43 protein-coding genes, 9 tRNA genes, 1 other RNA gene and 1 pseudogene (1 of these 54 only partly in view) are annotated in these 57,671 nt (G+C 71.5%); 22 read left to right on the plus strand and 32 right to left on the minus strand.

Annotation, left to right across the window (positions count from 1 at the left end):
- The 4 genes and pseudogenes from IF02_RS0123665 to IF02_RS0123680 form a co-directional block, all read left to right on the plus strand.
- A protein-coding gene (locus IF02_RS0123665; RefSeq protein WP_234318309.1) for a hypothetical protein crosses the window boundary here: on the plus strand, positions 1–584 show its 3' portion. It extends 61 nt beyond the left edge of the window; the window shows 584 of its 645 coding nt (coding positions 62–645); the start codon falls outside the window, past its left edge; it ends in the stop codon at positions 582–584.
- Positions 585–973: 389 nt separating this feature from the next.
- A complete protein-coding gene (locus tag IF02_RS35675) occupies positions 974–1,732 on the plus strand; it encodes a hypothetical protein (RefSeq protein WP_051696492.1) in 759 nt (252 codons plus the stop codon).
- Positions 1,733–1,823: 91 nt separating this feature from the next.
- Positions 1,824–2,048, plus strand: a pseudogene (locus tag IF02_RS35680) (hypothetical protein); the annotation flags it as partial.
- Complete coding sequence (locus tag IF02_RS0123680; RefSeq protein ID WP_030160107.1) at positions 2,045–2,464, plus strand: hypothetical protein; 420 nt, start codon at positions 2,045–2,047, stop codon at positions 2,462–2,464. The pseudogene IF02_RS35680 and the gene IF02_RS0123680, both read left to right, overlap by 4 nt.
- A gap of 361 nt (positions 2,465–2,825) precedes the next feature.
- Here the strand turns inward: IF02_RS0123680 and IF02_RS0123685 are convergent.
- From IF02_RS0123685 to IF02_RS0123710, 6 genes are all read right to left on the minus strand, one after another.
- A tRNA-Lys gene (locus tag IF02_RS0123685) sits at positions 2,826–2,898 on the minus strand.
- A gap of 137 nt (positions 2,899–3,035) precedes the next feature.
- Positions 3,036–4,973, minus strand: a complete 1,938-nt coding sequence (locus IF02_RS0123690) for a DEAD/DEAH box helicase (RefSeq protein WP_078622276.1) — start codon at positions 4,971–4,973, stop codon at positions 3,036–3,038.
- A 291-nt stretch (positions 4,974–5,264) separates the two neighbouring features.
- A complete protein-coding gene (locus IF02_RS34905; protein WP_030160112.1) occupies positions 5,265–5,777 on the minus strand; it encodes a hypothetical protein in 513 nt (170 codons plus the stop codon).
- 177 nt (positions 5,778–5,954) lie between these two features.
- Positions 5,955–6,329: a fluoride efflux transporter FluC gene (locus IF02_RS0123700; protein WP_030160114.1), complete on the minus strand. Its 375-nt coding sequence runs from the start codon at positions 6,327–6,329 to the stop codon at positions 5,955–5,957.
- Positions 6,326–6,811, minus strand: a complete 486-nt coding sequence (locus IF02_RS0123705; RefSeq protein WP_051696493.1) for a FluC/FEX family fluoride channel — start codon at positions 6,809–6,811, stop codon at positions 6,326–6,328. Before IF02_RS0123705 ends, IF02_RS0123700 begins: the two co-directional genes overlap by 4 nt.
- 86 nt (positions 6,812–6,897) lie before the next feature.
- Entirely contained in the window at positions 6,898–7,248 is a 351-nt protein-coding gene (locus IF02_RS0123710; protein ID WP_030160118.1) for a metallopeptidase family protein, read from the minus strand.
- Between the two features lie 128 nt (positions 7,249–7,376).
- On the opposite strand from IF02_RS0123710, the gene IF02_RS0123715 reads away from it, so the two are divergent.
- From IF02_RS0123715 to IF02_RS0123725, 3 genes are all read left to right on the plus strand, one after another.
- Positions 7,377–7,449: transfer RNA gene (locus tag IF02_RS0123715), tRNA-Glu, on the plus strand.
- A 39-nt stretch (positions 7,450–7,488) separates the two neighbouring features.
- A tRNA-Asp gene (locus tag IF02_RS0123720) sits at positions 7,489–7,562 on the plus strand.
- Between the two features lie 22 nt (positions 7,563–7,584).
- A tRNA-Phe gene (locus IF02_RS0123725) sits at positions 7,585–7,661 on the plus strand.
- A gap of 36 nt (positions 7,662–7,697) precedes the next feature.
- Here IF02_RS0123725 and IF02_RS0123730 read toward each other — a convergent pair.
- Genes IF02_RS0123730 through IF02_RS0123740 form a run of 3 tightly spaced genes read right to left on the minus strand, consistent with a single transcriptional unit; the run spans position 7,698 to position 9,694 of the window.
- Positions 7,698–8,579 (minus strand): cytochrome c biogenesis CcdA family protein, encoded by an 882-nt coding sequence (locus IF02_RS0123730; RefSeq protein ID WP_051696494.1) that lies wholly within the window; start codon positions 8,577–8,579, stop codon positions 7,698–7,700.
- Positions 8,576–9,382, minus strand: coding sequence for a DsbA family protein (locus IF02_RS0123735; RefSeq protein ID WP_051696495.1), 807 nt, complete (start codon positions 9,380–9,382; stop codon positions 8,576–8,578). Before IF02_RS0123735 ends, IF02_RS0123730 begins: the two co-directional genes overlap by 4 nt.
- 54 nt (positions 9,383–9,436) lie before the next feature.
- Entirely contained in the window at positions 9,437–9,694 is a 258-nt protein-coding gene (locus tag IF02_RS0123740; RefSeq protein ID WP_234318310.1) for a hypothetical protein, read from the minus strand.
- 277 nt (positions 9,695–9,971) lie between these two features.
- On the opposite strand from IF02_RS0123740, the gene hrpA reads away from it, so the two are divergent.
- Positions 9,972–13,907 carry an ATP-dependent RNA helicase HrpA gene (gene hrpA, locus IF02_RS0123745; RefSeq protein WP_030160127.1) on the plus strand — a complete coding sequence of 1,312 codons (3,936 nt, stop codon included), beginning with the start codon at positions 9,972–9,974 and terminating at the stop codon, positions 13,905–13,907.
- Between the two features lie 69 nt (positions 13,908–13,976).
- Positions 13,977–14,050 (plus strand) — tRNA-Asp (locus IF02_RS0123750).
- A 505-nt stretch (positions 14,051–14,555) separates the two neighbouring features.
- On the opposite strand, the gene bldC is transcribed toward IF02_RS0123750, so the two are convergent.
- Together bldC and IF02_RS0123760 are read right to left on the minus strand one after the other, a co-directional pair.
- On the minus strand, positions 14,556–14,762 hold the full coding sequence (bldC, locus tag IF02_RS0123755) for a developmental transcriptional regulator BldC (RefSeq protein WP_003949541.1): 207 nt from the start codon (positions 14,760–14,762) through the stop codon (positions 14,556–14,558).
- A 500-nt stretch (positions 14,763–15,262) separates the two neighbouring features.
- Positions 15,263–16,117, minus strand: coding sequence for a hypothetical protein (locus tag IF02_RS0123760; RefSeq protein WP_199809271.1), 855 nt, complete (start codon positions 16,115–16,117; stop codon positions 15,263–15,265).
- Positions 16,118–16,313: 196 nt separating this feature from the next.
- Between IF02_RS0123760 and IF02_RS0123765 the strand changes: the two genes are divergently transcribed.
- Together IF02_RS0123765 and IF02_RS0123770 are read left to right on the plus strand one after the other, a co-directional pair.
- A complete protein-coding gene (locus IF02_RS0123765; protein ID WP_037837003.1) occupies positions 16,314–17,438 on the plus strand; it encodes a Leu/Phe/Val dehydrogenase in 1,125 nt (374 codons plus the stop codon).
- A gap of 282 nt (positions 17,439–17,720) precedes the next feature.
- Positions 17,721–17,987: a DUF3073 domain-containing protein gene (locus IF02_RS0123770; RefSeq protein ID WP_030160133.1), complete on the plus strand. Its 267-nt coding sequence runs from the start codon at positions 17,721–17,723 to the stop codon at positions 17,985–17,987.
- Positions 17,988–18,086: 99 nt separating this feature from the next.
- On the opposite strand, the gene purM is transcribed toward IF02_RS0123770, so the two are convergent.
- Together purM and purF are read right to left on the minus strand one after the other, a co-directional pair.
- A complete protein-coding gene (purM, locus tag IF02_RS0123775; RefSeq protein WP_030160135.1) occupies positions 18,087–19,157 on the minus strand; it encodes a phosphoribosylformylglycinamidine cyclo-ligase in 1,071 nt (356 codons plus the stop codon).
- Between the two features lie 109 nt (positions 19,158–19,266).
- Entirely contained in the window at positions 19,267–20,784 is a 1,518-nt protein-coding gene (purF, locus tag IF02_RS0123780) for an amidophosphoribosyltransferase (RefSeq protein ID WP_030160137.1), read from the minus strand.
- A gap of 146 nt (positions 20,785–20,930) precedes the next feature.
- Between purF and IF02_RS36245 the strand changes: the two genes are divergently transcribed.
- Positions 20,931–21,026 carry a putative leader peptide gene (locus tag IF02_RS36245; RefSeq protein ID WP_385588274.1) on the plus strand — a complete coding sequence of 32 codons (96 nt, stop codon included), beginning with the start codon at positions 20,931–20,933 and terminating at the stop codon, positions 21,024–21,026.
- A gap of 115 nt (positions 21,027–21,141) precedes the next feature.
- On the plus strand, positions 21,142–22,566 hold the full coding sequence (locus tag IF02_RS0123785) for a sulfatase-like hydrolase/transferase (protein ID WP_030160139.1): 1,425 nt from the start codon (positions 21,142–21,144) through the stop codon (positions 22,564–22,566).
- A 47-nt stretch (positions 22,567–22,613) separates the two neighbouring features.
- Here the strand turns inward: IF02_RS0123785 and IF02_RS0123790 are convergent, their stop codons facing one another.
- The 5 genes from IF02_RS0123790 to purS form a co-directional block, all read right to left on the minus strand.
- On the minus strand, positions 22,614–23,429 hold the full coding sequence (locus IF02_RS0123790; protein ID WP_030160141.1) for an META domain-containing protein: 816 nt from the start codon (positions 23,427–23,429) through the stop codon (positions 22,614–22,616).
- An 80-nt stretch (positions 23,430–23,509) separates the two neighbouring features.
- Positions 23,510–24,301, minus strand: coding sequence for a maleylpyruvate isomerase family mycothiol-dependent enzyme (locus IF02_RS0123795; protein WP_030160143.1), 792 nt, complete (start codon positions 24,299–24,301; stop codon positions 23,510–23,512).
- Positions 24,302–24,405: 104 nt separating this feature from the next.
- Positions 24,406–26,655: a phosphoribosylformylglycinamidine synthase subunit PurL gene (gene purL / locus IF02_RS32660; protein WP_037836990.1), complete on the minus strand. Its 2,250-nt coding sequence runs from the start codon at positions 26,653–26,655 to the stop codon at positions 24,406–24,408.
- Positions 26,652–27,332, minus strand: a complete 681-nt coding sequence (purQ, locus tag IF02_RS0123805; protein ID WP_030160145.1) for a phosphoribosylformylglycinamidine synthase subunit PurQ — start codon at positions 27,330–27,332, stop codon at positions 26,652–26,654. Before purQ ends, purL begins: the two co-directional genes overlap by 4 nt.
- Before the next feature lie 2 nt (positions 27,333–27,334).
- The gene (gene purS / locus IF02_RS0123810; protein ID WP_008740952.1) at positions 27,335–27,586 is read right to left on the minus strand and encodes a phosphoribosylformylglycinamidine synthase subunit PurS; all 252 of its coding nucleotides are present in this window, start codon (positions 27,584–27,586) and stop codon (positions 27,335–27,337) included.
- 358 nt (positions 27,587–27,944) lie between these two features.
- Between purS and IF02_RS0123815 the strand changes: the two genes are divergently transcribed.
- The 6 genes from IF02_RS0123815 (at position 27,945) to IF02_RS0123840 (ending at position 30,671) form a co-directional block, all read left to right on the plus strand.
- On the plus strand, positions 27,945–28,262 hold the full coding sequence (locus IF02_RS0123815; protein WP_030160147.1) for a histone-like nucleoid-structuring protein Lsr2: 318 nt from the start codon (positions 27,945–27,947) through the stop codon (positions 28,260–28,262).
- A 132-nt stretch (positions 28,263–28,394) separates the two neighbouring features.
- A tRNA-Gly gene (locus IF02_RS0123820) sits at positions 28,395–28,466 on the plus strand.
- A gap of 80 nt (positions 28,467–28,546) precedes the next feature.
- Positions 28,547–28,619, plus strand: a tRNA-Gly gene (locus IF02_RS0123825).
- Positions 28,620–28,736: 117 nt separating this feature from the next.
- A complete protein-coding gene (locus IF02_RS0123830) occupies positions 28,737–29,963 on the plus strand; it encodes a sensor histidine kinase (protein WP_030160150.1) in 1,227 nt (408 codons plus the stop codon).
- On the plus strand, positions 29,960–30,571 hold the full coding sequence (locus tag IF02_RS0123835; RefSeq protein WP_030160152.1) for a response regulator transcription factor: 612 nt from the start codon (positions 29,960–29,962) through the stop codon (positions 30,569–30,571). Before IF02_RS0123830 ends, IF02_RS0123835 begins: the two co-directional genes overlap by 4 nt.
- Positions 30,572–30,595: 24 nt before the next feature.
- Positions 30,596–30,671 (plus strand) — tRNA-Gly (locus IF02_RS0123840).
- Between the two features lie 97 nt (positions 30,672–30,768).
- Here IF02_RS0123840 and IF02_RS0123845 read toward each other — a convergent pair.
- The 6 genes from IF02_RS0123845 to ffs form a co-directional block, all read right to left on the minus strand.
- Positions 30,769–31,671 carry a phosphoribosylaminoimidazolesuccinocarboxamide synthase gene (locus tag IF02_RS0123845; protein WP_030160154.1) on the minus strand — a complete coding sequence of 301 codons (903 nt, stop codon included), beginning with the start codon at positions 31,669–31,671 and terminating at the stop codon, positions 30,769–30,771.
- 119 nt (positions 31,672–31,790) lie between these two features.
- A complete protein-coding gene (locus IF02_RS0123850) occupies positions 31,791–33,272 on the minus strand; it encodes a N,N-dimethylformamidase beta subunit family domain-containing protein (RefSeq protein WP_030160156.1) in 1,482 nt (493 codons plus the stop codon).
- 258 nt (positions 33,273–33,530) lie between these two features.
- On the minus strand, positions 33,531–35,156 hold the full coding sequence (locus tag IF02_RS0123855; RefSeq protein ID WP_030160158.1) for a hypothetical protein: 1,626 nt from the start codon (positions 35,154–35,156) through the stop codon (positions 33,531–33,533).
- Between the two features lie 299 nt (positions 35,157–35,455).
- Positions 35,456–36,709: a phosphoribosylamine--glycine ligase gene (gene purD, locus IF02_RS0123860; protein WP_030160160.1), complete on the minus strand. Its 1,254-nt coding sequence runs from the start codon at positions 36,707–36,709 to the stop codon at positions 35,456–35,458.
- A gap of 60 nt (positions 36,710–36,769) precedes the next feature.
- Positions 36,770–39,046 (minus strand): DNA polymerase III subunit gamma and tau, encoded by a 2,277-nt coding sequence (locus IF02_RS0123865; protein WP_030160162.1) that lies wholly within the window; start codon positions 39,044–39,046, stop codon positions 36,770–36,772.
- Between the two features lie 66 nt (positions 39,047–39,112).
- An RNA gene (gene ffs / locus IF02_RS33970) (signal recognition particle sRNA small type) lies at positions 39,113–39,211 on the minus strand.
- A gap of 131 nt (positions 39,212–39,342) precedes the next feature.
- On the opposite strand from ffs, the gene IF02_RS0123870 reads away from it, so the two are divergent.
- Positions 39,343–39,427: transfer RNA gene (locus tag IF02_RS0123870), tRNA-Ser, on the plus strand.
- A 252-nt stretch (positions 39,428–39,679) separates the two neighbouring features.
- Here IF02_RS0123870 and ddaH read toward each other — a convergent pair.
- Both ddaH and IF02_RS0123880 read right to left on the minus strand, forming a co-directional pair.
- Complete coding sequence (gene ddaH, locus IF02_RS0123875; protein ID WP_030160164.1) at positions 39,680–40,516, minus strand: dimethylargininase; 837 nt, start codon at positions 40,514–40,516, stop codon at positions 39,680–39,682.
- A gap of 186 nt (positions 40,517–40,702) precedes the next feature.
- Positions 40,703–42,019 carry an ATP-grasp domain-containing protein gene (locus IF02_RS0123880; protein ID WP_030160166.1) on the minus strand — a complete coding sequence of 439 codons (1,317 nt, stop codon included), beginning with the start codon at positions 42,017–42,019 and terminating at the stop codon, positions 40,703–40,705.
- A 624-nt stretch (positions 42,020–42,643) separates the two neighbouring features.
- Here IF02_RS0123880 and IF02_RS0123885 point away from each other — a divergent pair.
- Together IF02_RS0123885 and IF02_RS0123890 are read left to right on the plus strand one after the other, a co-directional pair.
- Positions 42,644–43,093 (plus strand): nitroreductase family deazaflavin-dependent oxidoreductase, encoded by a 450-nt coding sequence (locus tag IF02_RS0123885; RefSeq protein ID WP_234318311.1) that lies wholly within the window; start codon positions 42,644–42,646, stop codon positions 43,091–43,093.
- 47 nt (positions 43,094–43,140) lie between these two features.
- A complete protein-coding gene (locus tag IF02_RS0123890) occupies positions 43,141–44,253 on the plus strand; it encodes a hypothetical protein (RefSeq protein ID WP_030160170.1) in 1,113 nt (370 codons plus the stop codon).
- A gap of 80 nt (positions 44,254–44,333) precedes the next feature.
- Here IF02_RS0123890 and IF02_RS0123895 read toward each other — a convergent pair whose 3' ends face one another.
- From IF02_RS0123895 to IF02_RS0123920, 6 genes are all read right to left on the minus strand, one after another.
- Entirely contained in the window at positions 44,334–45,827 is a 1,494-nt protein-coding gene (locus IF02_RS0123895; RefSeq protein WP_030160173.1) for an IMP dehydrogenase, read from the minus strand.
- Between the two features lie 367 nt (positions 45,828–46,194).
- The gene (locus tag IF02_RS0123900) at positions 46,195–47,382 is read right to left on the minus strand and encodes a PLP-dependent transferase (protein ID WP_051696497.1); all 1,188 of its coding nucleotides are present in this window, start codon (positions 47,380–47,382) and stop codon (positions 46,195–46,197) included.
- Between the two features lie 75 nt (positions 47,383–47,457).
- Complete coding sequence (lysA, locus tag IF02_RS0123905; RefSeq protein ID WP_030160176.1) at positions 47,458–48,783, minus strand: diaminopimelate decarboxylase; 1,326 nt, start codon at positions 48,781–48,783, stop codon at positions 47,458–47,460.
- Positions 48,780–55,955, minus strand: coding sequence for a non-ribosomal peptide synthetase (locus tag IF02_RS0123910; protein ID WP_030160178.1), 7,176 nt, complete (start codon positions 55,953–55,955; stop codon positions 48,780–48,782). The genes lysA and IF02_RS0123910 overlap by 4 nt, the downstream gene beginning before the upstream one ends.
- Positions 55,952–56,665, minus strand: a complete 714-nt coding sequence (locus tag IF02_RS34910; RefSeq protein ID WP_030160180.1) for a DUF6875 domain-containing protein — start codon at positions 56,663–56,665, stop codon at positions 55,952–55,954. The genes IF02_RS0123910 and IF02_RS34910 overlap by 4 nt, the downstream gene beginning before the upstream one ends.
- A complete protein-coding gene (locus IF02_RS0123920; RefSeq protein ID WP_030160182.1) occupies positions 56,662–57,666 on the minus strand; it encodes a TauD/TfdA dioxygenase family protein in 1,005 nt (334 codons plus the stop codon). Before IF02_RS0123920 ends, IF02_RS34910 begins: the two co-directional genes overlap by 4 nt.
- Positions 57,667–57,671 lie beyond the last annotated feature (5 nt).

Consider the following 57,671-nt stretch of genomic DNA (forward strand, 5'->3'; position numbering starts at 1 on the left):
TGGCGGAGCCCGGCCTGGACGCGGCGCTCGCGACCGCGGCACGCATGTCCGCCGTTCTGGGAAAGCACGGCCTGCTGGAGCCGACTGCCCTCGAATGGAGCTGGTTCGAGGTCGGCAAGGGCGGCCTCGGCATCACGTCCCGACTCAGTCTCGTAGGCCGCTCCCTCAATGACACCGCGCTGGCGGATAACGTACGGGCCTGCAGGCCGGCCGGCCATCCGGCTGCCGAGATCGGGGGGATCCTCGTTCTCGGGTCCGGTGTCTGGCTGGACACCGACGCAGAGCGCCGAGACGAGTACCGCCTGATCGAGCTCCTGGTGTCGCCCGACGAAATCGGTCCTTCGGCCGAGCTGTCCGTCTACCACGACGTGTGGGGACCGTGCGACTTCCGAGGGCTGCCCCACCCGGCCGTCGAGGCCCGGAACGCACCGCGCCTCACGGCGGCCCTGCGGGACCTCGACGCGCTGCTCGGCATCGAGGCCGAGCCCGGTGAGGCCACGTACTTCGGCCGCGCCGAAGGCTACGGCCTCAAGGCTCCGGACCTCATCGACGGACGCGGCCCGGACCTCACCGACTTGATGTAGAGAGCCGCACTCGCTCTTTGCCCTCCACACCTTCCACGGTCACGGTTTTGGAAACCGCGCGCGACGACCGCTGACTACGGCCCGTCATGCGGCGATCGTTCCAGAGCTTCACCGGGACATCCACGGCACGAAGCGCCCCGCCCGAGCGGTCGGGTGGGGCGCTTCGTGAGCTGTAGGCCAACACTGACCTGCCGGAGACACGAAACGGCTCGGACATCTCCGACCCGCTCCACGCCGCCGACCACGCCCCGACGGGCCACCCGGACCTGGCCCCGGGCGGCCGGGCCGTTCCCCCGGCGACGCGGGCGGGAGCTGGCGCCCGGTCCAGCCGGCAGCGACGAGGGGACGGCAGCAATCCTGCAGGAGTTGCGGTCGAAGGGAATCGCGAAGTGACCGACCGGGCACCGTCCGCCATGCTGGAGCGCCTGCGCGCGGTGGAATGGACGGGTGACTGGGACGACGCCGTCGCCCACGTCAGGTCTCGTCGTGTGTTGATGCGTGAGTATCTCCGGCGGGCGGGCATGTGGGCGCAGGCGTACTCGGCCGAGAGCGCGTGGCCCTTCTTTGACGCCGCCGACTACGTGGATCCGGACTTCACGCTTTCCCCGGAAATCGCAAAGGAGCTCCGGGAATTCCTGGGGCAGATGACCCGAGACGACTCCATCAAGCGCACCTGCGCGGGCGCGGTCCGCATGGCCGGGCTCAGTGCGCAGAATCCGTCGGCCGGCGGGGACCTGCCCGAACTCTACGAGCCCCTCGTCCTGTTCTACGAGCGGGGCGGCGAATTCCTCCGTGACAACGCCGGTTTCCTCGACCTGACCGGTGTCCTGCTACGTCCCGGAACTCTCCGGGGCCATCTGGGCACCCCGCACCTGAGCTCCCTCGGGGGCGCGATGCTCGACGCGTTGGACGCGGCGGGGCGCATCACGTATTACATGGCTGCCGACCGGCGGGGCCCGCTACTGCGGCAGCGCGTCGTACGCGGTGACCAGAGCAACGAGGCGTTCAGCCGGGACAGCCTGCGCTGGGCGCCGACGGGCGCTCTTCCCACGGCCGCGGAGAAGACCGCGGATTTCGGCCTGGTCTGGCTGGATGAGATGGAGGCTGCGGACTTCATCGCGACGGCCCTGGCCACACCTGGCCTGTAGTGCGCCCGCAGAAGCACGGAGCGCAGTGGAATGTTGCGCACGACGCCGGCGCGCCCCGTGGGTACCCCGCTACGTGATCGAGGCGACGTGTGATTTCCGGGGCGAGCCCCACCCGGCCGTCCATGCCGGCAACGCGCCGCGGCTCGCGTCAGCCCTGCAGGAGCTCGATCACGTGCTCGGAGTCGAGGCGGAGCCCGGCGAGCCGACGTACTACGGTCGAGCAGGGGGCCACGGGCTGAAGGCTCCCGACGTCATCGACGGGCGGGGACCGGACCTCACCGATGCGGTATTCGCAAGATGGAGAACAGGGCAGTGATCCGCACCAAGTACTACGTCGAGGACGCCTTCGGGGTGCCGTCCTTCTCCGGGCCTGACGAGCTGATGTTCCTGGGAGAGTGGGTGACGGCCGACATCCAGCTCTCGCCGCTGTCCGTCCTGGAGGCGATCGACCTGGTGGCCGAGGCCAAGGCCAACCCTGGCTTCGCGCCGGAGGACTTGGACGGGAACGCGCACACCGTCACCATCAGCCCGCAGGGCGTCAGGGTGGAGAACTATTTCGTCGAGCACGTTCAGGGTGAGTACACCCTCGACGACGCGTTCCGCGTGCTGGTCGACTTCTGGGACTACTGCTGCCTGGCGAATCCCCAAAAGGCCGACTCGCGCCGCCATGAGTACGCCGACGAGCACGGTCGCGACCCGCTGGCCGGAATCCGCGGCTTCCTCGGGGCGTGAGCGCCTCCGCTGTGCCGCAGCAGCTCCTGGGTGGGCGAGTTCACCACGTGACGTGCCAACGGATGTCCTACCTCGCCGATTACCTGGGAAGCCGTGGTCGACACGGTCCGGCTGGGGCGGCCGTGTGCGCCACCGTGTGCGCGGACGAGGGAGCCGTGGCGTGCCGGGGCGGCCGGACCCGGCAGGCGGGCTGTGGGCGTCCGTGAGCGCGGCCCTCGGACGGGCTGGAGCCTGGCCGGGGTGTGACGGGGGCAGCGTGCGGTCATGGACGGGAGGTCAAACGACTGAGCGCCCCACCTGGCCGAAGCCGGGTGGGGCGCTCAGTGGCAGGTCAGAGGGGTCAACCCCCGCCTGCGAGCTGTAGGCCATGTCGGACTCGAACCGACAACCAACGGATTAAAAGTCCGCTGCTCTGCCAATTGAGCTAATGGCCCGCGCGTGCTCACCCCAGAGCATAGCGGGAGACCAACGGTCAGCCGATCGAGTATCGGCTGACCGGGCCCGGCGTCGGTCGCAAAACGCGGACAGGGCCCCCACGACGGTGTCGTGGGGGCCCTGTCAGTCAGTCAGATCAGCCGTTGCGCTTCCAGCGGGGCTTGTCGTCGCGGCGGCCGCCGAAGGAGCCGGTCGAGCCGGAGCCGGAGGGGCGGTTGTCGTCGCGGCGGCCGTACGGGCGGTCGCCGCCGCCGGAGCGGAAGCCACCGGAGGGACGGTCGTCGCGGCGGAAGCCGCCACGGTCGCCACCGCGGTCGTCACGGTTGAAGCCGCCCGACGGACGGTCGTCGACGGACGGTCGTCGCGACGGAAGCCGCCACCACGGACCGCGGTCGCCACCACGGTCGTCGCGACGGTTGTCGCGGCGCTCGTAGTTGCCGCGGTCGTCGCGGGCCTGGAAGGACGGGCGCTCCTCGACGGCCGGCGTGGCCGCGACGGCTGCCGCGACCTCGGCCTCGGCGGCCTCGACCACCTCGGCGACAGCGGCCTCCGGGTCCTCGCCGCGCTCACGGGCGGAGCGGGCGACCAGGCGGTCGGCCTCCTCGCGCAGCTCGGCGGCACGGCGCGTCAGACGCTCCAGCTGCTTGGTGAGGTCGGCGACCTCGCGCTCGGCCTGCTTGGCGGCGTTGTTCGCGGAGTCGGCCTGGACCTCGGTGAGCGAACGCGCACCGGTGATCTCGGCGACCTCGGGGTCGAAGGCGCCGGCGCCCTGGACGATGTGGCGCGAGGCGTCGACGCCCGCGTCCTCCATCAGGCGGAAGATCTGGCGGCGCTGGTGCGGCAGGGCCAGGGAGACCACGACGCCCGACTTGCCGGCACGGGCGGTACGGCCCGAGCGGTGCAGGTAGTCCTTGTGGTCGCCGGCCGGGTCCACGTTCAGGACCAGGTCGATGCCGTCGACGTGGATGCCGCGGGCGGCGACGTCGGTCGCGACGAGCGCGTTGACGTAGCCGTCCTTGAAGTCCGCGAGGACGCGGGTACGGGCGCCCTGCGTCATGCCGCCGTGCAGCGCGTCGGCCTTCACGCCGGCCTCGACGAGCTGCTCGGCGATGCGGTCGGCGCCCAGCTGGGTGCGGACGAAGATGATGGTGCGGCCCTTGCGGGCGGCGATGGCGGCCGTGACCGGCGCCTTGTCCTTCGGCTTCACGACCAAGACGTGGTGCGTCATGGTCGTGACGTTGCCCTGCGCGCTGTCGACCTCGTGCGTGACGGGGTTGGACAGGTAGCGCTTGACCAGGGTGCCGATCTCGTTCTCCATGGTGGCGGAGAAGAGCATGCGCTGGCCGCCGCCGGGGATCTGGTCGAGCAGCTCGGTGACCTCGGGCAGGAAGCCCAGGTCGGCCATCTGGTCGGCCTCGTCGAGGACGGCCACCTCGACGTTCTCCAGGGAGCAGGCGCCGCGGTTGATGATGTCGCGCAGACGGCCCGGGGTGGCGACGAGGACGTCGACGCCGCGCTCCAGGGCGTAGATCTGGTTGCCCATCGAGGTACCGCCGCAGACGACCTTCATCTTCAGGCCGAGCACGTCGCCGTACGGCTGGAGGGCGTCCGCGACCTGCATCGCGAGCTCACGCGTCGGCGTGAGGATGATCGCGCGGGGCTTCTTCTTCTCGGTGTGGCCACCGGCCAGGCGGGCCAGGGTGGGCAGACCGAAGGAGAGGGTCTTGCCGGAGCCGGTGCGGCCGCGGCCGAGGATGTCCTTGCCGGCCAGGGCGTCCGGGATGGTCGCGGCCTGGATCGGGAAGGGGGCGGTGACACCGTTCTGCGCGAGCTTGCGCACGACGCCCTCGGGCAGACCGAGGTCGCCGAAGGTGATGGTGGGCTCGGCGTCGGCGTCGTCCGCCTCGGCGTCGATGGACTGGTCGGTCGTCACGTCGGCCTCAAGGGCCTCGATGATCTCGTCCGCCTCAGCGGCCTCGATCGCCTCGGTGACCACAAGGGCCTCGACGGCGTCGACGATCTCGTTCGAGTCGTTCTCGGGCATGACGGCACGGTCAGAACTGGAAATGGACATGCGAAATGCGAAACCTTCCGGAGTCTCGGCACGCGCCCAAACTCCGTGAATCGCAAATCGACCGCCTCAATGCGGTCAGCCACGGCTAGGGAGAGTACGCGCCACACGGCGCTCTTCGGATTCGGCGCCGGGCAATGGGATCAAACGATCTATAACCATACGCACCCTCCCCCGGGTCTGGCAAGTCGCTCCGGCCAGACCCGCTCTGACCTGCGACGATCCACCCGATCCGGAAGGCCGGCACCCGACCGGCACCCGGCCGGCACCACCCCCCGGGGCCGTCAGCCGCCCCTACGTGGCCGACGGGCTGGGCTCCGGAGCCGGGGGCGTCGGGGCCGGCGGAGTGGGCGAAGTCACGGGCGGCGCCGGGGTCTGCGACTGGACCGGCGGCGGCGGTGTGACCTGCGCCCCACCGGAACCACCACTTCCAGATCCGCCCGAGGTCGGCTGCTGCCCCTGCCCGCCGGGCCCGCCGCCCGGACCGGCCGACGGCGAGGGGGCCCCGGGCCGGCCGGCGGGCGCGCCCGGGCTGGGGGAGGCCCCGGTGGCACCGGACGCCTTGCCGTCCTCGGCCGGCTTCCCGTCCTCACCCGTCGCACCCGGCTTCGAGCCGTGGCCGTTGCCGTGGACCCCCGACCCCTTGCCGGAAGCGGAACCTCCGGCCGCCTCCGCGGCCGCCTTGCGGTCCGCCGACGAGGAGGGCCCGGGCTTCGCGCCGGCCTCGCCGACGCTCATGCAGCCCGCCGTGGCCGCGACCGCGAGCACGGCGGCGGCCAGCCGGAGGGAAGCGGACAACTGGCGCACGGGGCACCTCCTGGGGGTCCCCCGGCGGCAGCCGGGGTGGGCGGTCAGGGTCCGCGGTGAGCGGGTCAATGTGCCCAACTCCCTTTGCCCCGTAAGGGACACGCCCTTGGGGACACCGCCTGTCCGCAATCCGCCGGCCACGCCCGCGCACCACGCGCCGCCGGCAGGCCGGACCGCTCAGGCGAACAACTGCCGCGCCACCTGCGACCCCAGTGTCACCGCGCCCAGCCCCGCCAGCACCGAGGCCGCCACGTTCGCCGCCGCCAGGAACCGCCGGCCGCGCTCGTAGAGCCGCAGCGTCTCGTACGAGAACGTCGAGTACGTGCTCAGCGCCCCGCAAAGCCCCGGCCCGAGCAGCAGGTTCAGCCGCTCGGAGGCCGCGCCGGCCAGCACCGCCCCGGCCAGCGCCCCGAGCACCAGGCACGCCCCCGCGTTCACCACGAAGGTCCCCCACGGGAACAGCGAATCGTGCCGCGCCTGCACCGCACGGTCCGTCAGATAGCGCAGCGGCGCCCCCACGACCGCCCCCGCCACCACCAGCAGCCAGTTCACGCCGGCCTCCGCGGGCCGCCCCGTACGGGAAGACCGGTCGCGAGTCGGGTCACCGCGGCCCCCGCCCACACGGCGCCCAGCGCCGCCACCACCGTGAGCCCGGCGTACGCCAGCGCGCGCCCGGCCTCCCCGGCGTCCAGCAGCCGCGAGAAGTCCAGCGCGTACGTGGAGAACGTGGTGAACCCGCCGAGCACCCCGACCCCGGCGAACGGCCGGACCAGCGGATGCGGGGCCGTCCGGCCGCCCTCACTGATCAGCACCATCAGCACCCCGATCAGTGCGCAGCCGGTCACATTGGTCCAGAGGGTCGTCCACGGGAAGGCCCCGGGCCCGGCGGCCGGCCACAGCAGCGAGGCCCCGTACCGCGCCGAGGCCCCGAGCGCGCCGCCCGCCGCGATCGCCGAGAGCACCGGGCCGGGCCGTTCGGCGCGCTGCCCGGGCACATGGAGGTCGACATCCGGATCGATCGCCTCCGACCCCAAGCCCCAATTCGAGTCCGAGCCCAAGCCCGGGTCCGAGCCCGAGCCCGGGCCCGCGCCCGCACCTCCGCGCCGCTGCTCCGCCCCGGTCACCCGTAGCCCAGCGCGTGCAGCCGCTCGTCGTCGATCCCGAAGTGATGGGCGATCTCGTGGACCACGGTGACCTCCGTCTCCGCGATCACGCTCTCCCGGTCCTCGCACATCCGCAACGTGGGGTTCCGGTAGATCGTGATCCGGTCCGGCAGCACCCCGGCGTACCACTCGCCCCGGTCCGTCAGCGGGGTTCCCTCGTACAGACCCAGCAGCTCGGGATCGTCCGCCGGCGGTTCGTCCTCGACGAACACCGCCACGTTGTCCATCAGCCGCGTCAGCTCCGGCGGGATGCGGTCCAGGGCCTCTGCGACGAGCTCTTCGAACTCCTCGCGCGTCATCTCCAGCACCGGGCCATTGTCCCTCCGGTGGGGGCGCCTTCCACATGCGGGGGAGAAACCGTTTTGGCGATAGCCCCCCGGATCCCATATGCTTCTCACGTCCCCGACGCGCTGGAAAGCGCCCAGGCGGGCCTTTAGCCCTCATCGTCTAGTGGCCCAGGACGCCGCCCTTTCAAGGCGGTAGCACGGGTTCGAATCCCGTTGGGGGTACGCATTACCGTGTGCAAGACTTGGTCTCGCACACTGCAAGGTCCTGTGGAGCAGTTGGTTAGCTCGCCACCCTGTCAAGGTGGAGGTCGCGGGTTCAAGTCCCGTCAGGATCGCTGAGGCCGGAAACGGTCTCGTGGCTGGGTAGCTCAGTTGGTACGAGCGATCGCCTGAAAAGCGATAGGTCGCCGGTTCGACCCCGGCCCCAGCCACCACTAGAAGGCCCCGTCCATCGGACGGGGCCTTCTGCGTTACTCGGCCCCTCCCTCCGGACCTCCCTCCGGACCTCCCTCCGGACCGCCCTCCGGACCGGTACGACGGCGCCACTGCGTCACGCCGACCGCCGCCGCGCCCGCCGCCACCAGCCCGAGCAGCGCCCAGTCCGGAACCGCGTCCGCGAACGACCTGACCCGCTGCTCCACCGCGTACGAGTCGTCCACGTCGAGCAGCCCCGGCAGCGCGCTCGCCCCGTCGTACGCGAGGAACAGCGCGCCGAGGGCGATGAAGAACAGCCCCGACAGCAGCGAGGTGGTGTGCAGCTCGAAGCGGCCCACCCGGACGGCCCGCCCGCGCAGCCAGCGCCGCCGGCCCAGGTCGAACCGCTCCCACAGCAGCGCCAGCAGGAACAGCGGTACGGCCATCCCCAGCGCGTATACCGCCAGCAGCAGGCCGCCGTAGACCGGGCTGCCGCTGACCGCCGCCACCGTCAGGACGCTGCCGAGGATCGGACCGGCGCAGAACCCGGCCAGCCCGTAGACCGCGCCCAGCGCGTACACCGACAGGGCGGTGGTCGGCCGGATCCGCCCCGACAGCTCCGAGATCCGCTTCGAGGCGAAGCCCAGGCCCAGGATCTGCGCGACCCCGAGCGCGATGATCAGCCAGCCGCCGGCCAGGACGAGCCCGTCGCGGTTGCTGTGGAAGAACCGCCCGGCGTACGAGCCGGCCGCGCCCAGCGGTACGAGTGTGCTCGCGAGGCCCGCGTAGAAGATCCCGGTCCGCGCCAGCAGCCGCGAGGCGGAGTCGATCGAGTACGCGAAGAACGCGGGGAGCAGCAGCGCGCTGCACGGGCTGAGCAGCGCGAGCAGCCCGCCCAGCAGCGCGGCCAGGTACCCGATGTCGCCGACGCCGGTCACCGCGCGCCCTGGCCGTCGGCCTGCGGCTCGGCCTGCGCCTTGGCCTGCGCCTTGGCCTTGGCGATCGCCGCGGCGAAGGCGTCGAGCGGCTGGGCGCCCGCGATCGGCTGCCCGTTGACCAGGAAGGACGGGGTGGAGGTGACGCCGATGCGGTAGCCCTCCTCCTGGTCCTTCTGCAGGGCGGCCGTGGCGGCCTCGCCGGCCATGTCCCGCTGGAACCGCTCCAGGTCCGGGACCCCGGCCTCGCGGGCCAGCTCCAGCAGCCGCGCCTGGCCGAAGCCCTTCTCCTTGGCTCCGTCGGCGTAAGCGGCCGCGTGGAACTGCGCGAACCGGTCCTGCTGCCCGGCGGCCCAGGCGGCCTTGGCGGCGGCCTCGGAGTCGGCGCCGAAGATCGGGAAGTTGCGCCACTCGATGCGCAGGGTGCCGTCCTCGACGTACTTCTTCACCAGTGCGGGTTCGGTGTCGCGGGCGAATTTGCCGCAGTAGCCGCACTTGAAGTCGGAGTACTCGATCAGCACGACGGGTGCGTCCGCCCGGCCGGCGGCCAGCTTGTCGCCGGACTCGCGCCGGGCCAGCTTCGCCAGCTCGGCGTGGACGTCCGAGCCCTTGGGCGCGGCCGCGGCGGAGGAGGAGGTCCGGGCGGACCTGTCCTCGGGCGCGGTGGCCTGCCAGGACACGATCCCGAGGGTGACGGCGGCGACCGCGACCCCTGCGGAGATCAGCAGCCGCTTGCGCGCGGAAGCGGAAGAAGAAGAGGACGAAGAAGAGGACGAGGAAGAAGAACGCGGACGGGAAGAGGACATACGGGTGCTCCAGAGCTGCGGGTGGTGAATCGGACCGGCGGGAGGGCCGGTCCTCTACACCCGCATCACGGACAGCTCCACCGGACCCGGAGCCGGCTGGTCCGGCCCCCGTACGAGCACCCGCACCGGCGGCGCCCGGTCAGCCCAGGCCTGTTCCACCGCGGGCCGCCCCACCGGGGCGTGCGCGTGCTCCCCGGCGCCCCGCGGCGGCACGCCCGGGGCCTGCCCGTGGTCCCGGGTCCCGGGATCACACGAGGGCCCCCGCCCGGCGGCGGCCGCGGCGTGCACGGGAGCAGCAGTGGCGCCGGACACCGAAGCGGACACCCCACCCGAAACCGCACCCGAAACCGGAACAGAAACCGGAACAGATGCGAAACCCGGAACCGGAAGCGCCGCCGCGGGCACCGCACACCCCACCAGCACCGCGAGCACGGCGGCGAGCAGCCACCACACACCACGGGCGCGGGACATGGCGGGCCTCTCACTCGGTCAGCGGATCGGTTCAGGTGATCTCGTCCCGAAATGGTACGGGGAGGGTGCACAAATGCGTTCGCCACCCGGCGCCTGCGGGTGAGATCCTCGATCAGGTATGTCTACTTCCTTCGCCGCCCTGCAGACGCTTCTCGGTGAGATCTCCCTCCGTGACGCGCACCGCCTCGGCCGCCGCCTCGAAGGCGCCCGCCGCATCCGAAAGCCCGAGGCCAAGCAGGCCGTGCTCGACGAGATCGCCGCGGAGGCCGAGAAGGCCGCCGCGCGACTGGCCGGCCGTGCCTCGCGGATGCCGGAGGTCACGTATCCCGAGAACCTGCCCGTCAGCCAGAAGAAGGACGAGATCGCCGAGGCGATACGCGACCACCAGGTCGTGATCGTCGCCGGTGAGACCGGTTCCGGCAAGACCACGCAGATCCCCAAGATCTGCATGGAGCTGGGCCGCGGTGTCCGGGGCATGATCGGGCACACCCAGCCCCGCCGGATCGCCGCCCGCACGGTCGCCGAGCGGATCGCCGAGGAACTGAAGTCCGAGATCGGTCAGACCGTCGGCTGGAAGGTCCGGTTCACCGACCAGGTGGACCAGGACGCGACCTTCGTGAAGCTGATGACCGACGGCATCCTGCTCGCCGAGATCCAGACGGACCGCGAGCTGCGCGCGTACGACACGATCATCATCGACGAGGCCCACGAACGCAGCCTCAACATCGACTTCCTGCTGGGCTACCTGGCCACGCTGCTGCCCAAGCGCCCCGACCTCAAGGTGATCATCACCTCGGCGACGATCGACCCGGAGCGGTTCTCCCGGCACTTCGGCGATGCCCCGATCGTCGAGGTCAGCGGCCGTACGTACCCGGTCGAGGTGCGCTATCGGCCGCTCCTCGAAGAGGATGGCGAGGACAGCGACCGGGACCAGATCACCGCGATCTGCGAGGCCGTCGACGAGCTCCAGTCGGAGGGCCCCGGCGACGTCCTGGTCTTCCTCTCCGGCGAGCGCGAGATCCGCGACACGGCGGACGCCCTGAACAAGCGGAATCTCCGCTTCACTGAAGTCCTCCCCCTCTACGCGCGCCTCTCGCACGCCGAGCAGCACCGGGTGTTCCAGCAGCACACCGGCCGCAGGATCGTTCTCGCGACCAACGTCGCCGAGACCTCCCTCACCGTTCCCGGCATCAAGTACGTGATCGACCCGGGCACCGCCCGGATCTCCCGCTACAGCCACCGCACCAAGGTCCAGCGCCTGCCCATCGAGCGGATCTCCCAGGCCAGCGCCAACCAGCGCAAGGGCCGCTGCGGCCGTACCAGCGACGGCATCTGCATCCGCCTGTACTCCGAGGACGACTTCCTCTCCCGTCCCGAGTTCACGGACGCCGAGATCCTGCGCACGAACCTGGCGTCCGTCATCCTCCAGATGACCGCGGCCGGCCTCGGCGAGATCGAGAAGTTCCCCTTCATCGACCCGCCGGACCACCGCAACATCCGCGACGGCGTCCAGCTGCTCCAGGAGCTCGGGGCGCTCGACCCGAACGAGAAGGACCACAAGAAGCGGCTCACCCAGATGGGCCGCCAGCTCTCCCAGCTCCCCGTGGACCCTCGCCTGGCCCGCATGGTCGTCGAGGCGGACAAGAACAACTGCGTCCGCGAGGTCATGGTCATCGCGGCGGCCCTGTCCATCCAGGACCCGCGCGAGCGGCCCTCGGACAAGCAGACGCAGGCCGACCAGAACCACGCCCGCTTCAAGGACGAGACCAGCGACTTCCTCTCGTTCCTCAACATGTGGCGCTACGTCCGCGAGCAGCAGAAGGAGCGCGGCTCGTCCTCGTTCCGCCGGATGTGCAAGCAGGAGTACCTGAACTTCCTGCGGATCCGCGAGTGGCAGGACATCTACTCGCAGCTGCGTACGGTCGCCAAGGGCATGGGCATCCACGTCAACGAGGGCGACGCCCCCGAGACGAGCGTGCACATCTCGCTGCTGGCCGGCCTGCTCTCGCACATCGGCCTCAAGGACACCGACAAGAACGAGTACCTGGGGGCCCGGTCCGCCAAGTTCGCGATCTTCCCGGGCTCGGCGCTCTTCAAGAAGCAGCCGAAGTTCCTGATGTCGGCGGAGCTGGTGGAGACCTCGCGGCTGTGGGCCCGGGTCAACGCCAAGGTGGAGCCGGAGTGGGTCGAGCCGCTCGCCCAGCACCTGATCAAGCGCACGTACAGCGAGCCGCACTGGGAGAAGGACCAGGCGGCCGTCATGGCGTACGAGAAGGTCACGCTGTACGGCGTGCCGATCGTCGCCCAGCGGAAGATCAACTACGGCCGGATCGACGCCGAGGTCTCGCGCGAGCTGTTCATCCGCAACGCACTGGTCGAGGGCGACTGGCGCACGCACCACAAGTTCTACGCCGACAACCGCAAGCTCCTCACCGAGGTCGAGGAGCTGGAGAACCGGGCGCGGCGCCGCGACATCGTGGTCGACGACGAGACCCTCTTCGACTTCTACGACCAGCGGATCCCCGAGCACGTGGTCTCCGGGGCGCACTTCGACTCGTGGTGGAAGCACAAGAAGCGGGACGAGCCCGAACTCCTCGACTTCGAGCGCGAGATGCTGCTCACCGAGAAGGCGGCCGGAGTCACCAAGGCCGACTACCCGGACTCCTGGCGCCAGGGGCAGCTCAAGTTCCGGGTGACCTACCAGTTCGAGCCCGGCGCGGACGCGGACGGCGTGACCGTCCACATCCCGCTCCAGGTGCTGAACCAGGTCACCGACGAGGGCTTCGACTGGCAGATCCCGGGCCTGCGGGAAGAGGTCGTCACCGAGCTGATCCGGTCGCTGCCGAAGCCGATCCGCCGGCACTACGTGCCCGCACCGAACTTCGCGACCCGCTTCCTGGACACGGCCGTACCCCTCCAGGAGCCGCTGCCGGTGACGCTGGCGCGCGAGCTCCAGCGGATGGTCGGGGTCCCGGTCACCGCCGAGGACTTCGACCTCGGCCGGATCCCGGACCACCTGAAGATCACGTTCCGGATCGTCGACGAGCGCCGCAAGAACCTCGCCGAGGACAAGGACCTGGAGGCCCTGCGGCTGAAGCTGAAGCCGAAGGCCCGCCAGGCCCTCTCCAAGGCCGCCGCGGCCACCGCCGAGCGCGCGGGCGGGGAGTCGCTGGAGCGCACCGGGCTGACCGACTGGACGATCGGCACGCTGACCAAGGTCTTCGAGACCCGGCGGGCCGGCCAGCCGGTGAAGGCGTACCCGGCGCTGGTGGACGAGGGCACCAGCGTGTCCGTACGGCTCTTCGACACGGAGGCCGAGCAGCAGCAGGCGATGTGGCTGGGCACGCGGCGGCTCATCCTGCTGAACATCCCGGTGAACCCGGCGAAGTTCGCCTCGGACCACCTGACCAACCAGCAGAAGCTGGCCCTGTCCCGCAATCCGCACGGCTCCATCCAGGCGCTGTTCGACGACTGCGCGACCGCCGCGACCGACAAGCTGATCGCCGACCACGGCGGCCCGGCATGGGACGAGGCGGCCTTCCGCACGCTCTACGAGGCCGTCCGCGCCGACCTGGTGGACACGACCGTGCGGACGGTGGCCCAGGTGCAGCAGGTGCTGGCCGCCTGGCAGGCCTGTGAGCGCCGTCTGAAGGCCACGAACAGCCTGGCCCTGGTGGCGAACGTGCAGGACGTCAGGACGCAGCTGGCGGCCCTCGTACCGGCGGGCTTCGTGACCCTGACGGGCCTGCGCCGGCTGCCGGACCTGATGCGCTACCTGGTGGCGGTGGACCGGCGGCTCCAGCAGATGCCGACGGGCGCCCAGCGCGACACCACGCGCATGCAGAAGGTCCACGAGATGCAGGACGAGTACGCGTGGCTGCTGGAGCAGCTGCCGAAGGGCCGGCCGGTGCCGTCCGCGGTCACCGACATCCGCTGGATGATCGAGGAACTCCGGGTCAGCTACTTCGCGCACGCGCTCGGGACGGCGTATCCGATCTCCGACAAGCGGATCGTGAAGGCGGTGGACGCGGCCGCCCCGGGCCCGGCCCGCTGATCGGGTTCGACTGCACCCCCTGAGCTGGGGTACAGTCTGATTCGCAGCCGCCGAGCGGCCGCAAATCAAGGACCTGTGGAGCAGTTGGTTAGCTCGCCACCCTGTCAAGGTGGAGGTCGCGGGTTCAAGTCCCGTCAGGTTCGCAAGAAGAGCAGGGCCCGCATCCCCAAGGGATGCGGGCCCTGCTTCGTTTGGTCCCGCGTTCGCCCCCCGGGAGCCTCCGGAGCCCCTGGAGCCTCCGGAGCCCCGGGAACCCCTGCCCCTCCCCTGGATGCCTGCGGGGGAAAATCGCCCGTCCGCATGAGGCGCTCTGCGACGCACGTCCCCTTACGGGTGCATTGCGGGTCGCACAAGAGTCACTGCCTGTGACGGGAGTCACCACATGAGTTTTTGAGACGCACACATTTATCGCACCCATACGCGTGCTCGATTTAATATGTGCAATGGCACCCATCCTGCCGGCCTCCCGAGCGCGCCCGATTCGACCCCTCCCCGGGCATAAAAAAGGATCGCGCTGGACCCGGCGGAGTCCAGCGCGATCCGACGACAAGAACCTGTTGGGGCAGGTCCAAGCGTTTGAAGCCCTGTGGGTTTCATCGGATTGGGGGACCCGATTCAAGCCCGGTAAAGCGGGGTGCTTGCGCGACCTCAGGCCTCGCTGCGCTGCTGCGGAATTCCCGCGAGCAGTGCGCGAACCTCGGCCTCGCGGTAACGGCGGTGTCCACCCAGGGTGCGGATGGACGTGAGCTTGCCAGCCTTGGCCCAGCGGGTGACCGTCTTCGGGTCCACGCGGAACATCGTGGCAACCTCAGCCGGGGTCAGCAGCGGCTCGGCATCAGGGGTGCGAGCGGTCATGAGCGGCCTCCTCGGGAGAACCGAACCATCTCGGTTCTTTCCTCTAAATTCTGCACCTTGGCCCGCGTTGCCCGAAATGGACATACGCGGGCCGAGTCGGTTATAGGACGAACGGCTTGTCCTCGGCACTACAACTACACCATCCGTCCAGCCTCGACGGCCAAACCGATGGAATTGCCCTCCGAGGTGTTCATCAGCGGCGGAAGCCGATGGACCGCCCCATAACGGACAGTCACCCCACTGTGACGATCAGTCACAGAGCGATCAGGAGTCATCAGGACCCCCCGTAGAGTGCAATGCCGAGCATTCCGCCCAAAGTTGGGTGGAAGGAACCCTCCCCGGACTCCTTGTCCTATTTTGGCACGAGGGTAGGGGAAGGGCGCAAGGGTGTAGATAGTGCGGTCCGTCACGCTTGAGCCAATGGCCCGTATCGGGACGTAGGTCCTGGAACTAAGGCCCGAATGTGTCGCGATCAAGAACCTGGGGGACCGCTCCGGGGGTCAGTTCGCGAACAGTCTCTCCCGGACCTCCCGCCAGCGCTCCGCCAGCTCCGCGTACGCCTCCGCCGCCGCTGCCTCGTCCCCGGCCCGCAGCGCCGCGATCCCCGCCGCCACGTCCCGGGCCGAGCGGTCGGTGCGCAGCCGGTCCGCCGGCAGCGCGTGGACCAGCCCCGCGTAGTCCAGCTCGACCATCGAGCGCGGATGGAACTCCTCCAGCCAGCTGCCGACGTCCACCAGCCCCTCCGCGAGCCCCGCGTACCCCTCGGCCGCCCGCAGGATCCGCAGCGCCCGCGCGAGCCGCCGCCGGGCCTGCACCATCGGCGTCCGGTAGCGCATCCGCTCGCCCGGCAGGTACTCCCGCTCGTCGTCGGCCACCAGCACGAACCAGCGCAGCGGCACCTGCCACACCGCGGTACGGATCCACGGGCGCGCGTCCGGATTCCGCTCGCGCCAGCGCTCGTACTCCTCGGCCGCCCGTCGCCGCGCCCCCGGCGGGAGCGCCGCGTCCAGCACCGGCTGCGGGAACTGGCCGGCCAGCTCCTGGAGCGCCAGCCAGCCGCGCAGTCTGGTCCGCCACGGGCAGACCAGCAGCACCCCGTCCACCTCCGCCGTGAAGGCGTCCGCGCTCTCGTGCGCCGGCACCCCGACCACCGGGACCCGGACCAAGTCGGAGAGGGAGCGACGCAGTTCGTCCTGGGCCGTCGCCACCACGCCGCGCCGCGCGTACGAGGCCCAGTGGGTGCGCTCCGGCTCCGCGAAGGCCGCCAGGGGCTCGTAGACGCGCAGGTAGGAGGCGTACGGGACGGTCGGCGCCGAGCGCGCCGCGGGCAGCTTGGGGTCGGGGGATTCGCTCACGCTCTCGTACTCCCCCGCCCCGCCGGGAGCTACGCGCCGGGCGCGCCGCGGGAGGCTGTCGCAGCACGGGAGTGTTCCGATCTCCGGACAGGTCGCCTGCGCACGGCCCACAGGTCTTACTCTGCTCCCAGCGCGCCCTCCCCCACCCGCAGGGCGGGCGTCATTCCGCCGCATCTCTTCCATGGGAGTCACCACCGTGACCGAAATGACCGACGGCGTCCTGCACACCCTGTTCCGCACGGAACAGGGCGGCCACGAGCAAGTCGTGCTGTGCCAGGACCGAGCCTCCGGCCTGAAGGCCGTCATCGCGATCCACTCCACCGCCCTGGGCCCCGCCCTCGGCGGTACGCGCTTCCACGCGTACGCCTCGGACGAGGAGGCCGTCCTCGACGCGCTGAACCTCTCGCGCGGCATGTCGTACAAGAACGCCCTCGCCGGTCTCGACCTCGGCGGCGGCAAGGCCGTCATCATCGGCGACCCCGACGTACTGAAGTCCGAAGAACTGCTGCTGGCCTACGGCCGGTTCGTGGAGTCCCTCGGCGGCCGCTACGTCACGGCCTGCGACGTCGGCACGTACGTGGCGGACATGGACGTCGTGGCCCGCGAGACCCGCTGGGCGACCGGCCGCTCCCCCGAGAACGGCGGCGCCGGCGACTCCTCGGTCCTCACCGCCTTCGGCGTCTTCCAGGGCATGCGGGCCAGCGCCCAGCACCTGTGGGGCGACCCGACCCTGCGCGGCCGCAAGGTCGGCGTGGCGGGCGTCGGCAAGGTCGGCCACCACCTGGTCGAGCACCTGCTGGCGGACGGCGCCGAGGTCGTCATCACGGACGTGCGGGAAGAGTCCGTGCAGCGGATCCTCGACAAGCACCCGGGCAAGGTCACCGCGGTCGCCGACACGGAGGCGCTGATCCGCCTGGAGGGCCTGGACATCTACGCCCCCTGCGCGCTCGGCGGGGCCCTGAACGACGACACGCTGAGCGTCCTGACGGCGAAGGTCGTCTGCGGCGCCGCGAACAACCAGCTCGCCCACCCGGGCGTGGAGAAGGACCTCGCGGACCGCGGGATCCTCTACGCGCCCGACTACGTGGTGAACGCGGGCGGGGTCATCCAGGTCGCCGACGAGCTCCACGGCTTCGACTTCGACCGCTGCAAGGCGAAGGCCACGAAGATCTTCGACACCACGCTGGAGATCTTCGCTCGTGCGAAGGCGGACGGGATCCCGCCGGCCGCTGCGGCCGACCGGATCGCCGAGCAGCGGATGGCGGACGCCCGCGCGGCGAAGGCCGCGAAGGGCTCGTACCCGGCTGTCGACCCGTCATAACGGCCCCTGACGTGCACCCGCCGGGGTTGCGGCGAGACGGAACTCACTGCACTTCGGCGGGTCGCCCGCCAGGAAAGGGTTAAAATCGCAGCTGACCAGCGAGGACGGGGCGCCTCATTGGTCCTGCACCGGGGCACGTCATGCGGGCGGCGTACCGTATGGCCGCGGAAGCAGGTACCGTTAAACCCCTACGGACGGTCTCTCCACGGAGAGCCCGCTCCGAACCATGAACGCGTGTCAGACTCTGGGGCCGTCGAGCCCCGTCACCGAGGGGGTCGAGCCATGGGGCGCGGCCGGGCCAAGGCCAAGCAGACAAAGGTCGCCCGCCAGCTGAAGTACAACAGCGGCGGGACTGACCTCTCGCGTCTGGCCAATGAGCTGGGCGCATCGCCGACGGAACCGCTGCTGCCTGTCAGCGAGCCGGTCGAAGTCGATGACGATCTGGACGACGACGACCCGTACGCCAAGTACGCGGATCTGTACAACAGCGATGATGACGACGACGAGGACGAAGAGTCCGGTCCGTCGCCGCAGCGTCGCGGCGCTTGACGCTCTCGCGCGTCTCTTTCGCGTCTGCACGAATAGCCGTAAAGGCAAAAACACCGAACCCGGTCCAGGGCAATCGCCCCGGACCGGGTTCAGTGCTGCTCAGCTCGCGTAGGAACCGGTGAGGGTCGCACCCTCGGTACGGTCGCCCCGGTCCAGGATCTCGCCGGCGACCCAGGCGTCCACGCCCCGGTCGGCCAGCGCGGTCAGCGCCACGTCCACCGACTCCTGCGGGACCACGGCCATCATGCCGACGCCCATGTTCAGGGTCTTCTCCAGCTCCAGCTGCTCCACCTGACCGGCCTTTCCGACCAGGTCGAAGATCGCGCCGGGGGCCCAGGTCGTACGGTCGACCGTGGCGTGCAGGTGGTCCGGGATGACCCGGGCCAGGTTGGCCGCGAGACCGCCGCCGGTGATGTGCGAGTACGCGTGGACCTCGGCCGTACGGGTGAGGGCCATGCAGTCCAGCGAGTAGATCTTGGTCGGCTCCAGCAGCTCCTCGCCGAGGGTCCGGCCGAGCTCCTCCACGTGCTGGTCGAGCGACATGCCGGCGCGGTCGAAGAGGACGTGCCGGACCAGCGAGTACCCGTTCGAGTGAAGGCCGGACGATGCCATCGCGATGACGGCGTCACCCGTACGGATGCGATCCGCGCCGAGCAGGCGGTCGTACTCGACGACACCGGTTCCGGCGCCCGCCACGTCGAAGTCGTCCGGGCCCAGCAGACCCGGGTGCTCGGCGGTTTCGCCGCCCACCAGGGCGCAGCCGGCGAGGACGCAGCCCTCGGCGATGCCCTTCACGATCGCCGCGACACGCTCCGGGTGGACCTTGCCCACGCAGATGTAGTCGGTCATGAAGAGCGGCTCGGCGCCGCAGACGACGATGTCGTCCATGACCATCGCGACGAGGTCGTGGCCGATGGTGTCGTACACGCCCAGCTGGCGGGCGATGTCCACCTTCGTGCCGACCCCGTCGGTCGCGGAGGCCAGCAGCGGGCGCTCGTAGCGCTTGAGGGCGGAGGCGTCGAAGAGGCCGGCGAATCCGCCGAGGCCGCCGAGGACCTCGGGGCGCTGCGTCTTCTTCACCCACTCCTTCATGAGCTCGACGGCGCGGTCCCCGGCTTCGATGTCGACGCCCGCGGCTGCGTAGCTGGCACCGGTGGTCTTCTCTGTCATGACAGGAGAGAGCTTTCGTGTCGTTACTGCGGGTGGTGCCGGGCCCTGGGAGAAGCACTCGTAAAGACAGGGCCCGGCGCAGGTGGAGCCGGGGTCGCGGGTCGCGGCGCTACGGGCGCCGGAGCGCGTCGGCGGCGTCGGTGCCGCCGGCCAGCTCGCTCTCCAGAAGCTGCTTGCCCAGGAGCTGCGGGTCGGGCAGCTCCATGGGGTACTCGCCGTCGAAGCAGGCACGGCAGAGGTTGGGCTTCTGGATGGTCGTCGCCTCGATCATCGAGTCGAGCGAGATGTACGAGAGCGAGTCCGCGCCGAGCGACGTGGCGATCTCGTCGACCGTCATGCCGTTGGCGATCAGCTCGGCCCTGGTGGCGAAGTCGATGCCGAAGAAGCACGGCCACTTCACCGGCGGCGAGGAGATCCGGATGTGGACCTCGGCCGCGCCGGCCTCGCGGAGCATCTTGACCAGGGCGCGCTGGGTGTTGCCGCGGACGATCGAGTCGTCGACGACCACCAGGCGCTTGCCCCGGATGACTTCCTTGAGGGGGTTGAGCTTCAGGCGGATGCCCAGCTGGCGGATCGTCTGCGAGGGCTGGATGAAGGTCCGGCCGACGTAGGCGTTCTTGACCAGGCCGGAGCCGTACGGGATCCCGCTGGCCTCGGCGTAGCCGACGGCGGCGGGCGTGCCGGATTCCGGCGTCGCTATCACCAGGTCGGCGTCGACGGGGGCTTCCTTGGCCAGGCGCCGGCCCATCTCGACACGCGAGAGGTAGACGTTCCGGCCGGCGATGTCGGTGTCCGGGCGCGCCAGGTAGACGTACTCGAAGACACAGCCCTTGGGCTTCGCTTCCGCGAATCGGGAGGTGCGCAGGCCGTTCTCGTCGATCGCGATGAGCTCGCCCGGCTCGACCTCGCGGACGAAGCTGGCTCCGCAGATGTCGAGGGCAGCGGTCTCGCTCGCGACCACCCAGCCGCGCTCAAGGCGGCCGAGGACCAGCGGGCGGATGCCCTGCGGGTCACGGGCGGTGTAGAGGGTTCCCTCGTCCATGAACACGAGCGAGAACGCACCCTTGACCTTCGGGAGGACCTTGGTGGCCGACTCCTCGATGGTCAGGGGCTTGCCGTCGTCGTCCGTCTGGCCGGCCAGCAGGGCGGTGACCAGGTCGGTGTCGTTGGTGGCCGCCACCTGGGTGGCGCGGCCGTCCTGACGGGGGAGGTCGGCGACCATCTCGGCGAGCTCGGCGGTGTTCACCAGGTTGCCGTTGTGACCCAGGGCAATGGAGCCGTGGGCGGTCGCGCGGAAAGTGGGCTGCGCGTTCTCCCAGACGGAGGCTCCGGTGGTCGAGTAGCGGGCGTGACCGACCGCGATATGACCCTGGAGCGAGCCGAGAGAGGTTTCGTCGAAGACTTGGGAAACGAGGCCCATGTCCTTGAAGACGAGGATCTGGGAACCGTTGCTCACAGCGATTCCCGCGGACTCTTGTCCACGGTGCTGCAGCGCATACAGTCCGAAGTAGGTGAGCTTGGCGACCTCTTCACCCGGAGCCCAGACACCGAAGACGCCGCAAGCGTCCTGGGGGCCCTTTTCGCCGGGGAGCAGGTCGTGGTTGAGTCGTCCATCACCACGAGGCACGCTTCCGAGTGTAGGCGAGATCGACCACTGGTCCGAATTGGGGATGGCCGGGAAATCTCACAGCACAGAGGGTGACTGTGTGACTCTGTCTCGCTATTCGGAGCTTTGTTGACATCTACGAAGGTATTCGTACAGGCTCTCGCCCCATGCAGCCTCTCGGTGACCACTCCGTCACCCTCGTCGAGCGCCGCCACGTAGACCTGGTCCGTGTCGCGAGCGCCATCTGTCGCTGTTCTGCGTAGCCACAACTCTCCGTCTTCTTTTTCCCTTTCGCTCCGCCCAGCCCCGCCCTGCCGTGCCGCGCGCCGTCCCGCGCCCGCCCGGGGCGGGGCCGCCGAGCCGTGTCTTGGAGTTCCTGTGTCTTCGTACGACAACCACCTGTCCCGCCGGGCGTTCGGAAGCGCCGTCGGAGTGAGTGCGGCGGCCGCCGCGGTGGGGCTCGGGGCCGGCCCGGCCGCCGCCTCCGACGCCTCCGGGACCGGCCCCGAGGAGCGCCCGTTCCAGGCCGCCCGCGGCCGGCGTTCGCGGCGCCCGAACGTCCTGTTCATCCTCGGCGACGACCTGGGCTGGGCCGACCTCTCCTCGTACGGCTCCCCGCACATCAAGACCCCGAACCTGGACCGGCTGGCCCGCCAGGGGGTCCGCTTCACCGACGCCTACTCCGGCTCCGCCACCTGCTCGCCGACCCGGTTCAGCCTGTACACGGGCCGCTACCCGGGCCGGACCGAGGGCGGGCTCGCCGAGCCCATCGCCGACAAGAGCGCCGGCCTGGAGCCCACCCACCCCACGCTGGCCTCACTGCTGCGCGCCTCCGGCTACGCGACCGCGCTGATCGGCAAGTGGCACTGCGGCTACCTGCCCGACTACAGCCCGACCAAGTCGGGCTGGGACGAGTTCTTCGGGAACTTCGGCGGGGCCCTGGAGTACTACTCCAAGCTGGGCCTGGGCGGCGAGTACGACCTCTACGAGGGCGACGCCACCTACAAGGACCTGCGCTACTACACGCGGATCATCACCGAGCGCGCCGCCGAGTACGTCTCCCGCGACCACGGCGGCAAGCCCTGGCTGCTGAACCTCAACTTCACCACCCCGCACTGGCCGTGGATCGCCGACGGGGACACCGAGGCGAGCGCCGAGGTCGAACGCCGGATCAAGGCGGGCGACGCCCGGGCACTGTGGCACCAGGACGGCGGCTCCGTGGACAAGTACCGGCAGATGGTGGAGGACCTCGACCGCTCGGTCGGCGAAGTGCTGAAGGCCCTCAAGCGCTCCGGTCAGGAGGAGGACACCCTGGTCTTCTTCTCCAGCGACAACGGCGGCGAGCGCTTCTCGTACAACTGGCCGCTCTCCGGCAACAAGGCCTCCCTCCAGGAGGGCGGGATCCGGGTGCCGAACATCGTGCGCTGGCCCGCCCGGATCGACGGCGGCCAGGTCAGCCGGGTCCCGGTCTTCACCCCGGACTGGACGGCGACCCTGCTGGAGCTGGCCGGGACCCGGCCGGACCCGGCCCATCCGCTGGACGGGGTGAGCCTGGCCGGATACCTGCTGCGCGGCGAGAAGACCGCGGAGCGGAACCTGTTCTGGCGGGTGCGCGGGGAGCGGGCCCTGCGCCGCGGGGACTGGAAGTACTACCGCGGCAAGACGGGCAAGGACCAGCTGTTCAACCTGGCCGGGGACGTCCGCGAACAGGCCGACAAGGCGGCCCTGGAGCCGGCCAGGCTGGCGGAGCTGCGCGCGGCCTGGGAGAAGGTGGACGCGGGGCTGCTGCCGTACCCGAACTGACCTGCGGATGCCGGGCGTCGGGCGTCGGGCGTCGGGCGTCGGGCGGGTCATTCCGCGGCCGAGGCGGCCGTCGCGGTCAGGCCCGTGCCGTCCGGCGCGGTGAGGGTGAGCGTCCCGCCCTTGATCCTCCAGGTGAGCGGGGAGGCGGCGAAGAGCTCGGTCAGCTTCCGCTCGACCTCGCCCGCCGGGCCCTCGCAGGCCATCCGGGTCGTGGTCAGCGGCCCGAAGGTGAGCTGGGCGCCGTCACCGGTGGCCTTGGCGCTGAACCGGTTGCAGCCGAGGCTGCCGCTCGCGGCCAGGTCGGCGCCGATGGTGAAGACGGCCTTGCCGGCCGCCCCGGCCGGCAAGGAGGCGGCGCTCTGGCCGCTGACCAGGGAGGTCACGGTCCACGTGGTGGTGGTGAGCGGGGCGTCCGGGGCCGGGGGTTCCGAGCTCATCGCGATCGTGCTCCCGTCGGCGGTCTTCAGGGTGAGCCGGTCCGGCTGCCGGTCGACCGTCAGCCGGCCGGTCAGGAGCTTGGCGAAGGCCGTCTCGAACTCCGTGTTCTCGCAGGCCATGGCGGTGGTGGAGCCCGGTTTCACGGTGATGGCGCTCGCGCCGTCGTGGGTGACCTCGGCGGTGAATCCGTTGCAGCCGTAGTTGCCGGTGGCCTGGTCGGGTCCGCCCGCCGGGAAGGTGACCCGGGCGACGGAGGGCGCAGTGAGGGTCTTCCCGCCCACGGTCAGGCTCTGTACGAACCAGGTCCCGGCCGAGCCGTGTCCCGGGAGGGTGCCGCGCGTACCGCCGCCGTCACTGCAGGCGGTGGCGGCGGCCAGGGTCAGGAGGGCGACGAGGGCAGCGGGGAGGTGCCGTAGCGTACGCATGCCCCTGGGACGGATCCCGCGCGGACGCGGTTCCACGCCGGAGCGGATCCCGCGCGGAGGCGGTTCCACGGCGGGCCGGCTCAGCTCATGACCGGGAGCAGCGCCGACAGGTCGGCCCGCTCGCCACTGGCCCTGACCTGCGCGTTCTCCACGGCCGCGGCCCAGTCCGTACGCCCGGTGGCCAGCCGGATCCAGGTCAGCGGGTCCGTCTCCACCACGTTCGGCGGGGTGCCGCGGGTGTGCCGCGGCCCCTCGATGCACTGGACCACCGCGAACGGCGGGATCCGTACCTCCACCGAGCCGCCCGGGGCCTTCAGCGCGAGGGCGTCGGCGAGCAGCCGGGTGCAGGCCGCCAGGGCCTGCCGCTCGATCGGGATGTCCAGGCCCGCGGCCCGGTTGAGGTCGTCGGTGTGCACCACGAGCTCCACGGTCCGGGTGACCAGGAAATCGGCCAGGGTCATGTCCCCGATCCACAGGTCCAGCACCCTGCTGCCCGGGTTCGCGGCCAGCTCCTCGGCCATACGGGTGCCCGCGCGCTCGTACAGCTCGGGCAGCGGGGCGCCCTCCAGGGTCTCCTTGGCCGCCTCGGCGATCTTCCCCGCGAGCGAGGCGGTGGCGAAGGGCCATTCGACGGCCGTCAGCTCCGGTACGGCGGCCGGGGGCCGGGCCAGTCCGGCCGCCAGCGAGTGGGCGATCCACGCGAGGTGCGCCGCGAGTTCGGCGACGCTCCACGCGCCGACCCCGCTGGGCCGCGCCAGCTGCTCGTCGCCCAACTCCCGTACAGCGTCGGCCACATGCCCGAACTGTGCGGTGACGGCCGCACGGATCTTCGCGGCGTCGTAGGTGCGGGCCCTCTTCTTGGCGGGTGGCATGGCCCGACCCTATCCGCCGGGTCCGACAACGGCCCGGGCTCGCAACGCCCGAGCCCCCGCCCGGAAGACTCCGGACGGGGGCTCGGGAACGAGCGCGGGCGGGATCAGGCGAGCAGCGCCGGGATCGTTGCCTCGTGAGCGGTACGCAGCTCCGCGAGCGGAATCGCGAACTCGCCCTGGATCTCGATCTCCTCGCCGTCCACCACGCCGATACGGGTGGCGGGCAGCCCCCGCGCACCGCACATGTCGGTGAAGCGGAGCTCCTCGCTGCGCGGGACGGCCACGATGGCCCGGCCCGCCGACTCGGAGAACAGGAAGGTGAACGCGTCCAGGACCTCGGGCACCACGATCCGCGCACCGTTGCCGCCGCGCAGGCAGGACTCGGTGAGCGCCTGGATCACGCCGCCGTCGGAGAGGTCGTGCGCCGCGTCGACCATGCCGTCGCGGGACGCCGAGATCAGGATCTCGCCGAGCAGCTTCTCGCGGCCCAGGTCCACCTTGGGCGGCATGCCGCCGAGGTGGTCGTGGACGACCTGGGACCAGGCCGAGCCGCCGAACTCCTCGGCCGTGTCGCCGAGCAGGTACAGCAGCTGGCCGGCCTCCGCGAACGCCATCGGCGTACGCCGGTTGACGTCGTCGATCACACCGAGGACCGCCACGACCGGGGTCGGGTGGATCGCGATGTCACCGGTCTGGTTGTACAGCGAGACGTTGCCGCCGGTCACCGGGGTGCCCAGCTCCAGGCAGCCGTCCGCGAGACCGCGGGTGGCCTCGGCGAACTGCCACATGACGCCCGGGTCCTCGGGCGAGCCGAAGTTGAGGCAGTCGGAGATGGCGAGCGGCTTGGCGCCGGTCGCGGCGACGTTGCGGTACGCCTCCGCCAGCGCGAGCTGCGCACCCGTGTACGGGTCGAGCTTCGCGAAGCGGCCGTTGCCGTCGGTGGCCATGGCCACGCCGAGGTTGGACTCCTCGTCGATGCGGACCATGCCCGCGTCCTCGGGCTGCGAGAGCACCGTGTTGCCCTGGACGAAGCGGTCGTACTGGTCCGTGACCCAGGACTTCGAGGCCTGGTTCGGGGACGAGACCAGCGCCAGGACCTGCGCGCGGAGCTCCTCGGAGGTCTGCGGCCGGGGCAGCTTGCCCGCGTCGTCCGCCTGGAGGGCGTCCTGCCACTCGGGGCGCGCGTACGGGCGGTGGTAGACCGGGCCCTCGTGGGCGACGGTGCCCGGGGGCACGTCCACGATCTGCTCGCCGTGCCAGAAGATCTCCAGGCGCTCGCCGTCGGTCACCTCACCGATGACGGTGGCGATGACGTCCCACTTCTCGCAGATCTCCATGAAGCGGTCCACGTACTGCGGCTCGACGATCGCGCACATGCGCTCCTGCGACTCGCTCATGAGGATTTCCTCGGGCGAGAGCGTCGCGTCGCGCAGCGGGACGGTGTCGAGCTCGACGCGCATGCCGCCGCTGCCGGCGGAGGCCAGCTCGGACGTGGCGCAGGAGAGCCCGGCGCCGCCGAGGTCCTGGATGCCCGCGACCAGCTTCTCCTTGAAGATCTCCAGGGTGCACTCGATGAGGAGCTTCTCCTGGAAGGGGTCGCCGACCTGGACGGCGGGGCGCTTGGTGGGCTTGGTGTCGTCGAAGGTCTCGGACGCGAGGACCGAGACGCCGCCGATGCCGTCGCCGCCCGTGCGGGCGCCGTAGAGGATGACCTTGTTGCCGGGGCCGGAGGCCTTGGCGAGGTGGATGTCCTCGTGCTTCATCACGCCGATGCAGCCGGCGTTGACCAGCGGGTTGCCCTGGTAGCAGGCGTCGAAGACGACCTCGCCGCCGATGTTCGGCAGGCCCAGGCAGTTGCCGTAGCCGCCGATGCCCGCGACCACGCCCGGCAGGACGCGCTTGGTGTCGGGGTGGTCGGCCGCACCGAAGCGCAGCGGGTCGACGACCGCGACCGGGCGGGCGCCCATGGCGAGGATGTCGCGGACGATGCCGCCGACGCCGGTGGCCGCGCCCTGGTAGGGCTCGATGTAGCTCGGGTGGTTGTGCGACTCGACCTTGAAGGTGACCGCGTACCCCTGGCCGACGTCGACGACGCCGGCGTTCTCGCCGATGCCGACGAGCATCGCGTCGTTCTGCGGGACCTTCTCGCCGAACTGCTTCAGGTGGACCTTGCTGCTCTTGTACGAGCAGTGCTCGGACCACATGACCGAGTACATGGCGAGCTCGGCGCCGGTGGGCCGGCGGCCGAGGATCTCCCGGATGCGGGCGTACTCGTCCTCCTTGAGGCCGAGTTCCTTCCAGGGCTGGGAGGCGTCCGGCGTCTCGGTGGCGTTCTTGACGGTGTCGAGGCTCATGCGGAGACCAGCTTCTTCAGGACCGAGGTGAAGAACGGGAGGCCGTCGGTGCGGCCCGTCCCGATCAGCGGCTCGACCGCGTGCTCGGGGTGCGGCATGAGGCCGACCACGTTGCCCGCGGCGTTGGTGATGCCGGCGATGTCGCGCAGCGACCCGTTCGGGTTCACGTCGACGTACCGGAAGGCCACGCGGCCTTCGGCCTCGAGCTCGTCGAGGACGCGCTCGTCGGCGACGTACCGGCCGTCCATGTTCTTCAGCGGTACGGAGATCTCCTGGCCGGCGGTGTAGTCGCCGGTCCACGCGGTCTCCGCGTTCTCCACCCGCAGCTTCTGGTCGCGGCAGATGAAGTGCAGGTGGTTGTTGCGGAGCATCGCCCCCGGCAGCAGGTGGGCCTCGGTGAGGACCTGGAAGCCGTTGCAGATGCCGAGGACCGGCATGCCGGCCTTGGCCTGCTCGATGATGGTCTCCATCACCGGCGAGAACCGGGAGATGGCTCCGGCGCGCAGGTAGTCCCCGTAGGAGAAGCCGCCCGCGAGGACGACCGCGTCGACCTGGTGCAGGTCCTTGTCGCGGTGCCACAGCGAAACGGGCTCGGCCCCCGCGAGGCGGACGGCGCGCAGCGAGTCACGGTCGTCGAGCGTTCCGGGGAACGTGACGACTCCGATGCGAGTGGTCACCGTCAGGCCTCGACCTTCACGGTGAAGTCTTCGATGACGGTGTTGGCGAGGAACGTTTCGGCCATCTTGTGGATGCGGTCGAGGGCGGCCTGGTCGACCGGTCCCTCCACTTCCAGTTCGAAGCGCTTCCCCTGGCGGACGTCGGCGATGCCCTCGAATCCCAGGCGCGGCAGTGCACGCTGCACCGCCTGGCCCTGAGGGTCGAGGATCTCCGGCTTGAGCATGACGTCGACTACGACGCGTGCCACTGGCACTCCCGATGGGTGGTTGGTGCGAAGGCGGTTCCCTCAGCGTACCCGGCCGAAATTTCTACGCGGGTAGATATCTCCGGGCCGCGACCGGGGCCGCGATCACCCGCCCGTTTCGGCTTCACCAACGCTTCGCAAAATCCACCGGAAAACCACGCGCCCGGCATTGCGGCGGGACACGCGGAGATAATTAACTGGACTTCGCAATGCAATGGGAATCAAGGTACAAAGGATTCCACCGGGGCGGCGGCATTTTTCGCCGTACGACTCGGGACGGAATGATGCATTGCTCCGAAACATCCACACAGGCGACATCACCGCACGTCCAACGGGTGAGCGACGTCGCACGAAGGGACCGATATCCGTGGCGCAGCGCGTAGTAGTCACGATCTCCGACGACATCGACGGCGGAGAAGCGGCGGAAACGGTCACGTTCGGCCTGGACGGTAAGTCCTACGAGATCGACCTCAATCTGGCGAACGCAAAGAAACTGCGGAAGAGCCTCGAGCCCTTCGTCGCCGCCGGACGCCGGCAGGCCCGTTCCGGGAAGACGTACAAGCACACCTCGCTGGCCCCGGACCCGGCGGTCGTCCGCGCCTGGGCCCGGTCCAACAACCTCGACGTGCCGCCGCGCGGCCGCATCCCGAAGCGGGTGTACGCGGCGTACAACGAGGCTCACTGAGGCCTCGCCGGCCCCCGACCGGGCCCGCTAACCGGGCCCGCCGGGGGCCGATTTGCCATCCACCCCCTCCGGTCCGCTAGTGTGTGGATCACGCCGAGGGGCGAGGCCGCAGGTCAAAGCCCCGAAGGTCGTGCGGGTGTAGTTCAGTAGCAGAACATCCCCCTTCCAGGGGGAAGGCGCAGTGTGCGATCCCTGTCACCCGCTCTGCAACGCTTTACAGACCACTCCGGTGGATCGGGTAGAGTGATGCACGCATCGCGACGGCATTCATGCCGGAGCAGCATGCGGACGTAGCTCAGTTGGTAGAGCACCACCTTGCCAAGGTGGATGTCGCGCGTTCGAGTCGCGTCGTCCGCTCAGCGAGCAAAGGCCCTGATCAATGATCAGGGCCTTTGTCGTATGCGTTTACCGTGGACCTGGGGACGTCGGCAGGTGTCGGCTGGTGTCGACCAACGTCATCGGGGGGCTGGGACCGTGTCGAAGCTGACGGGGTGGTGGAGGAACCGCAGCAGTGCGGCCAAGGTCGAGCTCTACACCCGCTGGTCATTGCACTTCTTCGTGCTCCTCGAATCCTTCGCGGTGCTCTTCGGCCTCGCCCCCGAGGGCCTCGGCTCCGTCACCGGCGCCCTGCTCCCGCCCCTGTGCGCGCAGATCGCGCTGAGCGGAGTCGTGGCTTCCAGGGCGCTGGACTGGGTGCTCGGCCGGCGCGAACGGCCCGTACGCCTGGCGGTGGCCCTCGCCGTGCTGACCGCCGCGCTGGCGGTCGCCGTACTGGTCCTGCGCTCCGTCGGCGCCCTCTCCCACGAGGGCGTCGCCCCCTCCCTCGTGGTCAACACGGTCGCGTTCGCCTCGGGTTCGCTGACGCTGGCGCTGACAAGGGTCCGGCACATGCTCTGCCTCGCCCCCGCCGCGGGCGCCTCGGCGGCGGCCGTGGCCCTGGCGGTGGGGCACCCCGCCGGGGAGGCGGCCGGCTACGGGGTCGGCGTCCTGCTCACCTGTGGCCTGCTGGTCCTGGCCTGCGGCTTCTCCTCCTGGCTGCTGAAGACGGTGTACGAGCTCGACCGGGCCCGGGAACTCCAGGCGCAGCTCGCCGTCGCCCAGGAGCGGCTGCGCTTCGGACGGGACCTGCACGACGTGATGGGCCGCAATCTCGCGGTGATCGCGCTCAAGAGCGAGCTGGCCGTCCAGCTGGCCCGGCGCGAACGCCCGGAGGCCGTGGACCAGATGATCGAGGTCCAGCGCATCGCCGCCGAGTCCCAGCGCGAGGTGCGCGACGTCGTACGCGGCTATCGCGAGGCGGATCTCACCGTGGAGCTGGAGGGCGCCCACGGGGTGCTCAGCGCGGCCGGAATGGACTGCCGCGTCGAAGTGGAGGCGGGCGGTGCGCTCCGCCCCGAAGTGCAGTCGGCGCTGGGCTGGGTGGTCCGGGAGGCGACCACCAACGTCCTGCGGCACGGGGACGCCCGCAGCTGCGTGATCCGGCTCACGGCACTCGACGGGGGCGCGCTGACGTTGCTGGTGGAGAACGACGGGGCCCCCGAGGTGCCGGCCGGACCGCCGGGCTCCGGGCTCGCGGGCCTGCGGGAGCGGCTCGCGGCCCTGGAGGGCACCTTGGAGGCCGGCCCCGTCGGCGGCGGCCGGTTCCGGCTGCTGGCCCGGATCCCGGGCGGACGACTGCGAGGACTGGAGGCACGGGCATGAGCCCCGTACGCGTACTGCTGGCCGACGACGAGCACCTGATCCGCGGCGCGCTCGCCGCGCTGCTGGCCCTGGAGGACGACCTGCTGGTCGTCGCGGAGGCGGCCTCGGGGCCCGAGGCCCTCGCGATGGCGCGCGCCCACCGGCCGGACGTGGCCGTGCTGGACCTGCAGATGCCGGGGGCGGACGGTGTGAGTGTGGCCACATCGCTGCGGGCCGAACTCCCCCACTGCAAGACCATGATCGTGACCAGCCACGGCCGTCCCGGGCACCTGAAGAGGGCCCTCGCGGCGGGGGTGCGGGCCTTCGCGCCGAAGACGGTGTCGGCGCAGCGGCTGGCCGAGCTGATCCGCACGGTGCACGCCGGTGGCCGTTATGTGGACCCGGAGTTGGCGGCCGACGCGATCAGCGCGGGGGACTCCCCACTGACCGCGCGCGAGGCCGAGGTGCTGGAACTCGCGGGGGACGGGGCGCCGATCGCGGAGATCGCGGAGCGGGCCTCGCTCTCGCCCGGGACCGTACGGAACTACCTGTCGTCGGCGGCGACGAAGCTGGGCGCCGAGAACCGGCACACGGCAGTGCGTCTCGCACGCGAGAGAGGTTGGGTATAGTAGGTCTCGCGTTACGGCGCACCTGCGGACATAGCTCAGTTGGTAGAGCACCACCTTGCCAAGGTGGATGTCGCGCGTTCGAGTCGCGTTGTCCGCTCCATCGAAGAAGCCCCCGGTCCTGTGACCGGGGGCTTCTTCGCGTCCGGGGCCCTTTCGGGCCCCGGACACCAGGGGTTTCGGGCCTGAGGCCTCAGGCCTCAGGCCCAGGAGAGGCCGGTGAGCCGCTCGTACGCCTCGATGTACTTGGCGCTGGTCTGCTCGGCGACCTCCTGCGGGAGGGCCGGCGGCGGGAGTTCGCCCGTGCGGTCCCAGCCGGAGGCGGGGGAGGTGAGCCAGTTGCGGACGAACTGCTTGTCGTAGGAGGGCTGCGCGCGGCCCGGCTCCCACTGGTCGGCCGGCCAGAAGCGGGAGGAGTCCGGGGTCAGCACCTCGTCGCCGGCGACGAGGGTGCCCTCCTGGTCGAAGCCGAACTCGAACTTGGTGTCGGCCAGGATGATCCCGCGCTCGCGGGCGATGTCGCGGGCCCGGCCGTACACGGCCAGGGTGGTCTGGCGCAGCAGCGCCGCCGTCTCGGCGCCGGTGGTGCGCGCGACCTCCTCGTACGAGACGTTCTCGTCGTGCTCGCCGACCTCGGCCTTGGCGGCCGGCGTGAAGATCGGGGCGGGCAGCTCGGAGCCGTCCACGAGCCCCTCGGGGAGGGCGAGTCCGCAGACCGTACGGGTCTTCTCGTACTCGGCGAGGCCGGAGCCGGTGAGGTAGCCGCGGGCCACGCACTCGACCGGGACCATCTCCAGGCTCTTGCAGATCAGCGTGCGGCCGGCCCAGTCGGCGGGGGCGCCCTCGGGCAGGTCCGTGCCGATCACGTGGTTCGGGACGAGGTCCTTCAGCTGCTCGAACCACCAGAGGGAGAGCTGGGTCAGGACGCGGCCCTTGTCCGGGATCTCGGTGGGGAGCACCCAGTCGTACGCGGACATGCGGTCGCTGGCGACCATGACGAGGTTGCCGTCGCCGTCGCGGTAGAGGTCGCGCACCTTGCCGGTGTGGAGGTGGACGAGGCCGGGCACCTGAACCGGCTCGGGCTTTTCGACGAATCCGGACACGGGGTCTCCCTGTGGTTCTGTACGAGCGCAGCCCCATTCTCCCGCACGGTGGCCGGTGCCCGGTTCCGGGGGGTGCGCGGCGCGGCGCCCGACGGGCCCGTCGTGGTGCCCGGCCCGGCTCAGTCCCGTTTGCAGATCCGGTCGAGGAGGTTGGCGGTGGCCCGCTGGACCCGTTCGTCGACGTGGCCGGGGCGGTCGAGGGCCGGGGACCAGGCGAAGGTGCCCGACGCGAAGACCAGGGCGCCGCTCGGAGCCCGGTACAGGGAGGTTTCCTGGTGGCGCTTCGCGCCCTCGCTGTCGCGGTACGGGGAGTGCGCGAGCAGGATCCGGTCCTGGTGCTCGGGGAGCTGGGTGCGCGGGAAGTACCGGTCGGCCTCGCCCGCGACCAGGCCGGGGAGCTCGTCGTTCTCGACGGCGCCGGTGGAGTCCCAGAGCCAGTGCGTGGCGTTGCGCACGATCAGGGGCGCGGGCTCGGGGACCCGCCCCGCGTACTGGATGCCGAGCAGCTGCTGCTCCGGGCGGTCGACCTCGCGCCAGAGGCTGGGGCGGCCGGGGCCGCGGCGTTTTCGGCAGGTGAGGAGCCGGTCGTCGACCCCGGAGGGGGAGGGACCCAGCTCGACCTGCCAGTACATGGTGTTGGCGGAGAGGAAGACGAGCGAGGTGCCGTGGTCGCGGGCGCGCTCGACGGTGCGGCGCATCGGGGCCGACCAGTACTCGTCGTGGCCGGGGAAGACCAGGCCGCGGTAGCGGGTGGGGTCGACGCGGCCGGCGTGCAGATCGCGGGTGTCGGCGTAGGCGAGGTCGTAGCCGTAGCGCTCGGCCCAGCGGATGAAGTCGTAGGCGTGGCCCACGTGCAGGGGGAGGCCGGCCCCGGCGTAGGGCCGGTCGAAGGAGACGGTGATGGCCGCGTCCTGCTCGCCGAGCAGCCGGCCCGCTTCGTCCCAGGCGTGGTAGAGGCTCGCGCCGGTGTGCCCGTCCTCGGGGTAGAGGTTGTAGGCCTGCCACGTGATGTCGGGCAGCAGCAGGAGCAGATCGGCGGGGTGGTCGTCGCGGACGGTGAAGGGGATGTGGGACCGGTACCCGTCGGCGGTGGTGAGGACGGCGACGTACGCGCCGACGCTCCAGTAGGAGGGGACCTGCAGCCGCCAGGAGAGCCACCAGTGGTGGCAGGAGACGGTGCGGTCGGCGGTGAGGGGGGCCGGCTGGACGATGCCCGAGAGCCGGGGACTGGTGGTGATCTTGGAGGCGCCGTCGCCGCCGTAGTGGCCGATGCGGTAGACGTCGACGGAGAACTGCTGGGGCGGGTCCACGGTGATGTGGAAGTCGATGGCCTCGCCGGGTGCGACGGCCCCGGTGGAGGCGAAGCCCTTGATCTGCCGGTGCACGTCGTCGGCGGTGCGCGGGCCGCCGTTGCCGCGGGCACGGGGGATCTGGCCGGGGGCGAGCGCCGGGTCCACGTACCAGGGCACGACCTGGCCGGTGTCGTCGAAGTACAGCTCGCTGCCCCGGAACCACGGCAGCGGGCCCTGGCCGAAGGGATCGGTCACCGCGTGCGCGAGCGCACCTGATTCCCAACGCCGGATCTGGTCCGCACCACCCATACCGCTCCCCTCCCTCGCTCCCCCGAACGGTCTCTGAACACTCCGACACGGCACGGTTTCAGGACATCGAACCGCTACCGGTCCCAGCACATCACATAACGCACTCATTCCGTCACCGTTCGCCACATCCGGAGGCGCGGAGTGCAGGGTTCGCCGGGACGGGCGCGGGCGCGGGCCCAGCCGCGGGTCCGGCCGCCGGCGCTGTCGCGGGCTCAGCCGCCGGTGCTGTCGCGGCCCCGGTCGCGGCCGCCGGGCCGGTCAGACCAGGCGGACCGGCTTCTCCGGGCGGACGCCGAGCTCCGCGAGCCAGCCACGCAGGGGCTCCGGGTCCCCGTCCTCCACCAGGCTGAGCACCCGGGGGGCCAGGTCCGCGCGCCGCTCGCCGCGGACCAGGAGGACCGGGCCGTCCAGCCAGTCCAGCCCCGGCGCGGCGTCGGCCGAGTCGACGGCCGCGGCGCACACCATCGCCGTCACGTGGTCGGCGAGCAGGTCCCGCCCGCTGCGGGGCGGCTGGAGCGGGAACAGCGGCACGGCGTCCGCCCCGCGCGCCACCGCGGCGCCCCCGCCGTCCGCGCCCGCGCCGGTGTCAGTCCCTGCGGAACGTTCCTCCCTGGCCAGGTCACCGCTGAGCCGGCCGGCCAGCGCTTCCGCGGCCGCGCACTCCCCGGCGGCGTCCGTGAGGTGGCGCAGTACCCGGTCCAGCGTCGGCCCCGGGCCCGCGGGCACGGCGAGCGCGTCCAGCGCCGCATGGATCCGGGCCGCCTCCGCACGCCATTTGCGGTCCACGACCTCCTCCGGATACGCCGCCCAGTCCACCGGCGACCAGTCCGGACCGGCCTCGGCCGGACCGCCGTGGAACAGCCGGGCGGCGAGCAGCGAAGCCGCCTCGTCGATCACCCCGGGCCGCTCCAGCAGATCGCACGCGGGCCGCTCGCCGAGCCGCGAAGTGAAGCCCTCGGCCAGCCGGTCGCGCCGGGACAGCTCGGTCAGCGCGGAGACCACCCCGGCGTCGAGGTGCGCGGGCCAGCGGCCCATCCGCCACGCGGGCAGCGCGACCCGGGTCAGCAGCCGGTCCCAGCCCGCGTAGGCGAGGCCGACCTGCTCCTGGGCGACGATGCGCAGCCCGTAGTCCACACCCTGTGCGCGGTCCGAGGCGGCGGCCGCGACCCCGCGCTCCATCTCGGCGGCATCCGCCTGGCACAGCCTCAGCAGCAGCCGGGCCGGCCGGCCGATCCAGCCGAGGCCGGGCCTGCCGCCCACGTCCACCGCGGCGTCGAGCCCGCGTACGAAGCCCCGGGCATCGGCTATGTCCGGATGCGCGGAAGGACCCGTACCGGCGACGACCGGCGCCAGGACCGCCCGCAGTTCGGCGACCCGCATCCACCACAGGAACGGCGAGCCGATCACCAGCACGGGAGCCGCACCCGGCTCCGCCTCGCGCCCGCCCGATATGCCGCTGCGCCGGTGGGCCGCATGCGTACGGTCCTCCAGCCAGCTGTCGCAGTCCGGCGTCAGGGCTATCGCCGAGGGCGCCGGCACGTCCATCCGGTCGGCCAGGTCCCGCACCATCCGGTACAGGTCGGGCGCGGCGGACTCCGGCAGCGGCACCGTCGGCGTCACGGCCGGGCTCGCCCGCAGCACCACCGCGGCGAACACCCCGCCGACGAGCAGCACCAGTACGGCGAGCACGCACACGACGAGCGTCACCGCGGGCCAGGGGTCACCGGCCAGCCGGCCCGTCATCCGGGCGCTCAGCAGCACCACCGCGAGGGCGGCGGGCAGCACCCCGAGGGCCAGGGCCCGGCTGCGCACGCGCAGCACGGCCAGGGCCCGGGAACGCGCGGACGGCGCGCCCCCTTCCACGATCGAACCGGTTCCGGACACGGCCGGACCTCACCCCCTCTGCCCTGCGGCGGTTTTGCTCACTCCCCCACTGTGACACCCGCCACTGACATCGCAATGCCGGTGGGCCAAGTGCCGGAATGCTTGGCATCGCACCCTAGTTGGGGAGCGAGCGGCAGTCAGCCGGACCGGGCGACCATCACCCGATGGAATGGCTTTGGGTAAAGGTGGCTGCGTTCGAACGGGGCCGGATGCACTCGCACGCGGACACGCGCGCGGGCCCGGTGCGCACCTGAGTGCGTACCGGGCCCGCGGGCCGGTTGCCTTGCCGCTCGGCCTGCTCAGCGGCCTTCGGCCGCCTTGGCGGCGATGTCCGTACGGTGCTGCGAGCCGTCCAGCCGGATCCGCGCGACGGCCTTATACGCCTTCTCGCGGGCCTGTGCGAGATCGGAACCGGTCGCCGTCACCGACAGCACGCGGCCGCCCGCGCTGACGACCGCCTCGCCCTCGCGGCGGGTCCCGGCGTGCAGGACGTACGTGTCGGGACCGTCCTCGGCGGCCACCTCGGCCAGGCCCTCGATCGGGTCCCCGGTGCGCGGGGTCTCCGGGTAGTTGTGGGAGGCGATGACCACGGTGACGGCCGCGTCCGCGCTCCAGCGCAGCGGCGGCTCGGTGTCCAGGGTGCCGTTGGCGGCGTGCAGCAGCACGCCCGCGAGCGGGGTGCGCAGCCGGGCCAGGACCACCTGGGTCTCGGGGTCGCCGAAGCGGGCGTTGAACTCGATGACGCGGACGCCGCGCGAGGTGATGGCGAGGCCGGCGTACAGCAGCCCGGAGAAGGGGGTGCCGCGGTGGCGCAGCTCGTCCACGGTCGGCTGGAGGACGGTCTCCATGACCTCGTCGACCAGCTTCGGGTCGGCCCAGGGCAGTGGCGAGTACGCGCCCATGCCGCCGGTGTTGGGGCCCTCGTCGCCGTCGAGCGCGCGCTTGAAGTCCTGCGCGGGCTGGAGCGGCAGCACGGTGACGCCGTCGGTGATGGCGAAGAGGGAGACCTCGGGGCCGTCGAGGTACTCCTCGATGACGACGCGGTCGCAGCCGAGCGCGTGCGCGCGGGCGGCGGCCCGGTCCTCGGTGACCACGACGCCCTTGCCGGCGGCGAGGCCGTCGTCCTTGACGACGTACGGGGCGCCGAAGGCGTCGAGGGCCGTGTCCACCTCCTCCGGGGTGGTGCACACGTAGCTGCGGGCGGTCGGGACGTCGGCCGCGGCCATCACGTCCTTGGCGAACGCCTTGGAGCCCTCCAGCTGCGCCGCTTCCGCGGACGGGCCGAAGACGGGGATGCCGGCGGCGCGGACGGCGTCGGAGACGCCGGCGACCAGGGGCGCCTCCGGGCCGACGACGACCAGGTCGGCTTCGAGTTCGGTGGCGAGGCGGGCCACGGCCGCGCCGTCGAGGGCGTCGACCGGGCGCAGCTCCGCCACCTCGGCGATGCCGGCATTGCCGGGAGCGCAGTACAGCGCGTTGACGTCGGGGTCGAGGGACAGAGAGCGGCACAGGGCATGTTCGCGGGCGCCGCCGCCGATGACGAGGACCTTCACGCCATGCAGCCTAGCCCGCGCGGCGCGATGCCCTTCGTGCGGCCACCCAATGAGACGGCCCTACTCGTTTGTGTATTCCTCTATGACGGTGGCTCCGAGCTCGCGCACGATGAGGTCGTGTCCGGTCAGGGCGCTGTCGACCAGGTCCGGATCGTCCTCTTCCGGTACGTCGTCCTCGGGCGCGACCGGCGGCGGTGCCTGCCGTACGGGGGGCTGCGGCCCGGAACCGCCCTGCTGGGCCGGGGGCTGCGGCGGCTGGTACGGCTGCTGCTGCGGGGCGGGACCCGGCTGCTGGGCGGGGGCCGGCGCGGCGGGCGGCGGGTTGTAGGCGGGGGCGGCCGGGGCGGAGTACGAGGACGGGGCCGAGGCGGCTGCGGGCTGGCCGCCGCCCCCGCCCACCACGGCGTCGATCTTCCAGTTGACCTGGAACTGCTCGGCGAGGACCGCCTTGAGCACGTCCTCGCTGCCGCTGCTCGCGAAGTTGTCGCGGGCTCCGGGGTTGGGGAAGCCCAGCTGGAGCGTCGTCCCGTCGAAGCCGGTGACCTGGGCGTTCTGGCTGAGCAGGATCCAGGTGAAGCGGCGGCGGTTCTTGACGGCCTCGAGGATGCCGGGCCACATCGCCTGGACCTGCCCGGCGCCGGCGGCCATGCCGGGCGAGGGGGCGGCGGCGGGAGCGGCTGCGGCCGGGGCCGCGGGGGCCGGGGCGGCCGGAGCCGGGGCAGCGGCCGCGGGCTGGCCCGAACCGGGCGCGGCGGCGCTCGGCCAGGCACCGGCGGCGGGTGCGGAGGCGGAGGCGGGGGTGGGGGCTGGGGCGGCCGAAGCGGGGGCAGCGGCTCCGGGCCAGGCGCCGGGAGCGGCTCCGCCGCCGGGCTGCGCGGCCCCGGGCCACGCCCCGGGCGCGGCGGCGGGGGCCTGCGCGGGAGCGGGGGCCGGAGTCGGAGTCGGAGCGGGGGCCGGAGTCGGAGCGGGGGCCTGGACCGGAGCCGGGGCCGGAGCGGCCGCGGGAGCCGGCTCGGGAGCCCGTACGGCGGCAGCGGCGGCCCGCGCGGCGGCGACGGCCTCGCCGGGGCCGGCCGGGGCCATGCCGTGGGCCTCGGGCCCGGGCACGTAGCCCATGGCGGGCCCGCCGGCCGGGGCGCCGGCCATGCCCGCGGCACCGGCACCGGCACCGGCGGTGAACCCGCTCCGCTCCAGCCGGTCGAGCCGGGCCTGGAAGGACCGCTCGTCGTCGAAGGCGGCGGGCAGCAGCACCCGGGCGCAGATCAGCTCCAGCTGGAGCCGCGGCGAGGTCGCCCCGCGCATCTCGGTGAGCCCGGTGTTGACCAGGTCGGCGGCGCGGCTCAGCTCGGCGGCCCCGAACACCGACGCCTGGGCCTGCATCCGCTCGACGACATCGGCGGGGGCGTCGATGAGCCCCTTCTCCCCGGCGTCGGGCACGGCGGCCAGGATCACCAGGTCCCGCAGCCGCTCCAGCAGGTCGGCGACGAACCGGCGCGGGTCGTTGCCGCCCTCGACCACCCGGTCGACGACCTCGAAGGCGGCCGCCCCGTCCCCGGCGGCGAAGGCGTCGACGACGGAGTCGAGCAGCGACCCGTCGGTGTACCCGAGCAGAGAGGTGGCCATGGCATACGTCACACCCTCCTCACCGGCACCGGCGAGGAGCTGGTCCATGACGGACATGGAGTCACGCACGGATCCGGCGCCGGCCCGCACGACGAGCGGCAGCACGCCGTCCTCGACCTTGGCCCCCTCGCGCCCGCAGACCTCGCCCAGGTATTCGCGCAGCGTCCCGGGCGGCACGAGCCGGAACGGATAGTGGTGCGTACGGGACCGGATCGTCCCGATGACCTTCTCGGGCTCGGTCGTCGCGAAAATGAACTTGAGGTGCTCCGGCGGCTCCTCGACCACCTTCAGCAGGGCGTTGAAGCCCGCCGAGGTGACCATGTGGGCCTCGTCGATGATGTAGATCTTGTACCGGCTGGAGGCGGGCCCGAAGAAGGCCTTCTCCCGCAGGTCACGGGCGTCGTCCACGCCACCGTGCGAGGCGGCGTCGATCTCGATGACGTCGATCGATCCCGGCCCGTTGCGCGCCAGGTCCTTGCAGGACTGGCACTCGCCGCAGGGCTCGGGAGTGGGACCCTGCTCACAGTTCAGGCACCGCGCCAGGATGCGCGCACTGGTGGTCTTGCCACAGCCTCGTGGCCCACTGAACAGGTACGCGTGATTGACCCGGTTGTTCCGCAGGGCCTGCATCAGGGGGACAGTGACATGCTCCTGCCCGATGACCTCGGCGAACGACTCGGGGCGGTAGCGGCGGTACAGCGCAAGGGACGACACGTCTACGAGGTTATCCGGGCCCACCGACAAAGACGTCCCGCCGACGGCCCCGCAGGCCGCCCCGGAACGCAAAGCGCCCCCCACGCACCCGCCAGAGCCCACTTACCCTTGCTGCCTTCCGGCCCTGGGGGAGTTGGGTGAGATAGCGCCACGTGAGGGGCTGGGCCCCACCCTAGCGGATGAAAGCCCCCGGAATCGACCCTGCCCCCGCCCCGGATCCGACCGGCCGACCGCCCGGATCCTCCACCGGCGATCACGTTCGCGAGCACCCCTCAACGTCTTGTATTGTTTGCCGCGGAGGATTCGCCTAGTGGCCTAGGGCGCACGCTTGGAAAGCGTGTTGGGGGCAACCCCTCACGAGTTCGAATCTCGTATCCTCCGCACTCGCCCGCCAGGGCAAACGAAGGACCCGACCGCTCAGCGGCCGGGTCCTTCGTCGTTCCGTGATCGCAGTCCCGGGGTGGCTGCTGCGGCGGACCGCTCGACGTGTGTGATCCACGTCGCACGCCGCCTCCCGCGTCATCACGGCCGGAACATGACCCGGCCGCCGGACGCCCTCGGACTCACGTGATCATTCCGCGCACGCGTGTCGGAGCCCCGGGCCGGCGGCCCGGGGCTCCTGCACCGTTCGGGTCAGCGAAGTTCGAGCGTGCAGCACTTGACGCTGCCGCCGGCCTTGAGGAGTTCGGTGAGGTCGACTCCGATCGGCTCGAATCCGCGTTCCCTCAGGCGCTGCTTGAGGTGCACGGCGGCGTCCGGGAGAAGGACGTGGCGGCCGTCGGACAGCGCATTGAGGCCGAAGACCTCGGCGTCCTCGGCCGTCGCGAGGATGGCGTCGGGGAACAGCTCGCGCAGGACGCTCCGGCTGCCAGGGGTGAACGCCTCGGGGTAGTACATGATCTCGGTGTCGGAGAGCACGGCCAGTGCCGTGTCCAGGTGGTAGAAATCGGGGTTCACCAGCGTCAGCCCGATCACCGGAAGCCCGAAGAACTCCTGGGCCTCGGCGTGCGAGCGGGGGTCGGTCCGGAAGCCGGTGCCGGCCAGCACCATGCGCCCGACCAGCAGGTAGTCGCCTTCACCTTCGTTGATGTGTTCGGGCCAGTGGACGTCGCCGTAGCCGTGCTCAACGAACCAGGACAGGTATGCCGGGCCTTCCGCGGTGCGCTCCACGTGCCGGAACCTGGCCCCGAGCACGCGGCCGTCGATCACGGTTGCACCGTTCGCCGCGAACACCATGTCGGGGAGACCGGGAAGCGGATCGATCACCTCGACGGTGTGGCCCAGGCTCTCGTAGAGGTTCTTGAGTTCCGACCACTGGGCGAGGGCGAGCGAACCGTCCACCGGCTTGGCCGGGTCCATCCACGGGTTGATCGAGTACGTCACGTGGAAATGCTGGGGCGGGCACATCAGGAAGCGCCGGGGGGTGGCCGTCCGGGTCTGAGGCGTGTCGGTGGTCGGCAAAGGGGTCATCTCGCTCTTCGAAGTGGCGCGCCGGGCGCAGGGGCGCTGCTCCGCGGCAGGTGAGTGGGGTGCAGGGGGCGGAGAGACGCGGCCGGTCCGAGCTCCTTGCCGGAGAGGACGTGGTGCCCACTCGTCCGACGGCGAACCAGGCGGCGGCGGTCAGGGCCGCCGCCTCGTCCGGAGGGCGCGCGGTCGTCAGCCGTCCTCGCGCTGGTAGGTCGCCATGAGCCGGGTGTCGTACCCGAGGGCGGACTGCATCCTGTGCAGCTCCCTGCGCTTCGTGGTGGCCGGGATGACCGTGATGCGGTCGGCGAACCAGGCCAGGACCTCTTCCGACCGCTTGTGGAACTCCTCGAGCGTCCCGGTCGTGATCACGACCTCGCCGATGCGCTTGGTGGTGTCGGAGTTCGCGGGCAGCGAAGCCCCCACCAAGTGGCCGAGCAGCACGTACTCGACGTTGGGAAGGCTCATGACCTCGTCGTGCGACGGTACGCCGAAGAGCAGGCCCGGGGACGTCGTGATGTACGTACCGCCCACGATCCCGGGGCGCTCCCTGACCGTCACGTCCGGTGCTTCACCGAGCGCCAGCGACAGCGCGGCATCGCCGAGGTCGACGCCGAACTTGCACTCGACCTGCTCCTGCACGAAACCGCCTCGTCGCGCGGCACACTCGCTGAAGACCACCTCGCCCTCGTGGTGGAACAGCTCCATGTGGAAGATGCCGTCCGTCAGGTCGAGCGCCTCCAGCGCCGCGCGGACCACCGGCTCCGCCAGCCGGAACGCCCATTCCTCCGTCGCGGGGTCGAACCGGCGGTCCTGCATCGTCGCCTGCGACTCGACCACGCTCAGACAGGTGTGGGTGTACTCCGCGACGGACAGGAAGCGGACCTCTCCGTCGTGGATGACACCGTCGACCATCCACTCGTCACCCTGCTGGAACTCCTCCACCACGAAGGTGCGCGCGGAGCCCGCCTCCGACCGGAAACGGCGCACGGTCTTGTGCAGCTCGTCCGTACTGCGCACCGTGGCCGTCTGCCGTGTCGCGGCTCCGGTGACGGGCTTGATGACGCCCGCCTCGAAGGGCAGCTCGGGGAGCTCGTCGTCGTGGATGTCCTCCAGGACGAAGGACCGGGCGGTGGCGATGCCCCGGGCCCGCACGGCCTCCTTCTGGAGGAACTTGTCGCGGAAGCGGAGCGCCACGGCCGGCGGGATCCCCGGACAGCCGAGGGCCTGCGCGAGGACGGCGACGTTGATGAGCGCGTACTCGTTCGTGGTGGTCACGGAGGCGAAGCGTTCCTCGCCGAGGCCGGCCCGGGTGAGTGCGGTCAGCACCGCCTCGGCACTGCACTCGTCCTCCACGAAGACGGCAGTGACGCAGTCCGGGAGGTCCGGGATCCCGCTGTCCCTCCAGTACGGTCCGTAGACGACGACGGCGGGGATGCCGCGCCTGGCGCAGGCTCGCAGAACGTAGCGGTCGACCCCGACGAACAGGGGGCGTGGGCGCGAGGTCATGATGTCGAACCTTCCAGTGCGGCGTCGGCCGGAGACGGGCTCTGGTCAGGGCGGCGCCGGTTCGAGCTCCCCGTCGGAGCCTTCAGTCCCGGCGGGGAGGCAGTGCCCGCCATGAAGGCCCGGGGCGACTGAAGCCCGGCGACCCGGATGAGGAAGGGCCCGCGCCTCGGCGACGCCCGGGAATCCCCATTCCCGGGTAACCCTCGATTTCACCCTCAAGTCCCTGGCATTTATACGGCCATAGGTCTAATGGGTTGCTAGCTAACACCATGATCACAGCGCGAGCGCCACACATCCCCTGTGATGATCATCACAGGGGAGCGGGGTTGGAATCGACTCAACGAGCAGTGCAGTCTCATGATTTACCGCAGTCGGGCGGAGCGGGACGGTCCGGCTTTTATTTCTGCTTCCGGGTGCATTCCCGTGATGGTGTTGGCGCCGTGATACCGGCCGCAATGTTCTGATGTGTCGTCAATCATCCGCCCGTCGGAGCGAATTCATTGACCGATGGCTGCGGCGGTCGTGCGGCCTCCGAACTTTCCGCACCCGGTGGGCCGGCATCGTCCGAAGTGCCCCGGATTCCCGCCACGTTGAAGCCACGAAGAAGAAGGAAGCGTACCTGCCGTGACCGCACCGGACCCGTTCGCCACCGCCGCCACCGACAGCCGCGTCAACGGGATCGCCAACCACGCCCGCCAGTACGCCGCCACCGCCGGAGCCGAAGGCCACGATTGGAACGGCGCCGAGACCCTGCTGCTGACCACCATCGGCCGCCGCAGCGGTCTGCCGCGCCGCACCGTCGTCATCTACGGCCGCCACCAGGACGCCTACGTCGTCGTCGCCTCCAATCTCGGCGCCGACAACCACCCGGACTGGTACCTCAACCTCCAGCAGCACGACACGGCCCTCATCCAGGTCCGCGACCAGCAGTTCACCGTGCAGGCCCACACCGCCACCGGCGAGGAGCACGCGCTCCTGTGGAAGCTGATGACCGGCGTGTGGCCCGCGTACGACACGTACCAGCAGTCGACCCAGCGCCCGATCCCGACCGTCATCCTCCGGCCGCAGTCCTGACCTCGCCCCGTGTGCACAGCCACCCGAACCCCTCCAGGCCGGCTCACATGACGTTCACCCCCTCCACGCCGGTGCTCGACGTCGAGGCTGCCGTGCTGTCCGCCGCCGAGCACGCCCCCCATACCGACAGGGCGGGCCGGCTGCCCGACGCCGTCGCCGAGGCCCTCACCGGAACCGGGCTGCTCGCCCACTTCGTGCCCCGAGCCTTCGGCGGCGCCGCGGGACGGTTCGAGGACTGCCTGCCCGCGCTGCTCCGCCTGGCCGAGGCCGACCCGTCCGCCGGATGGTGCGCCGCGGTCATGACCTCCATGAGCCGGAATGCCGCCTACCTGCCCTCCGCCGGGCAGAAGGCCGTGTGGGCGCACGGCCCCCACGTGCCCATCGCCGGCACCCTGCAGCCGGCCGGAACCGCCACGCCCGCCCCTGGCGGGTGGGCGCTGTCCGGACGGTGGTCCAACTGCAGCGGGGTCCACCATGCCCGGTGGGCCCTGCTGTCCGCCGTGCCCGAGGGCGCCCCCGGCCCGCGGTTCCTGCTCGTGCCCCGCTCGGCGTGGAGCACCGAGCCGACCTGGAGCGGCGCGGTCGGCCTACGCGGAACCGGCAGCGACACCCTTGTCCTCGACACTGAGGTGTTCGTCCCCGAGGACCACTCCTTCAGCCGCGAGCAGCTGTTCACGGCCGCGGACCCGCCCGCGGACGGGGAGTGCTACCGCGTACCGCACGAGGCGATCAGCGGCCTCTTCTTCGCCGTTCCGCTGCTCGGTGCCGCGCGCGCGGCGCTGGACGCCTGGACCGCCGCCGCGAGCCGGCACCCGTCGGCGGGCTCACTGCGCGACGGCGATGCGGCGCTGGCGACCGCCTCCGGGAAGATCGACGCCGCGGACCTCCTGCTGCGCCGGGCGGCCCGTACCTGCGACGAGCCCGACGCGCTCACCGCGCTGCTCGCCGCCCGCTGCCGCCGCGACCACGCCACCGCCGCCGGGCTCCTGAACGAAGCCGTCCAAGCCCTCTTCCAGAGCGCGGGGGTACGGGCCACCAGCGGCACCGGCGCGCTGTCGCGGCTGTGGCGGGACGCCAGCATGGCGGCGCTCCATCCCGCCCTCGCCGTCCCGCCGGCCGCCCAGGTGTACGCCACGCGCCTGCTGCGGCGCGCCGAGTAGACGGCGGACGGCCCCGCGCCTTCGGCACTGAGGCCGAGGGCGCGGGGCCGTCTGGTCGTCCGGTCGTCCGGTCGTCCGGCTTACTCTCCGGCGTCGATGGCGGGCCGGCGCACCTCGATCTCGGCGCCGGTCTGCTTGAACGACTCCGCCGACACCGGGGCCAGCACCGCGTCCCGGTGGAAGTCCCGCAGGTTCGTCGACCCGCAGCTGATCATGGTGGAGATCAGCTTCGCCCGGGTGCGCTCCACGTTGTCGTACAGGCTGCCCGCGTAGGGGACGTAGCCGTCGACGCCCTCTTCGAAGACCATCTGGCCGCGCTGGCCGTAGCGGGCCGCGTTCTGCGCGCGCCGCGAGCCCTCGCCCCAGTACTCCTTGTACCACTGGCCGCCGATCTGCAGCTTGCGCGACGGGCTCTCGTCGAGCCGGGCGAAGTAGCGGCCGAGCATGATGAAGTCCGCCCCCATCGCCAGGGCCATCGCCATGTGCGAGTCGTTGAGCAGACCGCCGTCGCAGCACAGCGGCACGTACACGCCGGTCTCCTGGGCGTAGGCGTCGCGCGCCTCGACCACGGCGAGCAGCGCGGAGGCCTGACCGCGGCCGATGCCCTTCTGCTCCCGCGTGGTGCAGATGGCGCCACCGCCGATCCCCACCTTCACGAACGCCGCGCCCGCGTCGGCCAGGTAACGGAACGCCCGGCCGTCGACGACGTTGCCCGCACCGACGAAAGCATCGTCCCCGTACGTTTCCCGGGCGAATTCGAGGGTCTTCGCCTGGTACACGGAATAGCCGTCAGAGGAGTCCAGGCACAGCACGTCCGCGCCGGCCTCCACCAGGGCGGGAATGCGGTCCTTGTAGTCACGCGAATTGATGCCGGCACCCACGCGCAGACGCTTTTCGCCGTCCACCGTCGCACGGTGGTACGTCTTGTGGGCCTGGTAGTCCCGCTTGAGGACCAGGGAGGCGACCCGGCCGTCCTCGATCACCGGCAGCACGTCCAGGTGATGCTGCCAGACGAGCTCGTTGGCCTCGGACAGCGAGACGGAGGCGGGAGCGGTGACCAGGTTGTCGCGGCTCCGCATGCGCTTGCCGGCGCTCTCCGAGTCCCCGTGGCGCTCCAGGTGGAAGTCGTCGAGGCTGATGATGCCGAGGAACTCGCCGTCCGCTTCACCGCTCTGCGTGACCACGGCCACGCCCTGCTCCGTCTCCGAGAGCCGGCGGGCGACCTCGCCGAGAGGAGTCCCCGGCGCCACGGTGACCTCGCTGGTGCGGAAGCCGGCCTTGTGCCGCTTGACCGCCAGCACGTCCGCGGCCTGGTCCTCGATCTGCTGGTTCTGGTGGATGAACGACAGCCCGCCGACCTGGGCCAGGGCCACCGCCAGCGTCGGCGACGACACCGCCTGCATGACGGCGCTCACCATGGGCGTGGCGATCCGAACGGCCGACTCCTCGCCGACCCGGTGACGCACCAGCGGCGCCCCGAGATCCACATTGTCCGGCGTGCAGTCCTCTGTGGTCAGGCCGGGGATGAGGAGGTATTCACTCAGCGTACGAGAGATCTCGGGGAGGATTTTCACGTCGTCTCCAGAAAAGAGCCTGCAATCCACGATCGGTGCAATTGGCGAGGCTCGTGCGGGCAGTGCAGATTGTCGCCACCCGGTAGCGCACAGTCGGAAGAATTCGCTCTCCGGAAATCCTGAGAGCGGGCACACCCGGCGTAACAAGTGCTCGCGCGCGGCCGAATCGAAAGCGAGGTATCCACAGACCCAACCTGCACGGTGCTGCACAGGCGCTGACTTCCATTACGCCATACGAGATGGTACCGCACCGCACACGTTCGCCCGCTGGGCGGCGAATTGCCCCGCACCCGGACCTCCCGCGGCAGGCACCGGCCGCCGCGTCGGCGCGGACCGTCGGAACGGTACGGCGCCGGCGGCCGACGGCTCAGGAGGCGACGGAATCCTCTGCCCGCGACAGCACGTGGGAGAGCGCCTGGTCGAGGTCCTTGATGATGTCCGCGACGTCGTTGCTGTAGCCGAGGGCCAGCCGCACCGTTCCGCGCGGGACCCCGATGCTCACCAGCTCGTCTTCGGAGTACTCGAAGTAGGTGAAGAACGTGCTCTGTTCGACGAGCGTGTGCGGAGCGCCGAAGTTCGAGGCCATGAAGGGCACGCGCAGGCGGTCGACGACCTCCGCGGTCTGCTCCTCGCTCATCCTGAGCTCGAAGGTGATGACCCCGCCGAAGCCGTTCAGGTACTGCTGCGCCAGCTTGAAATGCGGGTGCGACTCGAGGCCGTTGTAGTAGACACGGTCGACGGCCGGGTGCCCCTCCAGGAAGCGCGCGACCTCCAGGCCCATGGCATTGACCCGCTCCATGCGCAGTTGCAGCGTGTAGAGGCTGCGGCGCAGCAGGAAGGCCGTGTTGCCGTCGATGATCGGTCCGGTCGTGTCCCGGTACCAGCGCAGCTTCTCCATCAGCTCCTCGCGGCCCGAGGCCACCCCGGCCACGATGTCTCCGTGCCCGCTGAGGTACTTGGTGGCACTGAACAGCACCAGGTCCACGCCCCACTGCAGCGCGTAGTAGTTCGGCGGCGGCGAGAACGAGCTGTCCAGGGTGAGGATCACGTCCGGCCCGACGGCCGCCCGCACCCGGGCCACGTCGATCAGGTACATGTGCGGCGAGGACGGCATCTCCAGGTGCACGAGCTTGATCCGGCCGCGCAGCGCCGCGACGTTCTCGATGAACGCCTCCGGGTCCCGGATGGAGAACTCGTGCACCACGACGCCGAACTTCGGCAGGATGTGGTGGAAGACGTTGCGCACCTGCCGGTACGACTCGGACGGCAGCACCACCTCGTCGCCCGCCTCGAGCAGCGCGAGGAACGCGGTGACGTGCGCGGCCATGCCGGAGGCGAAGACCAGGGAGCTCTCGGCGCCGCTGAGCTCGCTCAGCTTGTCCTCCACCTCGATCCAGGTGGGGTTGGAGTAGCGGCCGTAGCGTCCCGCGGGCACGGACCCGTCGTGCAGGCCGTCCTTCACGTGGTCCGCGTTGTTGAAGTAGTAGGAGGCGCTCTGGTACGTCGGCGACTCGATGCTGTTGGTGTACGCATCCTGGGGACGCTGTTTGGTCATCGTGGCTCCTTGCTGGCACGACTGGTGCAGTGGCTGCCGCCACGGCGGCCGGGGGCCGCCGTGGCGGGTTGGCGATCAGCCGATGTCGAGGCGCATCAGGTCCTCGACCGTCTCGCGGCGCACGATCTCGCGCGCTCGGCCCTCGGCCACAGCGATCACGGGCGGTCTCGGGATCTGGTTGTAGTTGTGCGCGAGGCTGCGGCAGTACGCGCCGGTGCCCGGCACCGCGAGCAGGTCGCCGGCCCGGACGTCGGACGGCAGGTGGTCCTCGCGCACCACCACGTCCCCGGCGTCGCAGTGCTTGCCGACGACGCGGACCAGTGCGGGGGGCGCGTCCGAGATGCGCCCCGCGAGCTGGACGGAGTACGTGGCGTCGTAGAGCGCGGTGCGCACGTTGTCGCTCATGCCACCGTCGACCGCGACGAAGGTACGGATGCCCTCACGATGCTTGACGGCGCCGACGCGGTAGAGCGTCACCCCCGCGGGGCCGGCGATGGCGCGGCCCGGCTCGATCGCCAGGCGGGGCACCGGAACCCCGAGTGCGGCGCACTCCTTTTCCACGACGGTCCGCAGGATGTCGGCCATCGCCTTGGCCGGCGTGGGGGCGTCGTGCTCGGTGTAGGCGATGCCGAACCCGCCGCCGAGATCCAGCTCGGGCAGCTCGATGCCGTCCCGGGCGAGCTTGGCCCGCAGCTCGACGAGCCGCTTGGCGGCCGCCTCGAAGCCGGCCGTGCCGAGGATCTGCGAGCCGATGTGGCTGTGCAGGCCGCGCAGTTCGAGCAGCCCGCTGTCGGCCACCCGGCGCACCGCCTTTTCGGCCTCTCCGCTGACCAGCGAGAAGCCGAACTTCTGGTCCTCGTGCGCGGTGGCGATGTGCGCGTGGGTGTCGGCCTGCACGCCCACCGTGACCCGCAGCAGCACGCCCGGCCTGCTGCCGGGAAAGCGGGGCACCAGTGCCTCGAGCCGGTCGAGCTCCTCGACGGAGTCGACCACGATGCGCCCGACTCCGTACGTGAGGGCCGCGACCAGATCCGCCTCGGACTTGTTGTTGCCGTGGAGCAGGATGCGCTCGGCCGGGAAGTCCACGGCCTTGGCGTAGGCGAGTTCGCCCTCCGTGCAGACGTCCAGGCTGAGGCCGGTTTCCTCGACGATGCGCGCGCTGGTGCGGGTGAGGAACGCCTTGCTCGCGTAGTAGACGTCGAAGTCGTGGAACGCCTGACGGAAGGTGGTGCAGCGCTCCCGGAAGTCGGCCTCGTCGAAGATGTACGCGGGTGTTCCGTACTGCTCGGCGAGTTCCGTCATCGGTACGCCGCCGATGCTCAGCACCCCGTCCGGGCCCTGTTCGGCCGTCGTGGGCCAGATGCCGGGGCGCAGGGCGCGGACCTCGGGTGTGGTGGTCACGACCCCTCCCCGTCACGCCGGGAGTTGACGGCCTGGGTGAGTTCACCGGCGCTGAGCATGCTGACGTGGTCTCCTGCGATCGTGGTGACGGTCACGGTGGCGCCGAGCGGACGCCAGCCCTCGGGGGCCTTCTCGTGGCCCGCCGTGACGACCTCGGGCAGGCACATCGTCAGCCGCGGCACCTGCCCGGTGGGCCGCCACGCGTTCATCGCGGCGTGGAAGCTCAGCCGCATCCGCAGCTTTCCGAGCAGCGGGTGGTCGGGTACACCCGGACCGGCGGGACCGAGCAGATCGACGAGCGCCGCGGCACGCTCCGGGATCGGCAGCTCCCGGGTCGCGGCGAGCGCCTCGGCGATCGCGGGCTTCGTCTGGTGCGGGAGCTCGACGTGCGCGTGGTCGACCAGGGCGGCGTCCGGGTTCGCCGGCGGATCGGCGGGCGTCGGGTCCATGACGATCAGGTCGTCGATGCGGTCGCCGTCGCCGTCCGCGTGCGCCTGGCGGGCGATCTCGTAGATCAGCGGCGCGCCCATGCACCAACCGGCCAGGGTGTACGTGCCGGAGGGCTTCGCCGCCCGGATCTGGTCCAGGTAACGGCGGGCGAGCGCGCTCATCGTCGTGCTCTCGCAGGTGTGGTCGTGCGGCAGGCCGTAGCAGTCCCAGCCGCGGCCGAGCACACCGGCCATCGGCGCATACCAGTCGATCCGCCCGTCGACCGGGTGGATCATGAACAGCGTGCGCGCGGGGTGGTCCACCGGCGCGGTGGTCAGCGGGACCATCCGGGCGGCGTTCTCCACCTCGGCAGCGAAGCGGTCGGCGACCTGCTCCGCCTCCTCGGCGGACAGCAGCGCCGGATCGACGGAGAGGTGGCAGACCACGGTGCCGTCCGTGGCCGGGGCGACCGTCACGTCGAGCGGTGTCGGCAGCACGTTGGCGGCGGAGATGGTCGCCGCCTCCGGAGCCGCGACCGGCCTCAGCACACGGTCACCGGCAGGCAGTTGGTGCCCGCCGAGGTAGTTGAACGTGATCTGCGGCGAGGCGACGGAGCTCAGCTGCCGGCCGAGCGGCGAGTCCGGGTGCAGGTAACGCCCCCGGCCGAAGCCGGTACCGGCGTCCGGGACCGCGGCGAGCTGCCGGTCGACGGCGGCCGCGGCGTCGACGAGGCGAGCCGGATCCGCGTCGAGGTCGGTGAGCAGCGCCGGGTAGAGCGAGGTCAGCCAGCCGACCACGTTCTCGAGGCGGCCGTCGTCGGCCTGGGTCCGGCCGTGACCTTCCAGCCACACGTACAGGTCCGAACCGTCGCCGTGCGGGGCCAGCGCGCGGTGCAGCGCTGCCAGCAGGACGGCCTGGGCGCTGATGTCGTGCAGTCGGCGGGTCTCCTGACCCAGGTACGTGGCGACCCGCTGCGACAGGCGGGAGCTCACCCGGATCCGGTCCCCGGCCGCGGACGTCTGCGCGGCGGTTCCGGCACCGGAGAGGACCGGCTTCTGCGCCTTGGCGAGCGTCTCCCAGTGCGTGTCCGGGGCGGGTGCCTCGGCGGCCCGGTCGGGGATGCCCGGTGCCGCGCCGTCGGGCAGCTCCCGGCCGTCGAGCAGGGCCCGGTGGGCCCACGCGATGTCGTCGGTGAGGATCTGCCAGGACACCACGTCGACGATCAGGTGATGCGCGATCAGGTACACCCGGATGCGGGAGCTGCCCGGGACGCGCACCAGTGCGAAGTCGGCCAGCCTGCCGCCCTCGATGTCGATCTGACGGTGCAGACCGCGCAGCAGGGCGTCGAGCCGCTGCTCGAGCGGCTGCTCGCCGTCCGGCACCGTGTGCTCGCTCAGCAGGTCACCGGCCGGCTCCTCGTCGAGGACGGCACTCCAGGTGTCCCCGTCGCGGGTGAACCGGGTACGGAACGCGTCGTGCCGGCGGATCACCCAGTCCAGCGCCGCGCGCAGGGTCTCCGGGTCGCCGTCGTCTGCCAGCTCGAACAGGCGCGCCTGGTGGAAGTGGTCCGGGTCGGCGAACCGCTGGTCGAAGAACCAGGCCTGGATCGCCGTGAGCGGCAGCCCGGTCCCGCCCGGCCTGCGTTCGGTCACCGCGACGACGTCGCTGTCGGGGCGGTGGGTGATCAGGTGGTCCAGGGCACGGACGGTCGTTGCGGTCAACAGGTCCGCGACGCTGACGTCCACCCCGAGGGCACGTGTCCGAGCGGCGGCCCGGATGGCCTGCAGGGAGTCGCCGCCGCTGGCGAAGAAGTCGTCGTCGAGGCCGATGCGCGGCTGCTGGAGCGTGTCCCGCCACACCTGCAGCAGCAGCTGCTGGCGGGGCGTCTCGGGCTCGGCCGCCGGACCCGTACCGGTCTGCTCCGGCGGTTCCGGCAGCTGCGACGCCTGGATCTTCCCGGTGGACGTACGGGGAAGCCGGTCCATGATCACGAACCCGGTCGGGAGCATGTACGAGGGCAGCCGCTGTGCCGCCCACTCCCGCATGTGCTCCGGACGGACGGCGCTGTCGGCCGGGGCGGCGACGTACGCGACCAGTCGCGCCGTGTCACCGGATCCCCGCAGGAGCACCGCGGCGTCGGCGACGTCCGGGTGCTTCAGCAGACAGGCGGTGACCTCCCCGAGTTCCACCCGGAACCCGCGGACCTTCACCTGGTCGTCGAGACGTCCGAGGATGTCGAAGCTCCCGGCCCGGAGCCGGACCCGGTCCCCGGTCCGGTACAGGCGCTGCCCTGCGAGCGGTCCGCCCGCCTGGACCGGGAACCGCTCGGCGGTCAGCTCGGGGCGGCGGTGGTAGCCGAGAGCCACCCCGGGGCCGCCGATGTACAGCTCGCCGGCCGCGCCGGCGGGCAGCAGCCGCCCGTCCGGGTCCAGCACCACCATGCGGTAGTTGGCCAGCGGGCCACCGACGCTCACTCGCGTCCCCGCACCCGGGGGTGCCGGGTGCAGGCGCTGCGCGGAGCACCAGACGGTGCCCTCGGTGGGGCCGTACTCGTTGTCCAGGGCCGCGCCGGGCACGCGCACGGCGTGCTCGCGGATGTCATCCGGGCTGCACGCCTCGCCACCGATGGCCACGACCCGCAGCTTGGGGGTCCATCCGACCGGGAGCGTCCGCACCAGCTGCCGGTAGAACGACGCGGTGAAGTTGACGTGCGTGACCTCGCACCGCTCGACAAGAGAACGGATGCGGTCGGGGTCCCGGGCGTCGTCGGCGGTGTCCGGGACCACGATGGTGCCGCCCGACCACAGCGTCCACAGCATCATGTGCGGTGCGACGTCGAAGATCACCGGCAGCGTGACCAGGGTCTTGACCGGCAGGCCGGACTCCCGGCCCGCCGCCTCCAGGTACCTGGTGCGGCCGTGCACCGCGGCGCATGCGTTGGCGTGGCTGGTCAGCACCGCCTTCGGGGTTCCGGTGGAGCCCGAGGTGTAGACGAGGTACGCGCCGTCGGCCGGACCGATGTCCGCGTCGGCCGGGGCGCCGGTGTCCGGTGCCGTGCCGACGGGCAGGTCGTCGGCGTACACCACGGGCACGCCCACGGGTGCCCCGGACGGCGCCGCACCGGCCAGGGAGGCGCGGTCGGCGACGATGACGCCCGGGGCGGCGTCCTCGTACATCGCGGCGGTGCGGGCCGAGGGCTGCGCCGGGTCGATGCACACGTAGAGCGCGCCGGACCGCAACACGGCCAGGATCGCCGCGACCAGGCCGATGCCGGCGGGGCAGGTGATCGCGACGACGGCGCCGGCCCGCAGGCCCGCGTCGGCAAGCCGCCGCTGGAGGTCCCGGGCGTGCAGATCGAGTTGACGGTACGTCCACGAGGACCCGGCCTGCTCGACCGCGACCGCGTCCGGGTGCGCGGCCACCGCGGCCGCGAAGCCGGCGTGCAGTGTGCCGTGCGGAACCTGGTCGGCCGATCCGGTGCTCATGGCCAGGACCCGTGCCGTCTCGTCGGCACCCAGCAGGTCCAGTTCGCGGACCGGCTCGTCGGCCGCGCGCGACAGCAGGCTCAGGACCGTTTCGAAGCCGCCGAGGAGTTCTTCGGCGGAGTCCGCGTCGAACAGGTCGGTGTCGTACTCCCACAGGATGGTCATCCCACCCTGTCCGCTCCCGTCCGGGTGGCGGGGGTCGGGGACGCACACCACGTTGATGTCGCCCTTGGCGGACGCGTTGTGCTCGATGACCAGGCTCGCCTGCACCGACCCCATCCGCAGATACGGCCGCGGCGTGTCGTGGAACGCGAACATGAGGTTGAACAGCGGGTTCCGGCCCGGGTCGCGCGGCAGGTCCAGGCGCGCCAGCAGGTCGAGCAACGGCAGTTCCTGATGGTCCTGCGCGCCGAGCACGACGTCCATCGTCGCGCGCAGCAGCTCGCTCAGCGCGCCGGCCGGGTTGATGCGCACCCGCAGCGGAAGTGCGTTGACGAACATCCCGAGCAGCAGGTCGGTGCCGGGCTGGCGGCGGTTGACCAGCGCCGACCCGAGAACGATGTCCTCCTCGCCGGTGTGCTGCCACACCTGCAGCGCGAACGCCGACAGGAACACCGCGAAACGGCTCACCCCGTGCCGGGTGGCCAGGTCGTCGAGGCCGTGCATGACCTCGGCCGGGATGTGGGCACTGAGCCGGCCGCCGCGGTACGACCGGGCCACCGGCCGGGGCCGGTCCGCCGCGAACGTCGCGCCGTCGCGGGGGCAGTCGGACAGTTCGTCACACCAGTACGCGACCTGACCGGCGTAGTCGCCGCTCTCCCGCCAGGCGTGATGCCAGGCCGCGAAGTCGCGGTACTGCACCGGCAGCGCCGGAAGGTCCGGCAGGCGGCCGTCGGCGATCGCGTCGTACGCGTCGCGGAGTTCGGCCAGGAACAGCTGGGCGGACCAGCCGTCGTGCGCGAAGTGGTGTTCGACCTGTAGCAGCCGCCACTCGTCGGGGGCGAGGCGGAACAGGTGCCAGCGGACCAGCGGCAGGGTGGCCACGTCGAAGCCGACGGCGACCTCGGCACCTATCCGGGCGTCGAGTTCCGCGGCGCGGTCCTGCTCGGGCAGGCCGGTGAGATCGACGACCTCGACCTTCGCCTGCCAGGGTTCGTGGACGACCTGGACCGGCCCGTTGGTGCCGTCGTGGAAGGTGGAGCGCAGGATCTCGTGCCGGGTCACGATGTGCGACAGCGCCCGCTGCAGCGCGGTGATGTCCACCGGGCCGTGCATCCGCAGGGAGAACTGGGTGTTGTACGCGAGCGCGTCGGGGGTCAGCTGGGTCAGGACCCAGATCTGCTCCTGCTGACCGCTGAGCGGGAACCCCGCCGCACCGTCCGGCCCGGTCTCCGTGGGGGCCGTGCCGGACTGGATCCGCGGACGGTCGGACGGGGCGCCGGCCCGGACGAGGGCGGCGATGTCCGTGATGGTCGGGGTCGCGAACAGGGCGCTGACCGGAAGGTCGACGGCGTGGTCGGCGGCGACGACGGCGGCGAGCCGGATCAGCGCCAGGGAGTTGGCGCCCAGCATCAGCAGCGACCGGTCCACCGGTACGTCCGTCAGGCCGAGGATGGTGGCGGCCGCGTTCGCCAGGCTCTCTTCGAGGGCGTCCGCGGGCTGGGCGCCGGCCGCGGACGGCTCGGGCAGCCGTGCCTGGTCGATCTTCCCGGCCGCGGTCCGGGGCAGTTCGTGGATCACGACGTACGCGGAGGGGACGAGGTACGCCGGAACCCGGGCGCGCAGATGGCGGTCGCAGTCGGCGATGAACGACGCCTCGCCCGTGCGGTCTGCGTCGGGCCCGGCAGCCGACGGCTCACGGTCCGCGTCCGGGACCGGAACCAGGTAGGCGACGAGAGAGGTCGACCCGGATTCCGAGGCGACGGCACGTCCGGTGACGTGCGTCGTGAGGATGCGGGGGTGCTCCATCAGGACGGACTCGACGTGGCCCGGTTCCACGCGGTGCCCGCCGACCTGCACCTGACGGTCGGCGCGCTCCAGGAACACGAAGTCGCCCGAGGCGTCCTGCTGGACGAGGTCACCGGTCCGGTACGCCCGCTCGCCGTCGACGGTCACGAACCGCTCGGCGGTCAGTTCCGGACGGTTGAGGTAGCCGAGCGCGAGGTTGGCGCCGGTGATGACCAGTTCGCCGGTTCCGGTGGTGGGCCGGCCGTCGGCGTCGAGGAGGAGGTAGCCGGTGTTGCGCACCGGCCGACCGATGGCCATCGGCGTCCGCTGTCCGGTCTCGGCGTCGTAGACCCGGCCGTAGCTGGAGACGACGCATGCTTCCGTCGGACCGAACTCGTTGAACAGGCTGGTGTCCGGCAGCAGGCGGGCGTGCCGCTCGATCACGGCGGGGCTCCACCGCTCGCTGCCGATTCCGACGGCCTTGAGGCTGGTGGGGGGCCGGCTCGCGGCACGGTCCAGGAAGACGCTGTACAGCGACGCCGGGTAGATCAGCTGCGTGACGCCGTGCTCGTGCACCAGGTCGACGGTGCGGGCGACGTCGGTGAGCCCGGCCGGGTCGATGATCAGGGTGCCGCCGGTCAGCAGCGTCCAGAACAGGACACCGGTGGTGAGGTCGAACGCCGGCGAGTGCAGCAGCAGTACCCGGCCCGCCTCGCCGAACCGGTCGGCGCGCGCTGCCGTGGAGTTCAGCAGCGCGGAGTGGGGGACCAGCACGCCCTTCGGCGCGCCGGTCGACCCCGACGTGTAGATGACGTACGCAGGCTGAGAGGGGTCCACCGCCCCGTCCGCGACCGGAGCCGTCGGCTCGTGCGCGGCCAGGTCCTGGTACGGCCGCACCGGCGCGGTCGTGTGTTCCCGCAGCCGGGCGGCCCGGTCGGCGGTGGTGATGACCAGCGCCGGCCGGGCCTCGGTGAACACGTCGCGCAGGAAGGCGTCCGGCGCGTCCGGGTCGAGCGGCAGGTACACAGCCCCGGCGGCGAGCACGCCCAGCACGGTGGCGACGAACTCGGGCGAGCGCTCGATGACCACGGCCACGACCGGGGCGGGGCCCGATGAGGCAACACCCGGCTGGGCAGGACACGCGGCACGCACGCCGGCGGCGACGGCGTGTGCCTGCTCGGCCAGGTCCTGGTAGGTCAGCGCCCCGGACGCGGTGACGACCGCGTCCGAGGTCCGGTGTTCCCGGTAGGCAGTCTCCAGCGCCGCGGCGAGGGTCGGCCCGGCGAGAGCGGCCGGGGGATGCAGGGTCACGATGAGTCTCCCGATGAAAGAGCTTGACGGGCGGCACTCACCTTGGCCTCGAGGCCTTCCCGCACCGCCGGGCTGAGCCGGGGGCCGATGTGCCGCTGGTACGCCAGGAGGTAGCTGAGCCGGTCGGCCGGCGGGGTGCCGGGCTGATCGGCGAACAGCAGGTCGTGGGGGGTCATGGCGCGGACGGCGTACATCGGCTCCGGGCACTGCATCACCGGGAACGCCCGGTTGTGCACACCGCCGACGGTGCTGTCCGCGTGGAACTCCCCCAGCATCAGGCCGCGTTCGACCGCCTCGGGCCGCAGGAGGCCGTGGCCGCCGTCGATGAAGCCGGCCGCCCGCTCGCTCGGCAGGCCGGGAAAGAACCCGAGCAGCGCGGTGGTCGACCGGTGCGGCCCGGCGGCAACCTCCTCGAACAGGTCGAGCAGCAGCCGCCCGGCATCGGCGGCATCAGCGGGTGTCGTCCCGTGCACCGTCAGCGCGACCAGCCACACCGTGTTGGCGCGGATGGCGGGCTCGAGCCGCGGACAGACCGCCCCGGGCCGGCCCAGGTCGGGGTCCGGCTGGGTGACGAAGTCCGCCATCCAGCGCATTCCGGCCTGGTACTGCGGGTAGCGGTCGAAGGCCGCGGCGGCGTCGGCCGCCCGGGTCAGCGACCCGGGCACGACCGACGGAGCCGCGACCGCGACCATGGGCTGGGCCGTGTTCACCGGGCTTCGTGCGGGGGCACGTCGTTGTCGGCCTTCGGCTCGACCAGCGGCACGCCCGCCAGTGCGTACGAGGTGAAGCCGTCCGGGCCGACAGGGACGTCACCGACGGTCGACGTCCGGTGCATGATGCGGACGTGGCCCTCCTCGGTGAGGTGGTCGATGTCGGCGGCGGCCAGGTGCGCGGTGGTCCGGTTGTCCCACACCGCGAACGAACCCGGCTCCCAGGCGAACCGGCAGGTGTATTGCGGCCGGGTCAGCTCCTCGAACAGCAGCTCCAGGAGCTTGCGGCTCTCGACCGGGTTCATCCCCAGGATGCGAGCGGTACGCGACGGGTTGACGAACAGGGCCTTCTCGCCGGTCTCGGGGTGCACGCGCACGACCGGGTGCACTGCTTCCCGCTCGTTCCCGATCATGTCGAGGGCCTTCTTCTCGACCGGGTTGCGCGGGTCCAGCTGCTGGGCGGGCCAGAAGGTGTGCAGTGCCTGGAGCCCGTCGATCATCTTCCGGATCGGCTCCGACAGGCCCTCGTAGGCGGCCACCAGGTTCGTCCAGTGCGTGTCGCCGCCGAACGGCGGGACCTCGTCGGCGCGCAGGAACGCGATCGCCGGCGGGTTCACCACCTGCGAGGCGTCGACGTGCCAGCCGCTGATGCTGGTCACCCACTTGCTGCGGAACACCGCCTCGTAGTCGGCGCCCACCAGCTTCTTGTCGAGCTGCGGAGAGATCGTCAGGATCTGCGGGAACGGGTTGAGTTCCTCGGTGTCCTGGATCCGGGCGCGTACGGCGAGCGGGCCGAACCGCCCCGCGAACGCGACGTGCGAGGCGTGGTCCAGGTGCTGGCCGCGGAAGAACAGGGCCTTGTGCTTGTGGAGGGCCTGGCGCAGCTCCTCGACGGTGGTCTCGTCGAGGTCGGCCTTCAGGTCGATGCCGTCGACGTACGCGCCGATGTAGCCCGCGGCCGGGCGCACGTTCAGCTTGGTTGCGGTTGGCGTTTGCGACATGGTTC

Source organism: Streptomyces sp. NRRL S-244, assembly GCF_000717915.1.
Lineage (GTDB): Bacteria > Actinomycetota > Actinomycetes > Streptomycetales > Streptomycetaceae > Streptomyces.

Bases quoted from the DNA above. Each gene is read 5' to 3' on its own strand.
- purL (WP_037836990.1), bottom strand. From the start codon at position 26,655: ATGAGCCTCGACACCGTCAAGAACGCCACCGAGACGCCGGACGCCTCC.
- IF02_RS0123900 (WP_051696497.1), bottom strand. From the start codon at position 47,382: ATGACCAAACAGCGTCCCCAGGATGCGTACACCAACAGCATCGAGTCG.
- IF02_RS0123835 (WP_030160152.1), top strand. From the start codon at position 29,960: ATGAGCCCCGTACGCGTACTGCTGGCCGACGACGAGCACCTGATCCGC.
- purM (WP_030160135.1), bottom strand. From the start codon at position 19,157: ATGACAGAGAAGACCACCGGTGCCAGCTACGCAGCCGCGGGCGTCGAC.
- hrpA (WP_030160127.1), top strand. From the start codon at position 9,972: ATGTCTACTTCCTTCGCCGCCCTGCAGACGCTTCTCGGTGAGATCTCC.
- ddaH (WP_030160164.1), bottom strand. From the start codon at position 40,516: ATGACCCCTTTGCCGACCACCGACACGCCTCAGACCCGGACGGCCACC.
- IF02_RS0123890 (WP_030160170.1), top strand. From the start codon at position 43,141: ATGACGTTCACCCCCTCCACGCCGGTGCTCGACGTCGAGGCTGCCGTG.
- bldC (WP_003949541.1), bottom strand. From the start codon at position 14,762: ATGACCGCTCGCACCCCTGATGCCGAGCCGCTGCTGACCCCGGCTGAG.
- IF02_RS0123880 (WP_030160166.1), bottom strand. From the start codon at position 42,019: ATGACCTCGCGCCCACGCCCCCTGTTCGTCGGGGTCGACCGCTACGTT.
- IF02_RS0123735 (WP_051696495.1), bottom strand. From the start codon at position 9,382: ATGTCCTCTTCCCGTCCGCGTTCTTCTTCCTCGTCCTCTTCTTCGTCC.
- IF02_RS0123790 (WP_030160141.1), bottom strand. From the start codon at position 23,429: ATGCGTACGCTACGGCACCTCCCCGCTGCCCTCGTCGCCCTCCTGACC.
- IF02_RS36245 (WP_385588274.1), top strand. From the start codon at position 20,931: ATGCAGCCTCTCGGTGACCACTCCGTCACCCTCGTCGAGCGCCGCCAC.
- IF02_RS0123850 (WP_030160156.1), bottom strand. From the start codon at position 33,272: ATGGGTGGTGCGGACCAGATCCGGCGTTGGGAATCAGGTGCGCTCGCG.
- IF02_RS0123690 (WP_078622276.1), bottom strand. From the start codon at position 4,973: ATGTCCATTTCCAGTTCTGACCGTGCCGTCATGCCCGAGAACGACTCG.
- IF02_RS0123770 (WP_030160133.1), top strand. From the start codon at position 17,721: ATGGGGCGCGGCCGGGCCAAGGCCAAGCAGACAAAGGTCGCCCGCCAG.
- IF02_RS0123795 (WP_030160143.1), bottom strand. From the start codon at position 24,301: ATGCCACCCGCCAAGAAGAGGGCCCGCACCTACGACGCCGCGAAGATC.
- IF02_RS0123920 (WP_030160182.1), bottom strand. From the start codon at position 57,666: ATGTCGCAAACGCCAACCGCAACCAAGCTGAACGTGCGCCCGGCCGCG.